This is a genomic window from Streptomyces sp. NBC_01445 (assembly GCF_035918235.1).
Classification (GTDB): domain Bacteria; phylum Actinomycetota; class Actinomycetes; order Streptomycetales; family Streptomycetaceae; genus Streptomyces.
In genome coordinates, this window is sequence record NZ_CP109485.1 from 1,887,381 (window position 1) to 1,943,013 (window position 55,633).

At 68.8% G+C, this 55,633-nt stretch carries 54 protein-coding genes and 5 pseudogenes (2 of these 59 only partly in view); 33 read left to right on the top strand and 26 right to left on the bottom strand.

The genetic code is table 11. From position 1 onward, the window contains the following. The 5 genes in view from OG574_RS08780 to OG574_RS08800 are tightly spaced (at most 44 nt apart) and all read right to left on the bottom strand, a layout consistent with a single transcriptional unit that may run on beyond the window. Positions 1-769, bottom strand: partial view of a sugar ABC transporter ATP-binding protein gene (locus tag OG574_RS08780; protein WP_326772672.1) — the start only. 773 nt of this gene lie to the left of the window's left edge; 769 of the gene's 1,542 nt are visible here — the first part of the coding sequence; it begins with the start codon at positions 767-769; its stop codon lies off the left edge, out of view. Beyond that, on the bottom strand, positions 766-1,779 hold the full coding sequence (locus tag OG574_RS08785) for an ABC transporter permease (RefSeq protein ID WP_326772673.1): 1,014 nt from the start codon (positions 1,777-1,779) through the stop codon (positions 766-768). Before OG574_RS08785 ends, OG574_RS08780 begins: the two co-directional genes overlap by 4 nt. Continuing rightward, entirely contained in the window at positions 1,776-2,852 is a 1,077-nt protein-coding gene (locus OG574_RS08790) for an ABC transporter permease (protein ID WP_326772674.1), read from the bottom strand. Before OG574_RS08790 ends, OG574_RS08785 begins: the two co-directional genes overlap by 4 nt. Then, positions 2,849-3,940, bottom strand: coding sequence for a mandelate racemase/muconate lactonizing enzyme family protein (locus OG574_RS08795; RefSeq protein WP_326772675.1), 1,092 nt, complete (start codon positions 3,938-3,940; stop codon positions 2,849-2,851). Before OG574_RS08795 ends, OG574_RS08790 begins: the two co-directional genes overlap by 4 nt. Before the next feature lie 44 nt (positions 3,941-3,984). After that, entirely contained in the window at positions 3,985-5,091 is a 1,107-nt protein-coding gene (locus tag OG574_RS08800; protein ID WP_326772676.1) for a sugar ABC transporter substrate-binding protein, read from the bottom strand. 222 nt (positions 5,092-5,313) lie between these two features. Between OG574_RS08800 and OG574_RS08805 the strand changes: the two genes are divergently transcribed. Both OG574_RS08805 and OG574_RS08810 read left to right on the top strand, forming a co-directional pair. Next, the gene (locus OG574_RS08805; protein WP_326772677.1) at positions 5,314-6,720 is read left to right on the top strand and encodes an alpha-L-fucosidase; all 1,407 of its coding nucleotides are present in this window, start codon (positions 5,314-5,316) and stop codon (positions 6,718-6,720) included. Positions 6,721-7,018: 298 nt separating this feature from the next. After that, the gene (locus OG574_RS08810; RefSeq protein ID WP_326772678.1) at positions 7,019-7,699 is read left to right on the top strand and encodes an AroM family protein; all 681 of its coding nucleotides are present in this window, start codon (positions 7,019-7,021) and stop codon (positions 7,697-7,699) included. A 10-nt stretch (positions 7,700-7,709) separates the two neighbouring features. Here OG574_RS08810 and OG574_RS08815 read toward each other — a convergent pair whose 3' ends face one another. Further along, on the bottom strand, positions 7,710-8,492 hold the full coding sequence (locus OG574_RS08815; protein ID WP_326772679.1) for an IclR family transcriptional regulator: 783 nt from the start codon (positions 8,490-8,492) through the stop codon (positions 7,710-7,712). A gap of 253 nt (positions 8,493-8,745) precedes the next feature. Between OG574_RS08815 and OG574_RS08820 the strand changes: the two genes are divergently transcribed. From OG574_RS08820 to OG574_RS08840, 5 genes are all read left to right on the top strand, one after another. Next, positions 8,746-10,392 carry an OPT/YSL family transporter gene (locus tag OG574_RS08820; protein WP_326772680.1) on the top strand — a complete coding sequence of 549 codons (1,647 nt, stop codon included), beginning with the start codon at positions 8,746-8,748 and terminating at the stop codon, positions 10,390-10,392. A gap of 107 nt (positions 10,393-10,499) precedes the next feature. Beyond that, positions 10,500-11,564 carry an S-methyl thiohydantoin desulfurase domain-containing protein gene (locus OG574_RS08825; protein ID WP_326772681.1) on the top strand — a complete coding sequence of 355 codons (1,065 nt, stop codon included), beginning with the start codon at positions 10,500-10,502 and terminating at the stop codon, positions 11,562-11,564. Next, positions 11,557-13,071 carry a M20/M25/M40 family metallo-hydrolase gene (locus OG574_RS08830; RefSeq protein ID WP_326772682.1) on the top strand — a complete coding sequence of 505 codons (1,515 nt, stop codon included), beginning with the start codon at positions 11,557-11,559 and terminating at the stop codon, positions 13,069-13,071. The genes OG574_RS08825 and OG574_RS08830 overlap by 8 nt, the downstream gene beginning before the upstream one ends. A 655-nt stretch (positions 13,072-13,726) precedes the next feature. Next, on the top strand, positions 13,727-14,410 hold the full coding sequence (gene snpA, locus OG574_RS08835; protein WP_326772683.1) for a snapalysin: 684 nt from the start codon (positions 13,727-13,729) through the stop codon (positions 14,408-14,410). A 309-nt stretch (positions 14,411-14,719) separates the two neighbouring features. Continuing rightward, complete coding sequence (locus tag OG574_RS08840; protein ID WP_326772684.1) at positions 14,720-14,845, top strand: hypothetical protein; 126 nt, start codon at positions 14,720-14,722, stop codon at positions 14,843-14,845. A gap of 247 nt (positions 14,846-15,092) precedes the next feature. Here OG574_RS08840 and OG574_RS08845 read toward each other — a convergent pair. Further along, positions 15,093-15,185, bottom strand: a pseudogene (locus OG574_RS08845) (IS110 family transposase); the annotation flags it as partial. Between the two features lie 441 nt (positions 15,186-15,626). Between OG574_RS08845 and OG574_RS08850 the strand changes: the two are divergent. Continuing rightward, a complete protein-coding gene (locus tag OG574_RS08850) occupies positions 15,627-16,232 on the top strand; it encodes a hypothetical protein (RefSeq protein ID WP_326772685.1) in 606 nt (201 codons plus the stop codon). Between the two features lie 188 nt (positions 16,233-16,420). After that, positions 16,421-16,557, top strand: a pseudogene (locus OG574_RS08855) (carbohydrate ABC transporter permease); the annotation flags it as partial. A gap of 81 nt (positions 16,558-16,638) precedes the next feature. On the opposite strand, the gene OG574_RS08860 reads toward OG574_RS08855, so the two are convergent. Further along, a complete protein-coding gene (locus tag OG574_RS08860) occupies positions 16,639-17,136 on the bottom strand; it encodes a cupin domain-containing protein (RefSeq protein WP_326772686.1) in 498 nt (165 codons plus the stop codon). Between the two features lie 362 nt (positions 17,137-17,498). On the opposite strand from OG574_RS08860, the gene OG574_RS08865 reads away from it, so the two are divergent. Next, complete coding sequence (locus OG574_RS08865) at positions 17,499-19,721, top strand: FUSC family protein (RefSeq protein ID WP_326772687.1); 2,223 nt, start codon at positions 17,499-17,501, stop codon at positions 19,719-19,721. 257 nt (positions 19,722-19,978) lie between these two features. Further along, entirely contained in the window at positions 19,979-20,563 is a 585-nt protein-coding gene (locus OG574_RS08870; protein ID WP_326778409.1) for a GNAT family N-acetyltransferase, read from the top strand. Positions 20,564-21,013: 450 nt separating this feature from the next. On the opposite strand, the gene OG574_RS08875 is transcribed toward OG574_RS08870, so the two are convergent. Further along, positions 21,014-22,186 (bottom strand): RNA-guided endonuclease InsQ/TnpB family protein, encoded by a 1,173-nt coding sequence (locus OG574_RS08875; RefSeq protein ID WP_326772688.1) that lies wholly within the window; start codon positions 22,184-22,186, stop codon positions 21,014-21,016. Positions 22,187-22,630: 444 nt separating this feature from the next. On the opposite strand from OG574_RS08875, the gene OG574_RS08880 reads away from it, so the two are divergent. Further along, positions 22,631-23,404: a polysaccharide deacetylase family protein gene (locus OG574_RS08880; protein ID WP_326772689.1), complete on the top strand. Its 774-nt coding sequence runs from the start codon at positions 22,631-22,633 to the stop codon at positions 23,402-23,404. 315 nt (positions 23,405-23,719) lie between these two features. Here OG574_RS08880 and OG574_RS08885 read toward each other — a convergent pair whose 3' ends face one another. Continuing rightward, complete coding sequence (locus OG574_RS08885) at positions 23,720-23,908, bottom strand: DUF6381 family protein (RefSeq protein ID WP_326772690.1); 189 nt, start codon at positions 23,906-23,908, stop codon at positions 23,720-23,722. Positions 23,909-24,235: 327 nt separating this feature from the next. On the opposite strand from OG574_RS08885, the gene OG574_RS08890 reads away from it, so the two are divergent. After that, a complete protein-coding gene (locus tag OG574_RS08890) occupies positions 24,236-24,406 on the top strand; it encodes a hypothetical protein (protein WP_326772691.1) in 171 nt (56 codons plus the stop codon). A gap of 385 nt (positions 24,407-24,791) precedes the next feature. Here the strand turns inward: OG574_RS08890 and OG574_RS08900 are convergent, their stop codons facing one another. From OG574_RS08900 to OG574_RS08910, 3 genes are all read right to left on the bottom strand, one after another. Continuing rightward, positions 24,792-26,018 carry a cytochrome P450 family protein gene (locus OG574_RS08900; protein ID WP_326772692.1) on the bottom strand — a complete coding sequence of 409 codons (1,227 nt, stop codon included), beginning with the start codon at positions 26,016-26,018 and terminating at the stop codon, positions 24,792-24,794. Between the two features lie 203 nt (positions 26,019-26,221). Beyond that, a complete protein-coding gene (locus tag OG574_RS08905) occupies positions 26,222-27,343 on the bottom strand; it encodes a lipid II:glycine glycyltransferase FemX (protein WP_326772693.1) in 1,122 nt (373 codons plus the stop codon). Between the two features lie 123 nt (positions 27,344-27,466). Continuing rightward, positions 27,467-27,682 (bottom strand): hypothetical protein, encoded by a 216-nt coding sequence (locus OG574_RS08910; protein WP_116502155.1) that lies wholly within the window; start codon positions 27,680-27,682, stop codon positions 27,467-27,469. A 671-nt stretch (positions 27,683-28,353) separates the two neighbouring features. Between OG574_RS08910 and OG574_RS08920 the strand changes: the two genes are divergently transcribed. The 6 genes from OG574_RS08920 (at position 28,354) to OG574_RS08945 (ending at position 33,690) form a co-directional block, all read left to right on the top strand. Further along, entirely contained in the window at positions 28,354-28,503 is a 150-nt protein-coding gene (locus tag OG574_RS08920) for a hypothetical protein (protein WP_326772694.1), read from the top strand. Between the two features lie 1,056 nt (positions 28,504-29,559). Further along, positions 29,560-29,844, top strand: coding sequence for a hypothetical protein (locus tag OG574_RS08925; protein WP_326772695.1), 285 nt, complete (start codon positions 29,560-29,562; stop codon positions 29,842-29,844). Positions 29,845-29,854: 10 nt separating this feature from the next. Then, entirely contained in the window at positions 29,855-31,075 is a 1,221-nt protein-coding gene (locus OG574_RS08930; RefSeq protein WP_326772696.1) for a metallophosphoesterase, read from the top strand. Between the two features lie 359 nt (positions 31,076-31,434). Next, entirely contained in the window at positions 31,435-32,103 is a 669-nt protein-coding gene (locus tag OG574_RS08935) for a DUF4232 domain-containing protein (RefSeq protein ID WP_326772697.1), read from the top strand. Positions 32,104-32,914: 811 nt separating this feature from the next. Further along, positions 32,915-33,295, top strand: coding sequence for a helix-turn-helix domain-containing protein (locus OG574_RS08940; protein ID WP_326772698.1), 381 nt, complete (start codon positions 32,915-32,917; stop codon positions 33,293-33,295). Between the two features lie 134 nt (positions 33,296-33,429). Continuing rightward, a complete protein-coding gene (locus tag OG574_RS08945; RefSeq protein WP_100592710.1) occupies positions 33,430-33,690 on the top strand; it encodes a hypothetical protein in 261 nt (86 codons plus the stop codon). A gap of 86 nt (positions 33,691-33,776) precedes the next feature. On the opposite strand, the gene OG574_RS08950 is transcribed toward OG574_RS08945, so the two are convergent. Next, positions 33,777-34,082 (bottom strand): hypothetical protein, encoded by a 306-nt coding sequence (locus tag OG574_RS08950; protein WP_326772699.1) that lies wholly within the window; start codon positions 34,080-34,082, stop codon positions 33,777-33,779. A gap of 397 nt (positions 34,083-34,479) precedes the next feature. Continuing rightward, positions 34,480-34,722 carry a hypothetical protein gene (locus OG574_RS08955; RefSeq protein ID WP_326772700.1) on the bottom strand — a complete coding sequence of 81 codons (243 nt, stop codon included), beginning with the start codon at positions 34,720-34,722 and terminating at the stop codon, positions 34,480-34,482. Positions 34,723-35,078: 356 nt separating this feature from the next. On the opposite strand from OG574_RS08955, the gene OG574_RS08960 reads away from it, so the two are divergent. From OG574_RS08960 to OG574_RS08990, 7 genes are all read left to right on the top strand, one after another. Next, positions 35,079-35,294: a hypothetical protein gene (locus OG574_RS08960; protein WP_326772701.1), complete on the top strand. Its 216-nt coding sequence runs from the start codon at positions 35,079-35,081 to the stop codon at positions 35,292-35,294. 30 nt (positions 35,295-35,324) lie between these two features. Then, positions 35,325-35,537 carry a hypothetical protein gene (locus OG574_RS08965; protein WP_100592708.1) on the top strand — a complete coding sequence of 71 codons (213 nt, stop codon included), beginning with the start codon at positions 35,325-35,327 and terminating at the stop codon, positions 35,535-35,537. Between the two features lie 67 nt (positions 35,538-35,604). Next, on the top strand, positions 35,605-37,470 hold the full coding sequence (locus OG574_RS08970; protein WP_326772702.1) for a hypothetical protein: 1,866 nt from the start codon (positions 35,605-35,607) through the stop codon (positions 37,468-37,470). A 94-nt stretch (positions 37,471-37,564) separates the two neighbouring features. Further along, positions 37,565-38,242, top strand: a complete 678-nt coding sequence (locus OG574_RS08975; protein ID WP_326772703.1) for a hypothetical protein — start codon at positions 37,565-37,567, stop codon at positions 38,240-38,242. A gap of 94 nt (positions 38,243-38,336) precedes the next feature. Beyond that, a complete protein-coding gene (locus OG574_RS08980) occupies positions 38,337-38,639 on the top strand; it encodes a helix-turn-helix domain-containing protein (protein WP_326772704.1) in 303 nt (100 codons plus the stop codon). Then, positions 38,639-38,929 (top strand): IS3 family transposase, encoded by a 291-nt coding sequence (locus OG574_RS08985; RefSeq protein WP_326772705.1) that lies wholly within the window; start codon positions 38,639-38,641, stop codon positions 38,927-38,929. The genes OG574_RS08980 and OG574_RS08985 overlap by 1 nt, the downstream gene beginning before the upstream one ends. Positions 38,930-38,942: 13 nt before the next feature. Continuing rightward, positions 38,943-39,176, top strand: a complete 234-nt coding sequence (locus tag OG574_RS08990; protein WP_326772706.1) for a hypothetical protein — start codon at positions 38,943-38,945, stop codon at positions 39,174-39,176. A 28-nt stretch (positions 39,177-39,204) separates the two neighbouring features. Here the strand turns inward: OG574_RS08990 and OG574_RS08995 are convergent, their stop codons facing one another. Next, entirely contained in the window at positions 39,205-39,609 is a 405-nt protein-coding gene (locus tag OG574_RS08995; RefSeq protein ID WP_326772707.1) for a helix-turn-helix domain-containing protein, read from the bottom strand. A gap of 543 nt (positions 39,610-40,152) precedes the next feature. Further along, the gene (locus tag OG574_RS09000; protein WP_326772708.1) at positions 40,153-42,573 is read right to left on the bottom strand and encodes a SpoIIE family protein phosphatase; all 2,421 of its coding nucleotides are present in this window, start codon (positions 42,571-42,573) and stop codon (positions 40,153-40,155) included. A 479-nt stretch (positions 42,574-43,052) separates the two neighbouring features. On the opposite strand from OG574_RS09000, the pseudogene OG574_RS52695 reads away from it, so the two are divergent. Beyond that, a pseudogene (locus OG574_RS52695) lies at positions 43,053-43,188 on the top strand (IS630 family transposase); the annotation flags it as partial. A 117-nt stretch (positions 43,189-43,305) separates the two neighbouring features. Here OG574_RS52695 and OG574_RS09005 read toward each other — a convergent pair. From OG574_RS09005 to OG574_RS09020, 3 genes are all read right to left on the bottom strand, one after another. After that, positions 43,306-43,731, bottom strand: coding sequence for an STAS domain-containing protein (locus OG574_RS09005; RefSeq protein ID WP_326772709.1), 426 nt, complete (start codon positions 43,729-43,731; stop codon positions 43,306-43,308). 67 nt (positions 43,732-43,798) lie between these two features. After that, positions 43,799-44,557: an IclR family transcriptional regulator gene (locus OG574_RS09010; protein ID WP_326772710.1), complete on the bottom strand. Its 759-nt coding sequence runs from the start codon at positions 44,555-44,557 to the stop codon at positions 43,799-43,801. A 706-nt stretch (positions 44,558-45,263) separates the two neighbouring features. Then, positions 45,264-46,058: an AraC family transcriptional regulator gene (locus OG574_RS09020; RefSeq protein WP_326772711.1), complete on the bottom strand. Its 795-nt coding sequence runs from the start codon at positions 46,056-46,058 to the stop codon at positions 45,264-45,266. A gap of 70 nt (positions 46,059-46,128) precedes the next feature. Between OG574_RS09020 and OG574_RS09025 the strand changes: the two genes are divergently transcribed. Together OG574_RS09025 and OG574_RS09030 are read left to right on the top strand one after the other, a co-directional pair. Next, the gene (locus OG574_RS09025) at positions 46,129-46,956 is read left to right on the top strand and encodes a phytanoyl-CoA dioxygenase family protein (protein WP_326772712.1); all 828 of its coding nucleotides are present in this window, start codon (positions 46,129-46,131) and stop codon (positions 46,954-46,956) included. Next, a complete protein-coding gene (locus OG574_RS09030; protein ID WP_326778410.1) occupies positions 46,953-47,252 on the top strand; it encodes a hypothetical protein in 300 nt (99 codons plus the stop codon). Before OG574_RS09025 ends, OG574_RS09030 begins: the two co-directional genes overlap by 4 nt. 25 nt (positions 47,253-47,277) lie before the next feature. Here the strand turns inward: OG574_RS09030 and OG574_RS09035 are convergent, their stop codons facing one another. Beyond that, positions 47,278-48,636: an MFS transporter gene (locus tag OG574_RS09035; RefSeq protein ID WP_326772713.1), complete on the bottom strand. Its 1,359-nt coding sequence runs from the start codon at positions 48,634-48,636 to the stop codon at positions 47,278-47,280. A 684-nt stretch (positions 48,637-49,320) separates the two neighbouring features. Here OG574_RS09035 and OG574_RS09040 point away from each other — a divergent pair. Further along, positions 49,321-50,625 carry a phospholipase D-like domain-containing protein gene (locus OG574_RS09040; RefSeq protein WP_326772714.1) on the top strand — a complete coding sequence of 435 codons (1,305 nt, stop codon included), beginning with the start codon at positions 49,321-49,323 and terminating at the stop codon, positions 50,623-50,625. Between the two features lie 168 nt (positions 50,626-50,793). Continuing rightward, positions 50,794-51,054: a hypothetical protein gene (locus tag OG574_RS09045; RefSeq protein WP_326772715.1), complete on the top strand. Its 261-nt coding sequence runs from the start codon at positions 50,794-50,796 to the stop codon at positions 51,052-51,054. Here the strand turns inward: OG574_RS09045 and OG574_RS09050 are convergent. Further along, positions 51,047-51,577 (bottom strand): hypothetical protein, encoded by a 531-nt coding sequence (locus tag OG574_RS09050; protein ID WP_326772716.1) that lies wholly within the window; start codon positions 51,575-51,577, stop codon positions 51,047-51,049. The genes OG574_RS09045 and OG574_RS09050 overlap by 8 nt on opposite strands. A 306-nt stretch (positions 51,578-51,883) precedes the next feature. Then, positions 51,884-52,321 carry a cupin domain-containing protein gene (locus OG574_RS09055; protein WP_326772717.1) on the bottom strand — a complete coding sequence of 146 codons (438 nt, stop codon included), beginning with the start codon at positions 52,319-52,321 and terminating at the stop codon, positions 51,884-51,886. Positions 52,322-52,699: 378 nt separating this feature from the next. On the opposite strand from OG574_RS09055, the pseudogene OG574_RS09060 reads away from it, so the two are divergent. Continuing rightward, a pseudogene (locus tag OG574_RS09060) lies at positions 52,700-52,932 on the top strand (helix-turn-helix domain-containing protein); the annotation flags it as partial. Here the strand turns inward: OG574_RS09060 and OG574_RS09065 are convergent. Next, positions 52,819-53,130, bottom strand: a complete 312-nt coding sequence (locus OG574_RS09065; protein ID WP_326778847.1) for a hypothetical protein — start codon at positions 53,128-53,130, stop codon at positions 52,819-52,821. The pseudogene OG574_RS09060 and the gene OG574_RS09065 overlap by 114 nt on opposite strands. A 376-nt stretch (positions 53,131-53,506) precedes the next feature. Further along, positions 53,507-53,947, bottom strand: a complete 441-nt coding sequence (locus OG574_RS09070) for a hypothetical protein (protein WP_326772718.1) — start codon at positions 53,945-53,947, stop codon at positions 53,507-53,509. A 225-nt stretch (positions 53,948-54,172) separates the two neighbouring features. On the opposite strand from OG574_RS09070, the pseudogene OG574_RS52700 reads away from it, so the two are divergent. After that, a pseudogene (locus tag OG574_RS52700) lies at positions 54,173-54,427 on the top strand (transposase); the annotation flags it as partial. Positions 54,428-54,546: 119 nt separating this feature from the next. Here the strand turns inward: OG574_RS52700 and OG574_RS09085 are convergent. Further along, on the bottom strand, positions 54,547-55,633 hold the 3' portion of the coding sequence (locus OG574_RS09085; protein ID WP_326772719.1) for an FAD-dependent monooxygenase. Its footprint extends 587 nt past the window's final position; only the last 1,087 of its 1,674 coding nucleotides appear in the window; the start codon falls outside the window, past its right edge — the gene reads right to left on this strand; the stop codon is at positions 54,547-54,549.

Genomic DNA, 55,633 nt, shown 5'->3' on the forward strand with positions numbered 1-55,633 from the left:
AGGTGGTGTCGACGGTCCGCGGTGTGAAGCCGGACGTCGTGTGGGCGCGGCCCACCATCAGGTTCACCACGTCGTCGTGGGTGTGGTCGGCGAGGGGTGCGGAGTCCAGTACGGACTTCCCGTCGCGCAGCACCGTGACCGTGTCGCACACCGCGAACACCTCCTCCAGCTTGTGGCTGACGAAGACGACGCAGGTGCCCCGGTCCGCGAGCCTGCGGATCACCCCGAAGAGCCGCTCGGTCTCCTGGGGCGAGAGGGACGCGGTCGGCTCGTCGAGCAGCAGGACCCTGCTCTCGGTGAACAGCGCCTTCGCGATTTCCACCAACTGCTTCTGCGCGACGGACAGTTGGGAGACCGGTGTCTGCGGATCCAGTTCCACCCCGATCTCGGCCAGGCACCTCAGGGCGGGGGCGGACATCGCCTCGCGGTCGATCATCCCGCGTCGGGACGGCGGGGCCTGGAGGCAGATGTTCTCCGCGACGGAGAAGGCGGGCACCAGGTTCCGCTCCTGGTGCACGACCCCGATCCCGGCGTGCGCGGCCTCGAGCGGCGACCGGAACCGTACGCCCTCACCGTGCAGCAGCAACTGCCCGCCGTCCGGCGGGTGGACCCCGGTGAGGACCTTGATCAGGGTGGATTTCCCCGCACCGTTCTCGCCGAGCAGGGCGTGTACGGTGCCGGCCTCCAGGCGCAGCCCCACGCCGTCCAGCGCGCGGACGCCGGGGAAGACCTTGACGATGCCGCGGGCCTCGAGAAGTACCTTGCTCATGACGCAACTCCATTGACGGGGAGTGGAGTTGTGGCCTTCGACTGACGGATACGACCGCCTATCACGGTGCCCAGGACGACGATGCCGATGAGGAAGTTCACCCAGCTCGGGTCGAGCGAGAACTGCGCCCGCGCGGTGTCGATGAGCCGCATGAGGAAGGCAGCGAGGACGGTGCCGAGTACGGCCACCGAGCCGCCGGTGAGCGCCACTCCCCCGATGATGGGGGCCGCGAAACTGGGCAGCAGCCAGTCGCCGCCGACGCTGGCGTTGACTCCGGGAAGGGATGCGGTGGCGGTGACGGCGGCGACGCCGATCAGCAGTCCGGACAAGGTGTGGGCGAGGACGATCTGCCGGTCCGTGGAGATGCCGGACAGGCGTGCGGCGAGGGGATTGCCGCCCGCCGCGAGCAGTCGGCGCCCGGCGATGCCGCGGTGCATGAACAGCGCGAGCAGCGCGGCCGTGGCGACGGCCGTCAGGAACACCAGGGGGATGTTCAGCGGTGCGGCCGACCCCAGGTCCTTGAGGAAGGAGGAGTAGCCGTCCACGGTCCGGGTGCCCACCACGCGGTACTGGGCGCCCAGCAGCATGGTCATGGTGGCCAGCGTGACGATGAAACCGTTGATCCTGGTGGCCACGATGAACACGCCGGTCAGCAGCCCGATCAGGGTGGCGATCAGTACGCCGGCCACCACCACGACCGCCATCGGCCAGTGCGCGTCGGCCATCAGGACGGCCATCACGGCGGCGGTGAATCCGCCCAGGGCGCCGACGGCCAGATTGAGCTGGCCCACACAGAGCGCCACCATCTGGGCCAGCCCGATGAGCACCGGAGTGGCGAGGTACTGCAGAAAGGTCCGGACGGAGTTCCCGCCGAGGAAGTCGCCCGAGGAGGCGATCGCGAGGCCGGCGCAGCCCACGACGACGACGGCCAGCAGGGTCGTCTCGGTGGAGCGTGAGTGCCGCCGGATCGCGGGGGTGACTGTGGTCAGGACGTCACGGGTCAGCCTCATGTGGACCGCACCACCTTGCGGTAGGAGACGACGTTACGGATCCGGTCGGCCGAGAGGGCCAGCAGCAGGACGCCGCCCAGATAGATGTTCAGGCTCTCAAGACCGACCCCGAGCAGATCGAGCCCCTTGCGGATCACGTCCACCAGCGAGGTACCGAGCAGCGCACCGAGTACGGAGACGACTCCGCCGGTCAGCAGCGCGCCGCCGAGCACCGCCCCGAGGAACGAGGGGAGCATGAACTCCCCGCCGATGGATGCCCGGAACGACCCGGTGCTGACGGCCGCCATGAATCCGGCGAGGGAGGCGAGCAGCCCGGACAGGGCGTGGGCCGTGACGATGCGCCGGCGGATCGGAATGCCGGAGAGTTCCGCGGCGGCGGGGTTTGCGCCGGTGAGGAGCAGTTCGCGGCCGGTGCGGGTGTAGCGGTACAGGAAGCCGAGGCCGATCAGGGCCAGGACCGTGAACTGGGCAAGCTGCGGTACTGCGTCGGAGCCGCAGACGGGGCCCGCGCAGATGTCGGCGAGCGAGTAACTACGCAGCTCCGCCATGCCCGCCGGGGTCGAGGTGAAGGCCGCGTTGTCGGTCAGCGCCCCGTACAGCAGCGATACGAGTCCCAGGAGCGCGAAGTCCATGGCCAGCGTGACGACGAAGGAGCTCACTCCGGTCCGGGCGATCACCCATCCGGCGAGCGCCCCGATCGCGGTGCCGGCGATCAGGCAGAGCAACAGGCCCAGGACGAGCGGGAGATGGAGCCGGTCGTAGCCGAGTCCGGCGAACATGGCGCCGAAGGAGGCCATGCGTCCGACGGCAAGGTTCATGTGCCCGACCGACAGTACGACCATCTGCGCCAGTGCCACCACGGTCAGCGTGGAGATGTCGCTGAGCAGGGGGAAGAGGGAGAACTGAGCGTTGAAGAACGCGGGACGCAGCGCCCCGAACAGCGCGGCCAGCGCGACGACCAGGACGAGGAGCCCGAGTTGCTGGTTGACCCAGAACGGCAGCCGGCCGGCGGACCGGGGCTTGTCGGTGGCGGGTCCGGCCGCGGGCGCGGGTGGTGCAGTCGTGGTGTTCATGCCACCGTCCGGTCGTCCAGGGCGTCCCGGTCCCAGTCGATGCCGATACCCGGCACGTCCGGAGCGAGAGCGCGTCCGCCGTCCACGGCGAGCTCCGAGCGGGTGACGGCCCTCAACTGCGGTATGTACTCGACGAACCGGCCGTTGGGCACGGCGGCGACGAGGCTGATGTGCAGTTCCATCAGGAAGTGGGGGCAGACCATGACGTTGAAGGTCTCGGCGAGATGGGCGACCTTCAGCCAGGGCGTGATGCCGCCGACGCGGGCCACGTCGACCTGGACGACGGAGGCGGCGCCCGACTCCAGGTACTGCCTGAACTGCAGGGGTGAGTACAGGGATTCACCTACGGCCACAGGAATCGAGGTGGCCCGCGCCAACCGTGCGTGGCCGCTCACGTCGTCGGCCGGCAGGGGCTCCTCCAGCCAGAACGGAGCGTAGGGCTCCAGTGCCGCGGCGAGCCGCAGCGCGGAGGACGCGGTCTGGGACTGGTTGGCGTCCGTCATGATGTGCAGGGCGGGCCCGACGGCCTTCCGTACGGCGCGCAGCCGCTCGACGTCCTCGGAGACGCGCTCCTTGCCCACCTTGATCTTCACCCCGGACCACCCCTTGTCCCGGGCATCCAGGGCGCCCTTGACGAGGTCCTCGGTGCTGAGGTGCAGCCAGCCGCCCTCGGTGTCGTACAGCGGGACGTCCTGGCGGAACCCGCCGGCCAGCCGCCACAGCGGTTCGCCGGCCCGCTTGCACCGCAGATCCCACAGGGCGGTGTCGACCGCGGCGAGGGCGAGCGAGGTGATCGCCCCGACGGCCGTGGCGCGCGTCAGGGAGAACAGCTCCTGCCACAGTCCCTCGACGCGGCGGGCGTCCTGCCCGATCAGCCTGGGCAGCAGGTGGTCGCGCAGCATGGCGAGGACGGACGAGCCGCCGGTGCCGATGGTGTACGCGTATCCGGTGCCGGTGAGGCCTTCGGACGTGGCGAGGTCGACGAAGATCGTCTCTTGCTTGACGAACGACTGGACGGCGTCGGTCCGTACCGTCTCGACCTCGATGTCGGCGAGATGGGCCGTGGCGGCGGTGATGACGATGCTCATGGGACTCCGGGTGTACGGGAGGTGCGGGGGTACGGGGCCGGCGGTCAGCGGCAGTTGAGCAGCTCGTCGGCGAACTTCTTCTTCAGCTCGGCGGTCTTGGCCTTGCGGGCGGTGTCGTAGTCGGCGACGTTCTCCTTGGTCACCACGAACGACCCCGAGTCGACCGTGACGCCGGGGGTCCGCATCGTGCACTGCTTGGTCTGCAGAAGGGCGAGCACCCAGGACCCGATGTCGGCCTGGCCGACCGGGTTCTGTACGACGGTCGCGCTCACGGAGCCGTTCCTGATCGAGCTGAGGATCTTGGCGTCGTCGTCGATCGCGATGACCTTGGCCTTCGACCCGGAACTCTGCACCGCGCCCGCGGCGGCGACCGCCGGGTTGTAGGCGGTGGCGACGATGCCCTGGATCGACTTGCCCTTGGCGGCCATCAGGTCGGAGACCGCCTTCTGCGCCGTCTGAAGGTCCTTGTCGATGTCCGTGACGGTCTGCAGCAGCTTCACCTTCCCGCCGCTCTCGCGGACCGCCTTTGCCACGCCCTTGATCCGCAACTGGGTGTTGGCGTCGACGTTGTTGCCCGTCAGATGGACCAGGGTGCCCTTGCCGCCCATCTGGTCGATGGCGGCCTTGGCAGCTTTGTACGCGGCGAGTTGGACGTCGGTCGACAGACAGAAGTCCGCCTTGTCGACCGTGCCCGCGGGACAGGAGCCGAGCGAAGCGACGGGGAGCCCCTGGGACTTGAGGCGGGCGAACGTGCTGTTGATGTCGGTCGGCGAGACGCCGAAGACACCGAAGGCGTTGTAGCCGCGGGCGGCGAGGGAGGACAGCAGGTCGTTCTGCTTCTGCTGGTCCCACTCGGCGGTCTCGTCGAAGGTGACTCCTCCCAGCTTGTATGTGCTCTTGGCGGTCCGCCCGGCCTGCTTCCAGGGCTGGAAGTAGGGGTGCGCCCCGCCGGGGACCAATGCGACCTTCACACCCGAGCCGTTGGCCAGCTCGGCCGTTCCGTCGCCCGTACTCGCCGACGCTCCGGCGCCCGCGTTCACCGGATCCCCGGAGTTCTTCACCGTGCAGCCCACCGCACCGGCCGCCAGGAGCGTCCCGGCGACGGCGGCCCGCGCCACGGTTCTCAGCAGGAGCTGGTTCTTCACGCCCATCTACCCCAATCCAATAGGATCTTTGCAGGGTGATGGTGCGCTGACGATGCGGCCGCGTCAATACGTGCGACATGACTGCGCACGGAAGTTACCACCCAAACACGGGTCTAGTAGCGGCAATTGACACGAAGCACGCAGGTGTCCGCGAGGGGCACCGCGCCCCTTGACATCCCCCTTACGCGCCGAAATCGTATAGGAAAATTCTCCGACGAGGAGGTAGGCGTGAGACGCTCCGCAAGGACGTATCTCATCGGCGTACTGGCCGTACTGACCCTGCTGACAGCGGGAGTTCAGAGCGGTTCCGCCGCGACATCGAACGCGACGCCGCCGGCCGGCAGCGAGCTGCGGGACCTGGCCATCGACACCAGGGCGACACAGAGCAGCACCGCCTACGACGGCGCGGCAGCCCGCGCCGTCGACGGTGAGCACAACGGCAACTACTACGCCGACTCGGTCTCGCACACCGCGCTGGAGGCACAGCCGTGGTGGCAGACGGACCTCGGCAGCAGCCAGGACGTCACCAAGGTCGCCGTCTGGAACCGCACCGACTGCTGCACCGACCGGCTGTCGAACTTCTGGGTCCTGACCTCCGACAAGCCCTTCGGCTCGGCGAGCCTGGAAGAGGCAAAGGCGCAGAGCGGCGTGAGCGCCACCCGGTTCGGGACCCTCGACGGCGCTTCGGCCGAGGTCGCCCTGAAGCGCCCGGCCCGTTACGTACGGGTACAGCTCGAAGGGAGCGGCTACCTGGCCCTCGCGGAGGTCCAGGTCTTCGGAACGTCCGTCCTCAAGCCCAGCCGGGCCGCTCAGAAGTGGGTGGACAACAACCCGTTCGGCATGTTCATGCACTTCAACATGTCGACGTACCAGGACGAGCAGTGGGCCGACCCCAACGGCAACCCCGCGGACTTCAACCCGACGAACCTCGACGCCGACCAGTGGGCGAAGTCCATGAAGGCGGCCGGGATGCAGTTCGGCGTGCTCACCGCCAAGCACCACGACGGCTTCGCCCTGTGGCCGACGAAGTACTCCGACTACTCCGTCGCCGCCAGCCCGTACAAGAACGGCAAGGGCGACATCGTCCGCGAGTACGTCGACGCCATGCACGCCAACGGCCTCAAGGTCGGCCTCTACTTCTCCATCTGGGACCGGCACAACGGCGACAGCACCGAGCTCATCGAGAACCAGTTGCGTGAACTGCTCACCCAGTACGGGCAGATCGACTACCTCTGGTTCGACGGCTGGGGCTGGAACATCCCGTACTCCAAGATCCCCTACCAGCCGGTCCGCGACATGATCCGCAAGACCTCGCCGCACACGGTCGTCGCGAACAACGACCACGAGGGCTCGCTCCGGACCACCGACGTCATCGTGTACGAGGTACCGGTCCAGGGCATGCCGCCGGCCTCCAACCCCCGCCCCACCGACGCCAGCGACACACTCGACACCAACCGCACGTGGTTCCACACCACCGGGACGGGCGCTCCACGGCCGGCCGACGAGATCGTCACCAACCTCAAGAAGGCCAACGAGGGCAACGCCCTGTTCCTGCTGAACGTCGCACCTGACCTCAGCGGTCGCATCCCCGACCTGTACGTCGACCGCCTGAAGGAGATCGGCCAACTGCACTGACCAGCAGCGAACACGACTACGGGGCCGGCCTCTACGAGCGGCTGGCTGCCTGAACGGGTCCCCACGATTCGGGGTGATTGACAGGCCGTGCCTCCCCGGCCGGTCAGGACTCCACCGCTACAACCACCACCGCGGACACACCGCACTCGGCGGCCAGCCGGTCGGCGGGCGCCGATTGATGCCCTGGGCCGGGACCGGAGGAGTGCCGCCGGGAGACACCTACCGGCAGCTGACGAGTGGGATACGTTAATACGGAACCAGGGTCCATTATCTGGAACTCCATATGAAGCGAGGCGTCATGCATGCGGTGACCTTTCTGACCATCGGTCAGGCCCCACGCCCGGACCTTTCCCAGGCCATCGAGGCGTACCTGCCTGCGACAGCGTGCGTACGGCACGCCGGAGTGCTCGACGGTCTGACCCGACCGGAGGTCGAGGCACGGTTCGGGGCCACGCGCGGGCGCGCGACACTCCTGAGCCGGCTGGCCGACGGCGGCTCCGTGACGCTGGACGCCGAGGCCGTCGGGGCCGGGCTGCAAACCCGCGTCGACCAGGTGGAGGACGAGGGCGCCGACGTCGTGGCGCTTCTGTGCACGGGCGAGTTTTCCGGCCTCCGGACCCGGCGGGCACGGCTCGTCGAGCCGGACGCGCTGGTTACGGGGTACGTCGCCACGGTGCTGCGGGGCAGTCAGGTCGGGATCGTCGTGCCGCTGCCGGAGCAGGTGACCGAGGCCCGCGAGAAGTGGCGGGACATCATTCCGGCCCCCGCGTTCGCCACAGCCTCGCCGTACGCCGACGACTACCTGGCCCTGAGCGCGGCGGCCCGCACCCACCTGGAGGCGGGTGCGAGCGCCCTGATGCTCGACTGCATGGGCTTCGGGACCCGACACCGCAAAGCGCTGCGCGCCGACGGGGTCACCGTGCCGGTACTGACACCGGCTGCTGTGGTCGGCGCGGCCCTCGGCCCGATGCTGAACTGAGCGGGCGGACTCAGCGGGCGGCGCCGGCCTCCACGTAGCGCAGCCAGTACGGGTCACCGATGCGCTTGCCGACGCGCAGAGCGGCGTCGCGTACGGCCCGGCCGAAGCGCGCCTCGTTCTCGTCGCGAACCTCGGGGGCGGGCAGCGCGATCCCGATACCGAAGACCTGGCCGGTGTCGCTGTCGAGGACGGCGGCGGAGATCCCAGCGACGTTCGGCACGAACTCGCCGCGCGAGGACTCCCAGCCGTTGGCGCGCACCCGGGCCAGGCAGGAGACCAGTTCACCGGGGGTGCGAGGCGCCGAGCCCGTGCTCTGTTCGAGGCGGGCGTCGACGAGCCGCAGCACCTGCGCGTCGTCCAGGCGGGCGAGCAGCGCGCGGCCCATGGAGCTGGCGTAGGCGGGCGCCCGGGTGCCGGCCGGGGTGTACGCCTGGAGGGCACCGACCGTGCCGATCCGCATGTGGAGCACGAGCGACTCGGCCCCGTCCAGCACGTCCACGTACCCGGTGTATCCGATGTCGGCGACCAGCCTGGCCAGCTCCTCCTCCAGGAGGGAGGCCGTGCTGCGCGAGGCACGGAAGTGGTACGAGGCCTCCATGACGAGCTCGCCGGGGCGGTAGGCGCGGCTCACCGGGTCCCGGTCGAGGAAGCCGTAGTCGGCCATCATGCTCAGCGTCCGCGACACGGAGCTCTTGGGCAGGTCCAGTGCGCCGGCCACATCCGTCACGGTCAGGTCGCGCTGCAGGCGCGCCATCAACCGCAGGACATCGCGTGCGTTGGCGAGTGTGCTCACCGTTCTCCCGCCTCCCCCGAGCTCCCCCGAGTCGTTTCGTCCGATCGTAAGGGGCAGCCGGGCGCACCCCTGACCGCACCTCGCCCGCACCTCCGGGCCGCCCACATACCGAGATCCCGGGTCGCACCCTTGACGGCGCGGTACGCCGTATGGATGATCCAAAGGAATCCAGAAATTAAGACCTGGTTCCAGATTTTAGAACCTCCCCTGGCGACTGACAAGCCGTCGACCCGCAAGGGAGCACCGGAGACCCATGAGCCGCACTGACGCCGCGCCCCACGCCGAGACCTCGCACCCCGCGAGTCAGGGGCGACACCACCCCCGCGCCCTCGCACCCGGCAACCTGATCCTCACCGTGGTGCTCAGCGTGTTCGGCGCCGTCGTGGGCGTACAGCTGCTCGCCACGCTCGGCGTCACCCCCAGCACCTCGCTGATCGGCGCGCTGGCCGCGATGACCCTGGCCCGGGTGCCGCTCGTCTGGTTCCGCGGATTCCGCTCGGTGCACGCCCAGAACCTGGCGCAGACCAGCATCTCCTCGGCCACGTTCGGCGCCGCGAACAGCCTGTTCCTGCCGATCGGCATCCCGTTCCTGTTCGGGATGGACAACATGATCATCCCGATGCTGATCGGGGTCGCCGCCGCGATGCTGGTCGACGCCTGGCTGCTCTACCGCATGTACGACACCCCGGCCTTCCCCGCGAAGAACCCCTGGCCGCCCGGTCTCGCCGCCGCCGAGGCGATCAAGGCGGGCGACGAGGGCGGCCGACGCGCCAAGGTGCTCGGCCTCGGCCTGCTGACCGGACTGGCCGGCGCCGTGTTCACGCTGCCGATGTCGGCGTTCGGCGTGGCGCTCATCGGCGGGTTCGCGGCCATGGCCGCCTTCGGCGTCGGCCTGCTGTTCACCCAGTACGCCGAGCCGCTGCTCGGCCTGGATCTGAACGCGATGTACCTGCCGCACGGCATGATGATCGGCGCCGGTCTGGTCGCCCTGGTCCAGGTCGGCCGCACCATTCTCAAGGCCCGGCGCACCGCGGCCGACGAGACCCGCGCGGCCGCACCGGCCGGCGCGCCGGAAGGCACGCGGGACGGCACGCAGCGCCTGGGCCGCTCGATGCGCCTGGGTTTCGGCGCCTACCTCGTCATCTCGGTCCTGCTCGCGTTCGGCACCGGCGCCGCGACACACATGAGCCCCGGCATGCTGATCGGGTTCCTCGTGTACGCCACCGTCGCCGCGTTCGTGCACGAACTGCTCGTCGGTATCGCCTCCATGCACTCCGGCTGGTTCCCGGCCTTCGCGATCGCCCTGATCACGCTGCTGCTCGGCATCCTCATCGGATTTCCGCCCGAAGCGCTCGTTGTCCTGTCCGGCTTCACCGCCGCGACCGGTCCGGCCTTCGCCGACATGGGCTACGACCTCAAGGCGGGCCACCTGTTGCGCGGCGAGAACGCCGACCCGGCCTTCGAGCTGGAGGGCCGCCGCCAGCAGCTGATCGCCGCGATGATCGGCTTCGGCGTCGCCATCGTCGTCGTCCTCGTCTCGTACCGGATGTTCTTCGACAACGGGCAGACCGCCCCCATCGACGCGGCGTACGTCGCCGCGATCAAGGCGGGCCCGTCCGTGGAGACCGCCCAGCGCCTCGCCCTGTGGGCGATCCCCGGCGCGATCGTGCAGATCGTCGGTGGCTCAAGGCGCCAGCTCGGCATCCTGCTCGCGACCGGCCTGTTGATCACCACGCCGATGGCCGGCTGGATGGTCGCCGCCGGCATCGCCGTCCGTGTCCTCGCCCCGCGCGTGCTCGGCCCGAAGGCCAAGGAAGACCTGGAGGTCTTCGCGGGCGGCGCGATCGCCGGAGACGCCCTCTACTCGTTCGGCAACGGCGTGTTCAAGGCCGCCAAGTAGTCGGACGCCGTAACCGGACACCCACGACCGGACGACGCCCCCGTCCGTCCTCTCGCACCCGTCCGTCCTCTCGCACACCCTGCACAGAACCACCCTGGGAGACCCCCGTGAAGCGACAGTTGACCCACGACGACATCCGCGCGGCCGTGTACGGCGGAGCCGTACTGGGCGGAGGCGGCGGCGGGTTCGTCGAGCGGGGCCTGCGCACCGCCGAACTGGCTCTCCAGGTCGGCGCGCCCGAGCTGTGGACCGCCGACGAGTTCGCGGCCGACGACCTGACCGCGACCGTGGCCCTGGTGGGCGCCCCTGCCGCGCCCGACCCGCAGGTGCTGCCGACCCACCTGCTGCGCGCCCTGGAACTGCTCCGCCGCGACCTGCCGCGCGAGCTCGTCGCGATCCACACGAACGAGAACGGGGCCGAGACCACCATCAACGGCTGGTTCCACTCGGCGATGACCGGCCTGCCCGTCATCGACCTGGCCTGCAACGGCCGCGCTCACCCGTCCAGTCAGATGGGCGCGATGGGCCTGCACGCGCGCGACGGCTACCGCTCCTACCAGGGCTACGCGGGCGGCAAGCCGTACGCGTACGTCGAGGGCGCGGTCTCCGGCACTCTGGACGCCACCTCGAACGTCGTCCGGCGCGCCTCGGTCGAGGCGGGCGGCTGGGTGGGCGTGGCCCGCAACCCGGTCGAGGTCGGCTACGCCGTGCAGAACGGCGCACCCGGCGCCATCAGCTTCGCCATCGAGCTCGGCCGCCGCTTCCTCGGGAACGGCCCGGCGGGCGCCGCGGGGCACCTGGGCGGCGAGATAGCGGTGACCGGCACGGTGCGCGAGTACCGCTGCGAGCAGCGCGAGGGCCTGGACGTCGGCGTCGCGGTGCTGGACGACGCGGAGGGAACGACGCTGCACTTCGTCAACGAGTACATGACCTTCGAGGCCGGCGGCGAGCGCAAGGCGTCCTTCCCCGACCTGATCACGACGTTCGACGAGGCCGGGCAGCCACTCGCCTCCGCCGACGTCGAGGTCGGCAAGCAGATCAGCGTCCTCGTCGCCCCGGCCGAGAACCTCCAGCTCTCCACGACGATGTACATGCCCGAGGTGTACGCGCCGGTGGAGACACTGCTCGGCATCGAGTTCGCCCCGGTGGCGAAGATCCTCGCCGATGCCTGAGCCGCGAGCCGTGGCCGGTGCCGTCGCGGACGCCGGTCCCGTACGGGACTTCTGCGACAAGCAGTGGGACACGGATGTGCTCCCCCTGATCCATGAGCACATCCGTATCCCGGCGGTCAGTCCCGCGTACGACCCGGACTGGGAGGCCCACGGCCACCTCGACCGGGCCGTCGACGCGGCGGCCGCGTGGCTGCGGGACGTGCCACTGCCGGGCCTGTGGGTGGAGGTCCTGCGCGCACCCGGGCATACGCCCCTGATCTTCTTCGAGATCCCCGGCGAGGGCGCGCACTCCGACGAGACCGTCCTCTTCTACGGCCATCTCGACAAGCAACCCGAGGGCGACGGCTGGACCGAGGGCCGCACCGCGTGGGAACCGGCCTTCGACGGCACCCGGCTGTACGGGCGCGGCGGCGCCGACGACGGGTACGCGCTGCCCGCCTCGGTGACCGCGGTGCGTGCGCTGGCCGAACAGGGGGCGGCCCGGCCGCGCTGCGTCGGCGTGTTCGAGGCCGGGGAGGAATCGGGCAGCCCCGACCTCGACCACTGGTTCGCACAACTGGCGCACCGCATCGGCGAAGTGGGCCTCGTGGTCTGTCTGGACTCCGGCGCGGGCGACTACGAACGGCTGTGGCTGGTCACGTCGCTGCGCGGGGCCTGCGGCGGAACGCTCGACGTGCGTGTCCTCGGCGACGGCGCGCACTCCGGGGACGCGGGCGGTGTGGTCCCGTCGTCGTTCCGGGTACTGCGGCAGCTGCTCGACCGCCTGGAGGACGGCGCGACGGGAACCTTGCGCCCCGGTGCGCTGCACTGCGAGGTGCCGGACGGGCGTCGCGCCCAGACCCGCGAGGCGGCGGCGCTCCTGGGTGACCAGGTCTGGGGCCGCTTCGACTGGTCCGGGGACGCGTCGCCGGTGAGCCTCGATCCCGCGGAGCTTCTCCTGAACCGGGCCTGGCGCCCGAGCCTGGAGGTCACCGGAGCGGACGGACTGCCACCGGTCGCCACCGCGGGCAACGTGCTGCGTCCGCACACCCGGCTCAAGCTCTCCCTGCGACTGCCCCCGACGGTGGACAGCGCGGCGGCCGTCGCGGAGGTCGGCCGCCTCCTCGAGGCAGACCCGCCGTACGGCGCGTCGGTCCGCTTCACGCCCGACCAGGTCCTCGCCGACGGCTGGCACGCGCCCGCCGAACTCCCCTGGCTCAGCGCGGCGTTGTCCGCGGCGAGCCGGGCCTGCTTCGACGGGGCGGACGTCGCCCGGATCGGGCAGGGCGGCACGATTCCTCTCATCGGGAGGTTGACCCGGCAGTTCCCCGAGGCCCAGTTCCTGGCCTGCGGGGTGCTGGGCCCGGGTGCGAACGCCCACGGCCCGAACGAGTCCCTCCACCTCCCGTACGCGCGACGCCTGACGGCGAGCCTGTCCCTGACCCTGAACGCATACGCCCTCCGGGGCAAGACTGCCCGATCAAGCCCCTCCGGCGTTCAAGGAACGGGGCCGGCCGGGGCACGTTGACACCCCAGTGCCCTGTGTCACGGTCGTGGAACCAGACTCTGCGATGTTGAGGCCGACCAGTAGCCGGTCGGCCTCAACGTCATGTCGAACCCGGCGCGGCGTCGAGGACGCGGGCTCTCTGGCGTCGGATCACCGACGATCAGGGCTGAGCGGCGGCGGCTCAGCGGCGAGGGGCGCCGCCCAGCGCCGAGAGTGACTCCCTGGGGGGCGCCCCGGGGCCGATGGGGCGCGAAAGGAACAAAAGTCCTTGTTCTATGACATCAGTCACGTCGCCCCACCAATCAACCGGCACTCTTAGTAGATGCGGCATGGCAGACATTTGGGCATTTGTCCGTTTTGGCCCTAATTCGGATCCTGCTACACATCCCCGCATTCCGCCCGACCGGCCCGCGCGCCCGATGCCCTGTGGCGTAACACTTCTGACGCCGCGACAGCTTCCCCTCCTGCCGCCACGTGCGGGCCGCAGACTCGCACACGGCCCTGGCGAGGTCCCGGGACCTACGAGGCGACGTAGTGGCGGGACCCCATTGTGCTCCCTGCCGAGCCGTTCTAAGAATGACGACTCACAGGACGTCGCCGCAGTTCGGAACCGTGTTCAGGCAGAGCCGACCACGCCCCGGACGCTCGGCGTCACCGAGCGAGTAGGAGCCCCCGTATGAAGTCGTCCCGAACGTCCGCGAGGACCCTCGCCCTCGTTCTCGGCCTGGGTCTGGCCTCCAGCGCGCTGGGCGCTGCGGTGCCGGCGAGCGCCCAGACGGCCACCACCCCGTCCGCTGCCACCGGTACCTCCGCGGCGCGGTACGCCGGGTCGGTCAAGGAGGCTGCGAACGACAAGGCGTTCTTCGACGCCGTGCTCAAATCGGTCGCCGAGAAGCGCGCCGCCCAGCCGAACGCGCAGGCGGTGACCGTCTACTACAACGCCTCCCAGGCACCGAGCTTCCGTTCGCAGATATCGAGCGCGGCCTCGATCTGGAACAGCTCCGAGTCCAACGTCAAGCTCCAGGCAACGTCGAGTGGTGCCGACTTCTCCTACCGCGAGGGCAACGATCCAGAGGGGTCCTACGCCTCCACCAACGGCCACGGAGACGGCTACATCTTCCTCGACTACACCCAGAGCCGGCAGAACGACTCAGTCCGCGTCGCCACCCACGAGACCGGGCACGTGCTGGGACTGCCGGACAACTACAGCGGGCCGTGCAGTGAGCTGATGTCGGGCGGCGGCCCCGGCCCGTCCTGCACCAGCCGCTACCCGAACGCCACTGAACGCTCGCGTGTCGACCAGCTGTGGGCCACCGGACTCGCGCAGGCCCCGCACTCCGGCAGGACCTGGGCACGCTGAACCAGGCCCGCTGACCACCCGAGCGCTGCACCACCGGTACGGACCGTGACTGCCTGACCACGGTCCGTACGTGTGCTCGCCGGGCCGTGCGCTGCACTCACCCCCGCCGACGGTCGACACCCCTGAGGACGAGATCAAGCGCGCTCGCGCTGATGGGCATCATGGCCGGCGACGACACCCCTGAGGACGCCGGCTGCGACGGACCGGTACACCGATGCGATCTCCGACCTGATCGTTGCCGAGCAGAAGGGCAAGGAGCCACCGCCCGCGGCCGAGGCGGAGACCCCTGCCGAGGCGGTCGTCGACCTCATGGCCGCTCTCCAGGAGTCCGTGCAGAAGGCCAAGGCGTCCCGCGGTGACTGGCAAGAAGGCGCCCGCGAAGAAGTCGACCAGGCGCAGCGCCTGGTCGACCTTGTCCTCCATCCCATCGGCTGACGGCCCAGGCTTCGCATCGCGGCGGTCCAGGGGCCCGGTGGCCCGGTCAGTTGCAGGGGCCCGGAAACAGAAAGAGGGCCGTTATAAAAACGGCCCTTCACCTGCGACGTTCGAACCGTCGGGACGACAGGATTTCAGCCTGCGCGCCCCCACCCCAGCGGTGCGGCCGCCGCTCCCCAGGCAAGCTCCCGGGCGCTACGGCTACAGCCCACGCGAGTGGTCCACGAAGGCCGGCGCCGTCGAACTCCCGGCGTGAAACGAGGCGCTTGCCCTGGGCGTCGATCACCACGCAGTGGTGGTGTTCCTTGCCAATGTCCACTCCGGCCCATATCTGGGGCACAGCCACCTCCGCCGGCTCGTCGTCTCACACCGGTCCCAGCAGACGACCTCGCCGGCGTTGTCATGCGAAGCGGTCAAGTCGCGAATCCCCCTTAGCAGTCGAGTCGTCGCAGAGCTCCAGGCTGCCAAGTTCTTTGAGCCATCAAGCGGCGACAAACTGACAGCCATACCCGAATCGCCTGGGCCTACCTGATCCTACGAATGATCAGATCCGACCCGCTTGAAAGGTAGGACACGCTGAGAGGCCCACATGGATCAGATGAGGCTCGCGAACGGGTGTGGTTTACGGTGCCGTCCGCCTTCGCGCGAAAATGCAACAGGGCGTGGTCTATCTCTGAAGGCCCATGGGCCGACGGTTGGCACGGAGTTCCACCCTCCCGATCAGGGTAGCCGTACGGGCAGCCGCCGACCGCCGATGGCCGTTCGGAAAAGGAGCACGCCCATGCGCCTCTACGCCCAGACCCCGGCACGTCGAAGCCGCCAGATCCTCGCAGACCTGATCGCGGCGGCCCTGATCTACGCCGCAGTGAAGCTGGCCCTGGTCGTGCACGACGCGATCGGGCGACTGGCCGATCCGGGCCGCAAGGCGGAAAGCGCCGGCAACAGCCTCTCCGACGGACTCGTCGACGCGGGCGATGCGGCCTCGAAGGTGCCGTTCGTCGGGAGTCAGTTGAAGAAGCAGCTCGGGTCCGCCGCCGAGGCCGGCACGGGGCTGGCCGACGCGGGTCGTTCGCTCCAGGACACGGTAGGCCACGTGGCCACGCTGACCACGGTCGTCCTGATCGTCATCCCGGTGGTGTTCGTACTGCTGCTGTGGCTGCCCCCGCGCCTGCGTTGGATCCGCCGCAGCGCCGTCACCCGGCGCCTCGCCTCCGATCCGGGTGGCGCCGACCTCCTCGCGCTGCGCGTCCTCACCGGTTCGCAGCGCGCACTCGCAGCGGTGCCCGCGCCACCCGGCGGTCTCGCGGAGGCTTGGCGGCGCGGCGACGAACAGGTCATCGCCGACCTGGCCGCGATCGGCCTGCGGCAAGCGGGTCTACGCGCCTGACGGCTGAGCAGAGGACGCCGATGGTGGGGCGACCTCTACGAGTTGCGCCCCGACGATCTTCTGGCCGAGCTCGATGGCCAGGCGGACCAGGCACGGATCACCGCGCTGATGAAGCGCTGCAGAGCACAGAAGCGATAGGCGCCGCCGCGTACTCGACGACAGGGCGCACCACATGCGCACCACGCTTCGAGTTCTTTCGGCCGCTCATCCTGGAGACGAGCAACCAGAGCTTCCCGATGCCGCTGGACCTGGCTCCCTGCAGGGCAGTCTCGGGACCGGGTCAATCTCCCTAGCTCTCACGGGAGTTGTGCTGTCGTTGATCCCGGGGTGGCGGTGGTGATCGCAGCGGCCGCTTCGGGGGCGGGATCACGTCGCCGGGCCTGAAGGGCTGAGCAGCCACGCAGAGTTACTTGGCGTCCTGAAGGGCGGCCTGCCAGACAGGGCTGTCGACGTAGTGGTTGTCGTACAGCTCCGAAGAGTCCTTGATCTCCTCGAAACCGGCCTCGCCGCGCATCACACGGCCCAGCAGGCGCAGGTAGTCGAAGCGCGGCATGCCCGGACTGAAGACGAACAGCACATCCGCCTCGCGGCCCGGGGCCGCGGCGAAGGCGTGCGGAGTATGCGGCGGCACCAGCAGGAAGTCGCCCTTCTCCAAAACCTTGACCTCGTCATCGATCAGCACGCGCAAGGCGCCGTCCAAGACGAAGAACAGCTCGGACGCCTTGGTGTGAAAGTGCGCGGGAGCACCGACCGCCCCCTTCGCGAAGGTGGAGCGGTAGCTGGTGAGAGCGCTGCCGTCCGTGCCGTAGTCCGCGAGCAGTGTCATCACGCTGCTGGGGTCCGCAGTGGTCTCGGCGGTGGCGGCACGGGTGAGGACGGCCTTGGGTGCGGTCTGCGCGTTCATGATGGTTGATCCTGCCTCTGAGCTGCGGCTTCGGGCTCTCCCGGCGCCTTGTGAACGCAACTCTATAGAGCAGATAGACCTGTCGTGGGGTGCACTTTGTAGCCCAATTCATGGGTCAATTGTCCGACGTTCACGGGCTGGGCAGTGCTCACCCGGCGTTTCTCCCTCACCGGTCGACACCGGCGTGTCCGTGGCCGCACTCTCCTGCCGGGTCACCTCGTCGACGGCCCGGTTCGACAGGTGCCTGCGGATCGGGACGCGCGACGATCGAGAGCGCCGACGGCTTGAGCCGGATGGGCGGGCTCCAGGTCGGCTGACCTCCCGGGCGGGCGGCCCGCACGGCTCGGGGTGATCCTGGTGGCATGGGTGGTACCGGTGGCGTTCCCCGGGTCCGGCTGCCCGCCGCCTACCGGGCGGCGGCCCGCCGCTCCGTGCGGGTCACGGTGGCCGCCGGCGCCGGGTTCTACCTGTTCCTGTACGGCTTCGGCTCGGCCGAAGGAGCGACCTACGCGCTGTTCGCCGCGGTGTCGCTGGCGGGACTGTCGCACATCCCCGGGACAGGCCGGCAGCGCGCCGCGGTGGTGGCGCGGCTGCTGCCGATCTGCCTGGTGCTGATCACCGTCGGCACCTACCTGTCGGTGCAGACCTGGAGCGCGACGGTGGGGATGCTGGTGGTCGGCTTCGCGCTGGCCTTCTCCGCGGTGGGCGGCCCGCGCCCGGCGGGGGCCGCGCCCGGGCTCCAGCTGATGTACATCCTGCCGTCGTTCCCGCCCTACGACCCCGGCTCGCTCGGCGTCCGGCTGGCCGGAGCCTCGGTGGGCATCGTGTTCCTCGTGCTCGCGGAGACGTTCCTGCTGCCGGATCCTCCCACCGTCCCCTACCGGGAGCTGGCCGCGCGGGCCGCCGACAGCGCCCGGCGGTGTGCCGAGGAGCTGACCGGGCCGCCGTACGCGGTCACCGCCCGGACGGCGCAGGAGGCCCAGGCCGCCAGTAGCGCGCTGCGGTCCTCGCAGGTGCCGGAGGCCGAACGGCCGGCCGGGCCGAGCGTGCGGGACCGGGGCCTGGCCCACACCGGCCTGGCCACGCGCACCCTGCTGGCGCGGCTGACCGCTCCCCCGCAGTGGAATCCCGGGCCGGCCGAGTCCGAGGTCTGGCTGGTCGTACTGCGCGCGGTGCGGGACACGGCCCGCGAGACGGCCGACCGCCTGCGGGGTCGGGCCCCCGCCGCCGGGAACGCGCACGCCGAGCTGCTGCGGGCCCGAACCTCCCTGGCGGCCGGCCCGGAGGCGGATGCCACGCCGGCCGCGCTGCGCCGGCACGCGGCGGTGCTGGAGCTCGCGGACGCCGCGCTGGCGATGTCCACGGCGGCGGCCATCGCCGTAGGGGGCCGGGCAGGCGCGGCACAGGCGGCCCCGGGCCGGTTCTGGTACGCCCGGAAGCGCGCGCCGCAGCTGTGGTGGTGGCGGATGGTGGGGCACGCGGGCGCCCGGTCGGTGTTCTTCCAGAACGCGGTACGGGTCAGCCTGGCCCTCGCCGCGGCCCGGTTGATCGCGGGGGTGGACACGCTGCCGCACGGCTTCTGGGTGCTGCTGGCGACCTTGACTCTGACCCGGACCACCGTACGGGAGACCCGGTCGACGGTACGGGTGGCGCTGACCGGGACCCTGGTCGGCGCGCTGATCGTGGCCGGGCTGCTCACGCTGGTAGGGACCAATATCGCCGTGTACGCGGCGGTGCTGCCGCCGCTGATGCTGATCACGTTCACGCTGGGGCCGGTCAAGGGCATCGGCTGGGCCCAGGCGATGTTCACGCTGGTGGTCGCCCTGGCGTTCGCACAGCTGGCGCCCACGACGTGGCAGCTTGCCGAGTTCCGGCTGCTGGACGTGCTGACCGGCAGCGCGATCGGCGCTGTCTTCGGGCTGCTCGCCTGGCCGAGGGGGGCCCACGACGAACTGCGGCGGTCGATGGCAGTACTGCTGCGCGGCGCGGCGGAGAACGTGGTGGCGACCAGCGCCCAGGTGGCCGCGGGCGGGGTACGGGCGCCGGTGAAAGCCGCGCCGGGCCACCACTCGCTGCAGCACTCGCTGGTCATGGCGGAGTCGGCGTACGCGCAGTTCCAGAGCGAGCCCAAGAGCCTGACCGCCGCCCGCCCCGGCAAGGATCCGCAGGACTCGACAGGCCCCCACGAACCCGCCGGCCAGGACGGCTCCCAGGACTGGCAGGCGACTCTGATGGCCGCCCACCACACCCTGTGGGGAGCCGACCGGCTGCTGGTGCCGGCCGAGCGAATCGTCGTACCGCCCCTGGAGCTGGAGCCGTCGGCGGCCGTGTCCCGCCTCGGGGACCGGGTGGCCGGGCGGATGCTGCTGGTGTCTGCGCGGCTCGATCCGGGCGGCGACACCCCGCAGGCCCCGGTGCCGCTGCGGGACCCCGACTTCGACGGTTTCGCGGTGGAGCCGCCGGGCGCGCCGCGGGTGTACTACGCGGCCGTCTCGTGGCTGGACGCGCTGATGACAGACCTGGAGCGGATCACCGGGGAGGCCGCAGCCGCGCCCCCCGGCCCCTCGAGACTTAGAGGGCGTTAAGTCCGTTTCTAGGGGTGGCCTTGCGCGGTTGGGTGAGGAAGCCTTGGCGTCCGAGGCGGCTGCGGGTGACGTTCATGTCTGGGCCGCCAGTGGGTAGGCCGAGCAGTCGTGCCGTTCGCAGACCTTGAATGTCTGGTCGGGGGTGCTGGTGGAAGGCATGCACGATCTGCTGGCAGGCGGTGCCCTGGTCGTGAGGGCCGGACCGTGATCGGATATTCGGTGTTCTGCCCGCCCCATCACGACACAAGATGGTGCGCATGACTTTGGCCACCCCCAAACTGCACACCGCTCGCCTGCGACTGCGACCCTTCACCGACGCCGACGCGGACCCCCTGTTCGCGCTGCACAGCAGCACCTACGTAATGCGCTACTGGGACTCCCCGCCGTGGACCGACCGGGCCCGCGCCGAGCGTTTCATCGCGATGTGCCGGACGATGGCGGACGAAGGCACCGGGGCGCGGGTGGCCATCGACCGTGCTTCTGACGGGGCCTTCGTCGGCTGGTGCGTTCTGGCCGAATGGAACCCGGACTACCGCAGCGCGTCGTTGGGCTACTGCCTCGCCGAGGCCATGTGGGGCCACGGCTACGCGACGGAGGCGGCACACGCCCTGCTGCAGTGGGCATTCGACACACTGGACCTGAATCGAGTCCAGGCCGAGACCGACACGCGCAACGTGGCATCTGCCCGGGTCCTGGAGAAGATCGGATTCATGCGTGAAGGGACGTTGCGGGAAGACTGCGTCGTGAACGGCGAAGTGTCCGACTCGTGGGTGTTCGGATTGATCAGGCGAGAGTGGCGGCCGTCGGCCGCGCCGATTCCAGGCCAGGCACAGCGGCGCTGAGCCCGTTTCTGGTAGAGACCGCGCCCGGGTTGAGTGAGGAAGCTTGACGGGTGAGGCCCGTCCGAGGCGGCTGCGGGTGACGTTCATGGCCGGGTCGTCGGTGGGCATGCCGCACACCGACGACCTCAACTCACCTCTCCAGCAATGCGATGGCCGGCACCGCCCACCCCCGACACATGTTCACGGAGCTTCTGCCAGACGCACGGCACCGGGGCCCCCGTCACCGTCGTCGGTCGACGTACATGGACTTCCAGTTGCCGTCGAGCGAAGGCGGTGCGTGTGCTGCGGCATGACGGTGCCCTTCTACGCGCCGGAGAGCGGCGCACGCTCAACTGGCGTGACCTGACAGGCCTGTTGAGCCGGGCCCTCTGTCAACTACCCGGTCGTGAAACGACCGGGCTTGCTGCTCGAGTCATCACTGGCTGTGATGGGTTCGGCTGCGTCCAGTTCTCACGCGATGAGGGTGAGTTCAGGGGCCGTTGACTGAGCCCCGCAGACCCACACCATCCAGCCGCGTTGGCGGATGTTGTGGGACGCGTTGTGGTCCGCGTGCTCAACGAAGCCGCAGACCCGGCACGCGAAGGCGGCCTGGGCGGGCCTGTTTGCGCGTGCGGTGTGATGGCACTGGGAGCATTCCTGGCTGGTGTAGGCCGGGTCGACGTAGACGACGGGCACCCCGGCCCGCTTCGCTTTGTAGGCGATGAAGGAGCCGAGCTGGGCGAAGGGCCAGGAGTGGAGCGTGGTGCGTTGGGGCTTTCTCAGCCGTGCCCGCTCGCGGATGCCCGTGAGTTCTTCCAGGGCGATCCCGCGACCGGTGCGTTCAGCCTCCGCCACGATCCGCTTCGAAATCTTGTGGTTGATGTCCTTGTTCCGCCGGGCTTCCTTGCCCGCGTACTTCTTCGCCCGCCGCTTGGCGGACTTGGTCTGCTTCTTCTGCAGCTTGGAACGCAGCTTCCGGTCACTCTCGCGCTTGCGGTTGATCCGACGCCCGCAGTGGCGCTCGCCGTCGGAGGTGACCGCGATGTTCACGATCCCCAGGTCGACGCCGAGGAACCCGGCCGGGTGGGCGTTCGTGGCGGCTTCGGCGATCTCGCAGGTCGCGATCAAGAACCACTTCCCGCCCTGGCACACCAGGTCGGACTCACCCTGGCGGTGCGCAGCTAGGACCTCCAGCTGCCCGGCCTGCCCGGTGAACCGCACGCCCTTCAGCCGGCCTGCCATGGACCAGATCGATACCGTGCGTGCCTGGTGCTGCCAGGACAGCATCCGGTCGTCGTAAGGCTGCGCCGCCTGGGGCCGGAAGACCACCGGCTTGCCCGAGGCGCGGGCGTGCCGCCTGGAACCGGGCCGCCCGTAGCGGCCGTTACGCAGGTTCGCCTTCAAGGTGGTGTAGGCATCGCAGGATTTCTTGATGGCGTGCTGGGCGGCCTGCGCGCCTAGGCCCCACCTGGCCCGGATCTCGGCATAGGTGTGCTTGCGGAGCTCCAGTGGACGTCGCGCGTTTTCCTCGAAAGCGACCCCGGCCGCCCAGGTCGCCGCTTGGTTGCAGGCGTGCAGGGTCGCCTCAAGTGCCGCCGCCTGTACGGGCGTCGGCAGCAGCTTCACCCGCACCACCAGCTTCACGAGCAGCGAACCTATACACCCGGACGAAGACCCACCACACGTTCGCCCCGCCTCACCCGAACGAGCGATACCCGCTCCGGCCCTGCCCGCGCACACCGCCGTGGCCCGGCTCCGCCGGAACGCCCCGGGCCGCTCCGCGGCCGTGATGGCCTGCGGCACGTCACGGCGACGCTCCGCGTCGCACCCCGTGGATGCGATTCCTCCCGGGCGTAAACGCCCAGGGTTCCTCGCAAGAATCCGCTGAAGAACACAACACAACCGACCCAATGACGCCGTCGGCGTTGTGGCTTCCTCTTCTGCTGCCGGGCCGCAGGAGTTGTCCGCGAACCTTCCCGGACTTGTCCGTGATCGGTAACGGATGCAGCCGTGGGCCCGTGCGTCTCGTCCTGCCCAGTGATCGCAAGGCGATCGGGACCGGTGAGGCACTGCGTGAAGGGGACGGACATGGCGCGGCGGAGCAACGGGCGGGGCTGGAACAGCAAGGTGGTGGGGGCCGCGCTCGGGGTGACGTTGCTCGCCACCAGTGCTTCGGTGTGGACCGCGCAGGCCGGTGCCGCGGACGGCTCGTCACCTGAGGCGGCGGCCCCGGCCACACCGGGCGGCGACGTGAGACCGACCGCGGTGACCATCGCACACGCCTCGGACGCGGGGACCCACGGCATCAACATCACCATCGACGATGGCCCCGACCCGGAATGGACCCCCCAAGTGCTCGACGTGCTGCGGGAGTTCGAGGTGAAGGCCACGTTCTGCATGGTGGGCCCGCAGGCCCAGGCGCACCCGGATCTCGTGAAGAAGGTCGTCGCGGCCGGGCATCGGCTGTGCGACCACTCGGTGTCTCACGACACCGCCATGGACAAGAAGTCCGAGACCTACCAGTCGCAGCAGATCCTCGATGCCGAACGCATGATCACCAAGGCGTCCGGGGGCGTACGGCCGATGTACTACCGGGCACCCGGTGGAGCCTTCACTCCCTACAGCCGCAAGCTCGCCGCCTCCCGGGGCATGCGGCCGCTGGGCTGGAACGTGGACAGCAAGGACTTCGAGCGTCCGGGTACGGACACCATCGTCGCCACCGTCGAACGGGAGCTGCCCAACGGACCGACGGTCCTCTTCCACGACGCGGGCGGCGACCGCGCCCAGACCGTCGAAGCCCTGCGCCGCACTCTCCCCCAACTCAAGGAACAGGGCTACTCCTTCGGCTTCCCGGTGCGCTGAGCCTCGACCCCGGCTCGGCGCTTCGGGGCCGATGCCCCGCACGCAGCCGGCAGTGGCATCGCCGCCGACGTCATCCAACGGAGAGCCCATGACTGCCCGAAGCCCTCCCACCTGCACAGATGAGGTTATCGGCAGGGGCAGGGTGCGCGGCTTGCTGCGGCCCGGCGGTGCGAGGGCGCGTGGGCGCGTGGGCGCGTGGGCGCGTGGGCGCGGGCGACTGAGCGGAGACAGCAGTGACCGGCCGGGGGCCTCTCGCGTGTCAGAAAGCCACGGAGGTTGGCCGCCGGCCGGCGTCTGTGCTCGGAACTACCGGGACTACATCGTCGGGTCGATGTCCGGCTTGCCCGTACCGCCTACGTGCTCGCTCTGCTCCTTGAGCTGGCGGGCCTTGTCCTTCAGACGCTGACGCTCCTGCGGGTCAGTGGCGCGTTCCGCGGCCTGTTCCAGGTCCTGAGCCTTAGCACGCATCTGCTGGGCACGACCGGTCTCGCCTGCAGCGCTCATGATCACTCCTTGGGTGATGAGGAAGAGCGGGCCACACCAGCGAAACAGGCCTCGTCACCCCCTGCACCTCGAGCGGTCACCCACTGCTATCTACGCAGTTGGAAAAGCTCTCGCGGCGTCGGCAACAGCGTGAGTTGAGGCGTCCTGGGAACCCCTGAGTGTGATCGGCTGCAGAGATGCCGGCGAATTTCAGTACCGCCGGGGATCGGCTGGACTGCGCATCCGGCAGCTTCATTGGCTTGGGACGCGAGATGCAGTGCCGGCTGGTCTCGCCCTGCCGGGGCCGACGGAGGAGCATGGGAGATGAGCGACCCAGGGAGGCCCGCCATGAAGTCCGAAGCCTCGGATTATGACACCTGGCTGTACTCTCACACACCCTCCCAAGCTGAGGGCGAGCGCGACGAGCCGGCTGAGCGTACAGCCCAGCACCCGGACGTCCCCAGGACCGAACCGTCCCAGGCGGAGGGCGAGCGGGTGGACGACATCAAGACCACATGACCGCAGCGTGCCGGGCTGGGCGTTGCCGGGCCCGGCTCACTGTGGCTCGGCCCGGACGGCCGTCCTGAAGGCGTCGCCTGTCGCGGCGACTTCGGCTGCGGTGCTCGTTCTGTCGCAGTTCGCCGGACTCCTAGGTGCATAGTCCCGCAGGGTTGCTCACACGGCTGATGGGGGGGCTCGCCTCCGAGTGCGGCGTGGCAGCGATAGCAGTCTGCGGCCGGCAGGGTGGCGTTCCGCCCTCTACCGGCGCACCCATGTGTGCGCGATGCCCCTCGAAATGTCCGTCTCGGCGGCCACATAAGCGACTGGGCGGGCGCAGAGCACACGTGCAACGAGCAGCCATCTGCCGTGATCGGTGGGACACGAAGACGTCCGTGTGGTGCAGTCAGCTGGAAGCGTCGGAGGTGAACGTGACGGGCAGCTGTTCGGGGCCGCGCAGACCGCCCGAGCGCCATCGCAGTTCGCTGGACGGCACGGCCAGGCTGAGGTGAGGCAGGCGGCGCAGGGCGGTTCCCATGGCGATCTGGCCCTCGAGCCGGGCCAGCGGCGCCCCCAGGCAGTAGTGGATGCCGTGCCCGAAGGCGAGGTGCGCGTTGTCCTGCCGGGTGATGTCCAGGCGATCGGGGTCCGGGAACTGCGCCGGGTCGCGGTCGGCGATGGCTGAGGCGACCAGCACGGTCGCGCCGCGTGGGATCGCCACTCCCGCGATGGCGACGTCCTCGCGCGCGAACCGGGCGATGCCGGGGTTGACCGGTCCGTCGTAGCGCAGGAACTCCTCGATAGCGCCGGGCAGCAGTTCCGGATCGTCCCGCAGCATCTGCAGCTGGTCGGGGTGGGCGAGCAATGCGGCGATACCGCTGCCGATCAGGTTGACCGTGGTGATGTATCCGGCCACCAGCAGCAGGAAAGCCATGGCGATCAGCTCGTCCTCGTCCAGCTGGTGCTCCTCGTCCCGGGTGGCGATCAGCGCGCTGATCAGGTCGTCACCGGGCCGAGCTCGCTTGTCCTGGAGGAGTCCGGTCAGGTACGAGCGCATCTGCCGCCACGCTCGGTCCATCCGGGCCGGGTCCGGCGGCTCGGCTCCTTGAAGGATCATGTCGTCGGTCCACCGGTGGAAGTCGTTCCGGTCGGCGACGGGCACTCCGAGCAGTTCGCTGATCACAGTGACGGGAAGGGGCAGCGCGAAGTCCTCGACGAGTTCGGCCTTGCCTGCGGGCACGATCGCGTCGAGCAACCCGTCGGTGATCTCCTGGACGCGTGGCCGCAGCTCGGCCACCCTGCGGGCGGTGAACGCCTTGGAGACCAGTCGGCGCAGGCGGGTGTGGTCGGGCGGGTCGGAGCGGAGCATGGTGCGCAGCATTGACTCGCGCTCCGTGGCGGGCAGCCGCTCGAGGAGCCGGGGGTCCGAGGCATCGCGGACGTCGCTGCTCAGCCGCGAGTCGGAGAGGGCTGCGAGACCGTCTTCATAGCGTGTGACCAGCCATGCCTCGATGCCACCGGCGAGGACGGCGCGCCGTACCGGGCCGTCCTCGCGCAGCTGCCGGTAGAACGGGAAGGGATCCGCCATGAAGGCCGGATCGCCGTAAGGCACAAGGACCGGCTGCTGGCTCATCAGGCCTCCAGGGGTTGTCACGAACCCACACGGCAAAGTTGTCGTTTTTGAGGTGCCGACCGCCGTACGCGCCAGCGCACATCAGTCAGCAAGCCCACACCGATACGCATCCGAACTCGACCGAGGGGCACCCGGCCGGCCTCTGCAGCTCCGCGCTGACCTGGTGTCAGCACCCTGCGCACCCACATGTCGGCCGCTGATCCTCAACGGCGAGACATGTAAAGGTCGAGGGCCTTGTGCAGGACCTTGTTGAGCGGATAGTCCCACTCGCCGAGATACTCGACGGCCTGGCCGCCAGCGCCGGCCTTGAACCGGAGCAGCCCCAGCAGGTGATTGTCCTCGTCCAGGGTGTCGGTGATACCGCGGAAATCGTAGATGCTCGCGCCGAGTTCGTAGGCGTCGCACATCATCCGCCACTGGATGGCGTTGTTCGGCTGGACCTCGCGCTTGCGGCTGGTGGAAGCACCGTAGGAGTACCAGACGTGCTCACCGACGGTGAGCATCGTGGCGGCTGCCAGTACCTCACCCTCGTGATGGGCGAGGTAGAGGCGCATGCGGTCTTCACGCTCAGCCCGCAGTACGGTCCACATTCGCTGGAAGTAGGCCAGCGGGCGGGGGATGAACCGGTCCCGCTTGGCGGTCTCGACGTAGAGGGCATAGAAGGTGGTCAGATCCTCGTAGCCGCCCTGGACCACCTTGACGCCGGCTTTGTCGGCCTTCTTGATGTTGCGTCGCCACTGCTGGTTGAAGTCGCGCTGGACCTCCTCCAGGGTGCGCCCGGCGAAGGAGACCTGGAAGACGTAGCGCGGCTGGCCCGCGGCGAAGCCGTCCTCACCCCCAGGCTCGGTCTGCTGCCAGCCCATCCGGCGCAACTGGTCGGCGAGGTCGAAGGCCCGCGGCTCGTGCGCGGTGGCTTCCACGTCCCGCAGTTGCCGGGCCTGAGGGTCGGCGATCGCGGCCTTGACCGCCTCGGCACTCCAGCGGCGGGCGACGACGGGCGGCCCCATCTTCACCGAGAACACGCCCCGCTCCTTCAAATACGCGAGCATCGGCTCCAGCCACAACTTCAGATCCGTGGCTGCCCAGTCGATGGCCGGCCCTTCGGGCAGGTAAGCGAGGTACCGCTTCAGCTTCGGCAACGGTCGCAACAGCACCAGTCCCACGCCGACGAGGCGATCGTCATCGTCGAACCAACCCAGGCTTTCCGCCCGCCAGTCCGGCTTCACGTCCCCCCACGAGGGAACCTGCATGTGGCTCACCGAGGGGCAGGTCGTGACGAAGGCCAGATGTTCCTCGCGGGTGATCACCTTCAGGCGGTAGCTCATGCGCAGCGCTCCTTTGGTCGGCGAACAAGCCTACTGAGCCACAGCTCAGGCATGTCACTCACCGTCACAGATCAGCGGATCTGACACAGCTTCTTACTACCGCTCGACGGTCCATCAGACGGGTCAGTCCGACTCCTGCCGAAGGACGCGGCGAGCCGCCTCAGCCTCGGCTGCCGGCGGGGAGAGCTCGTCGAGGACGTCAAGCTCGTCATCCCCCTCCAACTCCCGTTCCCAGGCTGCGGCGAGCCGCTCCTGCTCCTCCCCGGGCCTGGCCACGACGGTCTCTCTGTCCTCAGGCGCCAGGGCCGCCAGGAAGCGTGCGACTGAGTCGTTCGGCATGCTAAACACCCCTTCGCTGGGCATGGTGCTGGTCCGGGGCTCAGCATGGACAATCAGTCCGGCGATCGCGGCCCGACACCGCCGCAGCACACTCGGATGGCGCCATCCGATGCGGCCAACGCACCCGCACGAAGGGGGAGGCAGCAACGCGTCGGCAGGAGCAGGGCGGGATGGCACACGGAGCTCTCCCGAGACGGTCGCCCGGCCGCTCCGGGCGCGGACCTGGCCCGGCGGCCGGACTGCGCCGAGGCGCGGCAGGGGACACATAGAACAGCTGGAAGACGGGACCGAGGTCAGGCGCGGAGTGTGGCTGACCAACACCAAGAGCCGGCGGGACAAACTCACCGACGACAAACTCCAGCGGCTCGCGGACCTCGGGCTGACCTAGGCGGCTGGTGATTGGGACGCGTAATGACCGGTGACAGCCCTGAGGAGCAGCGGGCACAGGCGGCCGCATGGCGGCACGGCCTCAAGTAGATAACCACCCCGTTCCTGCCATGCCTCCCTCTCCTTCCGTCGCGCCCCGGTGGGCCGTGATGACCGTCTCGCCCATGCCACCCCGGCATCCCTGTCGGGCCGGTAGGGCCAGGCTCGCCGGAGGGGCCGGAGGGGCCGGGCGGGCCTGGCAGACCCTGCTGAACGCTGTTCCCCTGGAGGGCAATGCGCCGCGCTTGGAGTTCGTCGATCTGCTGCTGGTGGGCGACGATCACAACTGCCTGCGCGACGAGCATGACGGTCAGCGCTGCGCCGATTGCAAGGCGGCGTCGCGGGCTACGCCACGCCTCTTTCATACTTTCCACATCATTCCTCACGTTATGTGATGACAAGGAGCAAAGGGCAAGTGCGCGGCAAGGGCGGACCTCTACGTCGAGCGTCCTTCCCGGGGCGACCGGACACACCACTTCTGCCGATCACTGCGGGGAGGGGCTGAAGCACGTCACGGGCGCAGCGCAGGCGGTGCGGAACCATGTTCACCTACTTCGGGCGCCCCTTCGGCGCGCGGAGCGGCCCACGATGTGTCACGGGCTTCGGGGTCTGCTTTCAGGCCACAACCACTATGAATGCGACGGACCGGGAACGGCCCCCGACGGCCGGTTGACGATCCCGCGCCGTGCCACCGGTGCGTCCGGCACTCTCGGCGGCGCTGCACCCCGTCCGGGCGCTGTCCACAACTCCGACTGCACTATCCGGCACCGCGCAAGCGCGGAACACCCTCCAGTGCACGCCGGAGGAGTCGGCCAGTGCGGCCGAGTGTCTAACTTGGATCTGGCGCTGGCGGAGCGACAGCGTCCTTCCCGTCCTTCCCGGCCGTGCCGTCCCTCCCGTTCGTGCCCTCCTTCCCGTCCTTCCCGTCTGTGCCGTCCTTGCCTGCCGGGCCGATAGGACCAACGGGACCCGAGGGACCAGGGGGACCAGACGGCCCTGAAGGCCCAGGTTTAACGCTCGCCTGGACGTCGACGGGCTGCATCCGCAGGTCGTCGATCTGCATTTGCTGGGCGACGAGCAGAGCCGACTGTGCGGCGAGCGCGACGGTCAGCACCGCGCCGAGCACGAGGGGGCGCCGCGGACTACGCAGCACTTCGATCACGCTTCTCACATCACTCCTCACGCTGTGTGACGGCGAAAGTGTAAAGGACGAGGACGTGGCGGGGATGGACCTGCGCGTCGAGTGTTTTCCCCAGGGCCGCCTCGAACGCCATACTTCTGCCGTTCGCGGCACGAAGGCGCTGAAGCACAACACTGGCGAAGCACGAGGAAGAACCTGGCGCTGTTCAAGGCCAGGAGCGCGAGGCGGCGCCGGATCGGCTACCCGTTGCTCCAATTCGCTACGGCGAAAGCCCTCGATGCCAGTGCCTGCGCCACCCAGGAACTGGGGCATGGCACGGATGCCGAGCGTCGGGAAAGTGGTGACGCCACTCCTCGACGGTGCCCATCACCTGGCCTTCTTCGAGACAGTCGAGATCGTCTCGCTGCTCGCACAGAACCCCGCGCAGGCCGACCAGTTCGTACGGCGCGCCCTGGGCGATCGCGCCACGGCACCTCGTGACCTGCAACAAGCGGTGTCGGCGCCGACGTTCAGCTCGTCTGGCTCGATCAATGACCGGCAAGGCGTCCTCCAGGACGACCGGATAAAGTGCCGCGTCGGCAGTCTGGTTACCTGAGGAGGTAAGCGTGACCGACATCAGCGAGGCCCGATCCGCGGACGGTGCAGCGCACGCGACCAGGCAGAGCCTGCTGCGCCGCCTGATGCGCTACATCCCTTTGATCGCTCCCATCTTGCTGTGGGCCGTGCCCTGCTGGGTGCTGCTGCACGCCGGCCAGCACTGGCCGCTCCCTGTCACGCTGGCCGGCACCGCCCTGTTCGCCCTCGGCCTGATCGCGATGCCGCTCGCGATGGTGCGCGGCCACGGCCGGCGGCAGCAGGACCGGGCGGCGATCGTCGGAGACACCCTCCTCGGGGCCGGCTGGGTCCTGTTCACCTGGTCCCTCCTGCTCGGCGTCCTGCTGCGCCTCGCCCTGACCGTGGCCGGCGTGGGCGACGGGCAGAACCGGGCCCGGATCGTCACTTGGACGGTCCTCGGCGTAGCCGCCGTGCTGCTCGCCTGGGGATACGCCGAGGCCCGCCGGGTACCGCGGGTACGCCACCTCGACGTACAACTCCCGCGCCTGGGAGCCGGATTGGACGGCACGCGCGTCGCCCTCATCACCGACACCCACTACGGCCCGCTCGACCGCGCCCGCTGGTCTGCGCGGGTCTGCGAGACGGTCAACACCCTCGAGGCCGACCTGGTCTGCCACACCGGCGACATCGCGGACGGCACGGCCGAACGCCGCCGCGCCCAGGCCGCCCCGCTCGCCACCGTGCGAGCCACCCGGGCCCGGGTCTACGTCACTGGAAACCACGAGTACTACAGCGAGGCCCAGGGCTGGGTCGACCTGATGGACGAGCTGGGTTGGGAGCCTCTGCGCAACCGCCATCTGCTGCTCGAACGCGGCGGCGACACCCTCGTGGTCGCCGGCGTGGATGACGTCACCGCCGAATCCTCCGGCCTGGCCGGCCACCGCGCCCACCTCGCCGGAGCCCTGAACGGCGCCGACCCCGACCTGCCCGTCCTGCTCCTGGCCCACCAGCCCAAGTTCATCGACCGGGCCGCAGCCGACGGCATCGACCTCCAACTCTCCGGCCACACCCACGGCGGCCAGATCTGGCCCTTCCACCACCTCGTCCGCATCGACCAGCCCGCCCTCGCCGGACTCAGCCGCCACGGCACCCGCACCCTCCTCTACACCAGCCGCGGCACCGGCTTCTGGGGCCCGCCCTTCCGCATCTTCGCCCCCAGCGAGATCACCCTGCTCATACTCCGCTCCCCGCAGCGACCACCCACGCAGTAACACGGGGCGGGCCGACAATCCCGCATGCACCGGTTCACCAGACGGCGGCGAACCTTCCCGGTCAGAGCAGTACGGGGCCGCGGGCCCGACGTAGCCGATCGCGTCCCCGTCCACGGTCTCCTAGTGCCGGATTCTTTCCAGATCCCCCGGATCCCGCCTCTCAAGATCCGGACCAGGAGCGGGCCAACTCTGTTCCTCGTCGACCGCTGGTCCTATGAAGAATCGGTGTGACGCCTTGGCGGACCGTGAGGTCAATACGCCTGTGACAGAACGAAGACGTGGCGGACGACCCCCTGTAACTCAGTGCGAGATACAAATACTTCCGACCGCATGCACCACGCTCGTTCTGGGGGAACACCGTGAAGTACACCCGCATCACCGCTCTCGCCGCCATCGGCGTCGCCGCCACCCTCTCGCTCACCGCCTGCGGCAACGACGGCTCCGGGAAGGACTCGTCGTCCAAGGGCTCCTCGTCCTCGTCCTCTTCGTCCTCGGACAGTGGCTCGAAGTCGGAGGACGGCTCGGGCTCCGGTGGCTCGGAAGCCAGCAACGCAAAGTCGGGCTCCGGTGAGGGCGCCGAGGCAGAGGCAGCCGCGAACGGCGCGACGGGGACCGGCAGCAAGGTCACGTTCTGCAAGACGGAGGACCTGGCCATCGACGCCACGGACGCAGCGCCGGACGAGGAATCCGGCAGGATCAACATCACCATGATCAACCGAGGTTCGACCACCTGCTCGGCGACGGGCTTCGCGGGCGTCGACATCAAGGACACCGACAACACCTCGAACCCCATCGAGCGCGGCCCCGCCCAGCCGCGTGTCACCATCCTGAAGCCGGGCGACGCCGCTGTCTTCAACCTCGCCTACGACATCGACAACACCGGCAACAGCCTCTCGCACCCGACCAACATCCTGGTGACGCCCCCGAACGAGACCCACACCGTGACCCTGGAGTGGCCCGCGGGCGCGGGAGACATCAAGGGCGCCTACACCGACGTTCAGGTCTACCCCACGCACACGACCAAGTAAGGGCGGTGCGCGCGGCCGGCTCTGGCGGCCAACCGCCGCAGCCGGCCAGGACCTTGGCCAGCCGGCGTGTAGCCGGCCCATGTCAGCGAGCTAGGCGGCGAAGCCGACTCATGGGGCCTCCCCCTGATTGGTGGCCACACTGATACTGGATCGCTCGGTCCGGAGGAAGCAGTCCTGGTGACATCCCGGACTGCCGCGGCCATGGCGCGGCCCCGGTCCAGGTCAGCGGCGGTGCGCAGCGCTGCCGCGAGACCGTGCCGCGCCCAGGATCCATACGCCGACTACGTCGGTGACAACGGAGGGTCCTGGGCCAAGCGAAAGGGTTCACCAGGCGGGCGTGGCACTGCGCCGCCGCTACTCGGCCTCGTCGTTCGTGGGCGACATACGGCGGTACGGGACATGTGGGCCGTGCGGTGCCGTACCTGCCGGCGACCGCTGCCCGGCCCGACGACCGCGACAACCGCTCGGCTCTGGGTCGGCTTCGGCGCCGAGGCGGGGGCGGTGGACGTGGCCCGGTTCTCGGGCGAGCCGGTGTATCGGCGGCTGACCGGGGCGGATGCGGCGGTGCTGCGGGAGGGAGTTCCAAGAGCGGGGGGAGGGGCTGCTGCAGGGGGGACCGGAGGTGACGCGGCTGGCAGCGATGCGAGGGCGCCGGGCGTGACGGAGCAGGCGGCGAAGCGTTGAACCCAGCGGTCGTGGTGCCGCCGGGCAGAGTGTCCAACGATATTGGACGCCAGTCCTCGTAGCACCTGATGGCAAGCCGTTCAAGAGTGTTTGCTCAACCGCCTTGCTAGCAGGAAGAATCGATCTCGTGGCCAACGCACTGCAGGAATTGGTGAAGAGCCGGCTGGAGCAGCAGGGCTGGTCCTATGGCGACGTGGCCCGGCGCGGCGGCATCCCGCGATCCACCGTTCACCACCTGGCGACCGTCGCGCAGGTGGCCCGTATGCCGCAGCAAGCCACCCTCGAAGGGCTGGCCCGGGGACTGGAACTGCCCCTGGACTCGGTACGCAGAGCCGCCGCCGAAGCCTGCGGAATCCACCTCTACTTCGAGGACCCCGCCGACACCACGTCCGACCCGGAGATCGCCACCCTCATCGCCAGCGTCCAGCGCCTGTCCGAAGCCGACCGACGCCACGTCACCGCACTCATCGAGTCCCTCCTGCGCAGCACCCCCGGCGGTCCCCGCTAGAGGTTTCCCCGCACGGGCGTCCATTGTGTGGCGAAGCGTCAGATCGCCGTAAAAATCGTTCCATTGGGGCTATCCTCTCGTCGCACGGGTCGCGTTGAACCGCCCGAAGCCTCCAGGGAGAGAGGGGGGTCTACGTGCTTGTCGTCCATGGAGTGTTCGCGACCGCCGTCGTACGCGACAGAACGGGAGAGCCGGTGGTCCTGCTCTCCGGCGAACTCCCCGAGGCCCTCACCCCTGCCGCCCTCGACGAGCTGCTGAACCTGGCCGCCGCGGTGCTCGACGCGGAGGAGCTGCGGCTGTTCCGAAGCTGCCTGTCCGCCCTGCACTGCGGCGAGAAACTCGACGAACGCCGTATCGAGGTGAGCGGAGCCGTCCTGACCGTCTACCGGAGTTGATCCCGGACACGGTCGCGGGGCTCCCGGGAGTTACTCCCGGGAGCCCCGCGTCGGGTGCGCCCCGCATCGGGCCCGATCAGACCGGATCAGAAGTCACGGTCACAGTTCCTGTAGTCGTCGTAGTCGCGGTAGTTGACGTGGCGGTAGCCCCTCCAGTCCTTGTGGTAGCCGCAGTTGTCGCCCCACCGGCTCCAGGAGTGGCCGCGGTGGTGCCGGTTGTACCGGTAGTCCCCGCACCAGCCGTCGTTGTGGAGGGCGGCCTTGTGCAGGAGCCGGTGGGTTTGGGCCGGGGCGGCCGTCGCGGTGGAGGCCATGGCCGTGCCCGTCAGGGGGATGGCGATCGCTGCGACGGTCAGGGCGGCCGTCGCGGTGGCGCGTGCCAGTTTTCTCACCGTGTTTCTCCTTGTTTCGATGAATTGCCGGATGGCGTGCCAGACATTACTCGGCAACGACTCTCCACTCGTTCATCCAACCGGCTATGGACGACTTACCGGACCACAGCCGATGCAGGGTTCCGCGGCGCCCAAAACATGCTCTGAGCTTTACTTACCGGGCATTTCCGGGTCTTGCTTCCGCGGCGGCCGGAAACACTCTTCAGGGTGAAGCAACTCCGGTATGTCGCAGTCGCGTTGCGAGCCGCCGTGAAATATCAAAAAAGCTTCTGGCCCGCCCCGGGTAATGCGTTGAAGAATTCTCTGCCGTTTTCATAAGCGGGGAGTTCTGCCCTGCGGAAACGGAAATCTGCCGCAGCGCATTCGCCCCGCGTTGTGCGCAGTCGGTTCAGTGCGGTCAGCTTCGGTAGACGGTCAGGACGGCTCCGCTGACCTCGATACGGCGTTCGTCGAGTTTCTCGCCGCAGTGCAGGGCGGACAGGCAGCTTCGGAACAGCCGCAGCTCCTCCGCGTCGAGCACCGCGGCGGCCAGGTTCAGCAGCTCGTCGAGGGCGGCAGGGGTGAGGGCCTCGGGGAGTTCGCCGGAGAGCAGGACCACCGGCTCTCCCGTTCTGTCGCGTACGACGGCGGTCGCGGACACTCCTTGGACGACAAGCACGTGCACCCCTCTCGCGGAGGTTTCGGGTGGCTCACCCGTCTTGGGGGTCGAGAGGATAGCCGTGGTGGAGTCGCGCAACATGAGCCGTATGGCCCCGAGTTGACCCAATCGGGTGGGAGTGCGACGCGTGTCGGATGGAGTTCATATCCGGCTAATCGCGCTCTCACCTGCCGTTTCCCCCGATGGGCGATGTGTCCGGTGAGGGGCGATGTGCGTGAAGTGGTTGTCCGAGGTTCTTGGACGGTCTACTGTCCAATCTCGTCAGACAGATCGTCCGGCATGGATGGACGTCCGGGATCGGATGTGACCGTCCATGCCCATTCAGTAAAGGAACCACCATGCTCGGCATGCGTGAGCTGGACGCGGAGTCCGCAGAGCTGCTGCCCGGTCGCGAGGCCCTGGGCCGGCTGAAGTTCAACTTCGTCAAGACGACCAACGTGACGCGGCACGTCGCCTACGTCCAGGCCCAGAACAACTCGCTCGCCGTGAACGCCTGCTCCCCCGAGGCCATCGCCCAGTCCGCGGGCACCCAGACCATCAACGTCCACCAGTAACCGACCCTTCATCCCGAAAGAGGTTTCACCATGAACAACGAACAGCTCAACGAAGAGTCCGCGGAACTGCTGCCCGGCCGTGAGGCCCTGGGCCGGCTGAAGTTCAGCTTCGTCAAGACGACCAACGTGACGCGGCACGTCGCCTACGTCGACGCCCACAACAACTCGCTGGCGGCGAACCTCAACTCCCCCGAGGCCATCGCCGCCTCCGAGGCCAACCAGACCATCAACATCAGCCAGTAACGGCACCCGACGCGTGCGGACCGTGTTCGTGGCGACGCGGTCCGCACCGGGGAGGGAGGGCAGGACGATGGCCGACGGTCAGGGGGCCCATGACCCCGCTCCCATGGGGACGGCGGTCCGGGACGCAGGCAAAACGTTTCCCGGGGACGTGTACAAGGAACCGCTCTTCCCCGTCCCGCGACTCGGCGCAGGGCTTCAACGCCTGGGCGAGTACCAGGGATCAGGTTCCACGGAACGCAAGTATCTGGTCCGCCGGGAGGACGGACAGGTGGTCCAGCTCTCCCGGCTGCTCTATCTCGTGGTCGAAGCCATCGACGGCGTACGCGACACCGAGAGCATGTCCCACCGGGTCAGCGGCCGCTTCGGACGCGAGATCAGCGCCGACAACATCCACTACCTCGTGGAGCACAAGCTCGAACCGCTCGGCCTCACCGTCCCGTTCGGGCACGCGGACGAGCAGGTCGCCGCCGGTCCCCGGTCCGACCTTCTCCTGGTCCTCAAGGGCCACCGGGTGATCTTCCGCGAGCGACAGGTCGCGCGTATCGCCACGGCTCTGGCCTGGCTGCACCGGCCCTCCGTGGTGGCCCTGGTGCTGGCGGCGGTCACCGTGCTGGACGTCTGGCTGTTCGGCTACCACGGCGCAATGCAGCCGGTGCTCCAGGTGCTGGAGCAACCCGTCCTGATGCTGGCCGTCTTCGCGCTGATCGTAGCCTCGCTCGTGTTCCACGAGTTCGGTCACGCCTCTGCCTGCCGGTACGGGGGCGCGCGACCCGGAAGCATCGGGTTCGGCCTCTTCCTGATCTGGCCCTCGATGTACACCGACGTCACCGACGTCTACCGCATCAACCGGGCCGGCCGGATCCGCACCGACCTGGGCGGGGTCTACTTCAACGTCGTCTTCCTACTAGGGCTGGCCGGCGCCTACCTCCTCACCGGCCAGCCCTTCTTCCTCGGCGCGGTCTACCTGGTGCACTTCGAGATCCTCGAACAACTGATGCCGGCGGTCCGGCTGGACGGCTACTACATCCTCGGTGACCTCGCAGGGATCCCCGACCTCTACGGCAAGATCAAACCCATCCTCCTGAGCATGCTGCCGGGCCGGCCGGTCACCCCGGAGGTGGCCGGTCTCAAGCGTTCCGCACGGGTCATCGTGACCGTCTGGGTGCTGACCATGGTGCCGCTGATCATCGGCGAGCTCGGTTACGTCCTGTGGAACCTCCCGCGCCTGCTCGCCACCGGGCTGCGTTCGCTGGCCGAGCAGGCGACCGGAACCTGGTTCGCCTTCGCCGACGGGGAGATCGCGGCCGGACTCGTCGGCGTCGTCGGAGGGTTCATGATCCTGTGCCCCTTGGCCGGCGCGGGGTATCTCACCGTGCGTCTGACCGGGCGGCTCGTCCGGGCAACCCTCCGCGCCACCAAGGGAAACCTCCGGCTTCGCCTGGTCATCTGCGCCGGCGTACTGGCAGCGGGCACCGCGCTCGGCGCGGCATGGCTGGGCGGGATGACGCCCAAGCCGCTGCCGCCGCAGCCACCCATCGTCCCCATTCTCCAGCCCGGTGTGCCGACGCTCCGCGCGACGGCATCGCCGTCGGACTCGGACGAGGCGCCGCAGGACGACGCCCGGCCGGACTCGCCCCTCCTCACCGGCCCGTCGCCGGAGGCGAGCCTGCTCTCGCCGACGCCCGATGCAAGTCCGTCCGACGAGGCCGACACGGCGAGCGGTTCCCCGTCGGCCGAGGACGAGACCAATACGGCCGCCCCGACACCCAAGAAGGCGACTTCGAGCCCGACCCCGAGCCGCAGGCAGAGTCCGGCACCGTCCGGCCCCAGCCCCTCGGCCGGTACGCCGAGCGCCTCGCCGTCGGCCCCGCCCTCGACAAGCCCCTCCCCGCCGCTGCCCACCGAGAGCTTCCCCGACCCCTTCACCTGGTGAATCCCGGGGCCCAAAACCCCCGATGAACAGCCGTGAACCCCGGTGAACCTCCCCGGCCCCGTGCCGCTCATACACCCGCAAAAGGAGAACTTCAGTGAGCCACCGAAAGCCACGCACCAGCACAGTCGGCCGGACGGCCATGCGCCTGGGCATGCTGACCACCGTCTGCCTGACCGGCCTCGCCACCGTGACCCCAGCGGGTGCGGCGACCGGATCCCGCATCACCAGTGGCGTCGGCATCGCCGTGGACGAGGCACGGTCCCTGGCCAACCCCAGACACCGCATCGACCACGACGAGGAGTTCACGATCCATCAGCTCGGCACGGTCGTGGGCGCCGGCGTACGCAACCGGGCGATCGCTCGCTCCGTCGGCTGTTCGATCGACGCGCCCTGCCGGTCGATCGCGCTGTCCTTCCAGGTCGTCACCACGAACGGGGCCGCGCGCCTCAACGCCTCGAACACCAGCAAGGCAATCAACGACCACTGCGAGGGCTGCGAGACCTTCGCCGGCGCTTACCAGTTCATCGTCTCGACCCCGTACCGGTTCACGCTGAGCTCGGCGACCAGAGACAAGCTCGGCGGGTACGAACGGCGGCTGGCCGCGCTGGAACGCAGTCGCGAGCCGATCGACGTCGTCAAGGGCCACGCCGACGCCCTGGCCGCCGAGATCGTGAGCCTTCTCCAGCAGGGGGTCGCAGCCGCGCCGCACGGCAAGACCGTCGACCCACTGGGCCTGCGGCCCACCGTCACCCTCCGGCGTCACATCGACTAGCCCCCGGCGCTCCGGGCCCACGGAGCCCACCGCCTCCCCGGGCCCGGGCCTGCTCTCCCGGACCCGGGGGCCGACCTCCCCAGAGATAACGCCCATGCGACCCAAGCGATACCCGCCCGAACTGCGCCGCAAGGCCCTGGACCTGCTCGCCGACGGCGAGCCCGTGAAGAAGGTCGCCGTCGCTCTCGGCCTCAGCGACCAGACGGTCTACCAGTGGCGGCGCCGGCACCTGCCGCACCTCAGCAGAGGAGGGCCCGAGCCGTCCACGGGGACAGACCTCAGGGCCGCACGCCGGCGTATCGCCGCACTGGAGTCCGAGCTCGCCGCCCTCCGGCGCGCGACCGAGCTGCTGCGCGATGTGGTGTCCCCAAAAGGCGATTCGAGGCAGTCCACGTGATGGCCGGCGAAGGGCTGCCCGTGCGGACCGCCACCCGGGCGCTCGGGGTGACCGAGTCCGGCTACTTCACGTGGCGCGCCCGCCATCCCTCCGCCCGGTCGATCCGTCACACCTGGCTCACCGAACTCATCACCACCATCCACGCCGCCTCCGGCGCCACCCACGGATACCGGCGCATCCACAGCGAACTCACCCGGACCTACGGGATCGCCGTCAGCCACGGGACGGTGGAACTCCTCATGCGCCGGGCCGGTATCCAGGGGCGCACCGGTGACGGCACCCCTTCCTGAGAGGAACCGGAACATGACCCTGGAACACCCCACGCCCCCGCTGCCCATCTCCGCACTGCTGCGCCCCCAGATGCGCATGGAGGGGGACCTGCCGGCCACTCAGGCGCACCAGGTGATGCTGCACTGTGCCCTGGACTCGGCCTGCATCACGGCACGGATGACCGACTACCACGCCGTCACCCGGATCGCCGAGCTCGACTACCAGACGGTGGCCGCGGTGATCAGATGGCTGCGGATCCTCCGGTGACGGGCGGTGAACGGCCCGACACCGCCCATCAGTCGCCGGAGCCGGAGTCTGTCGGAGCATCGGGGTCGGGGGTGCTGCGCAGGAGGGACTCGATGAGTGCGGTGACGTGGCGTCGGTCGGCTTCGGACAGGCGCTGGACGCTGGCGATGAGGGTGGCGATCTCCGGGTCGGACGTGGTGTCGGCGGGGTCCTCGAAGTAGAGGTGGATTCCGCAGGCTTCGGCGGCGGCTCTGCGTACCGAGTCCAGGGGCAGTTCCAGTCCCCGGGCCAGCCCTTCGAGGGTGGCTTGCTGCGGCATACGGGCCACCTGCGCGACGGTCGCCAGGTGGTGAACGGTGGATCGCGGGATGCCGCCGCGCCGGGCCACGTCGCCATAGGACCAGCCCTGCTGCTCCAGCCGGCTCTTCACCAATTCCTGCAGTGCGTTGGCCACGAGATCGATTCTTCCTGCTAGCGACGAGCTGACGCCGTTCGGCGAGATCGAGTCTATGTCGGTGCGTGTGGGGACGATCACGCGAAGGAGGCTTCTCGGTGAACCGAGAAACGATGCGAGCCGCTCCCAGGTAGCGCACCGGGTCAAGGCACGGACCAGGGGTGGGGCGCGGCTCGCACTGTCCACGGTGAAAGGAATCAGTGACGCGGAGTCGGCCCGGATCGCTACCACCAGCCCCACGCTTCCCTGCAGGACTTGTGGCAGCGGGCCAGACCCTCACTGCCGGTCGCCGAACGGCTCGTCCAGATCGGCGCCCTCGACGAGGCCAAGACCGCTGACGCGGCGGGACCTGCTGCGCCAGGCGGGCGGCTGCACCGGCATGCCGCAACCGCTCTACCGCCGACGGGCAACTCGCGCTCGGTGACGACCTGGTGAGCGCGGAGCCGAGCGGCCAGAAAGACCTGTACGGATGGCACACCACGTGCCGCTGGAAGGACCGTCGTGGTTGTAGGCAGGGCATCGTCGCCTCAGGCCGCTGGACGGTCAGGCAGAAGTGGGCAGCGGCTGTTCGGCCCAAATCGTCTTACCGTCGGCTGTGTAGCGGGTCCCCCAGCGTTGGGCCACCTGCGCGACCAGGAACAGTCCGCGACCTCCCTCCTCCGTGCCCGAAGCGCGTCGCATGTGCGGAGACGTACTGCTGGTGTCCGAGACCTCACAGATCAGCACGTGCTCGCGGATGAGCCGCAGGCTGATCGGGCCGGAGGCGTGCCTGATGGCGTTGGTGACGAGTTCACTGACGATCAGCTCGGTGGTGAAAGCGGCCGCTTGCATTCCCCAGACCCGAAGTTGACTGACGGACTTCTCACGCGCCTCGTGGACGGCGGACGGCTCGGCGGACACCTCCCAAGCGGCAACACAGTCAGAACTCAGGGCGCGGGTACGTGCGATGAGGAAGGCAACGTCGTCAGAGGGACGATCGGGCAGCAGGATTCTGACCATGGTGTCGCAGATCTCGTCCAACGGGCGGTCAGGGTGAGCAAGGGCGAAGCACAGGCGCTCGAATCCGACATCAACGTCGCGGTCGCTCGCTTCGATCAGCCCGTCGGTGTACAGCGCGATGATGCTTCCCTCCTCGACCGGGATCTCTGCCGACTCAAAGGGCAGGCCGCCCAGCCCCAGCGGCGGCCCGGCGGGAACGTCGGGGAACTCAACCGGCACGTCGAGGCGCGCGATCGCGGGGGTGGGATGTCCGGCGCGGGCCATGGTGACGGTGCGGGCGATCGGGTCGTAGATGGCATAGACACAGGTCGCGCCGATAACGACGGGCCCGTCGGATGTGGCTTCCGCCTCGTCGGAGAGACGCACCACGAGGTCGTCGACTTTGGTCAGCAGCTCATCCGGGGGCAGATCAAGGTCCGCGAGGGTCTGCACGGCCGCCCGGAGCCGTCCCATGCTGGCCGCGGCGTGGATGCCGTGCCCGACGACATCGCCCACCACCAGCGCCACTCGGGCACCCGAGAGCGGAATGACGTCGAACCAGTCACCGCCGACGCCCACTTCGGTGTCGGCCGGCAGGTACCGGTAGGCGGCTTCGACGGCGCTGAGATCGGGCAGGTCCTGCGGCAGCAGGCTCCTCTGCAAGGTCAGCGCCGCCTGCTGCTGGCGTGTGTAACGCCTGGCGTTGTCGACGCACACGGCGGCCCGGCCCACCAAGTCTTCGACGAGGAGGAGGTCGTCCTCGTCGAACGGGCGGGGATTCCTCCAGCGCAGCAGGGTGACGACGCCCATATTGATGCCGCGTGCCCGCAGCGGTACCACCAGCTGCGTGTGCACGCCCAGCCCGATCAGCCTTGTCCAGCGCAGTGGGTCTTTCGCGAGCCAAGGCGTCGACGGGCGAACCACCTCTCGGATTGGCTGTCCAGTGGCCAGGGAACGTCGTTGGGGCGACTCCTTGGGGTAATGGGGCGTCGCGCCGATCTCGACTCCCACTTCGGGGCGATCTTCCTGGATCGAGAGGTGGGCCACACGGCACAAGGGGTCGGAAGACTCGGCGGATCTCGTTGTCAGGTCCATCGGCGTATGGACACTTTCGAACAGGTCAACCGCCACGAAGTCCGAGATGGAGGGCACCATGATCTCGGCAAGCTCGTGCACCGTACGGTCCAGGTCCAGCGTGGTGCCAATGTGCTCACTGGCCGTGTTGAGCACCGTCAGCCGTTCGCGCGCCGGGTCCTGACCCTCGAAGTCGAGGACGGCGTGACAGACCCCGAGCACGTTGCCGTCAGCACCGCTCAAGGGAAAGGAGGAGCGAAGCCTGACGTGACCGCCGTCTTCCCGGCCGGACACCCGGACCGGCGCTATGTTCTCCAGTGCCACCGGTGCCTGCCCTGACTTCAGTACCTGCTTGGCCTGGCGTGCAACGATCGGCGATGGCTCCGCACCGGCGGCCGGACTGGTGGCGGCACCGCACACCTCCTCGTCGAGGTGAGCCATCGCAAGGTTCACCCACTCGTACCGGAGGTCCGTGTCAAGCACGGCGACACCCAGCGGGGACTGCTGCAGCAGGCTCCACGCGACATCCTCATGCCACTCGTCCTCGCGCAGCGCAGCGGCGTCCCGCAGGGCGACGAGCCACTCACGATGCCCACCGAGCGCGTGAAGGCGGCATGTACGAACCGCGAGTTCCACGGGACGCCCCTCACGGTGGAGCACTGCGACGGGGCTCTCCCAGCCGCTCTCCGCCCCTCGCAGCCATGGCTGCACGGCAGGCACATCACCCTCGTCGAGGAGCAGGGTTGTCACGGAGTGCCCCAGCACGTCGGCCGCGGTGTACCCGAGGAGATCCTGAGCGGCCTGGTTCCAGCCCGCGATCACACCATGGCTGTCCACCATCAGCAAAGCTGCAGTTGCCATGTCGAATGGTTTGAGCGGATCTCCACCGCCCGCCTCACTGCTGAAGCCCATAGCGTCATCCCATCCACGGGCACGACCTACGCACACATTGTCGCATCGGGGGCCGGAGGATGCTGCGGCGGTGAAGCCGCAACCGACCTGATCACTGCTTCCGAGCGCGACTGGTACAGCGCAATCGCGTACGCCTTGAACTCCGGCGGCTTGCGCTTCGTGACCACGAAATGGTGCATCAGTGAGCCCGTGGGCCGCGCTCACCGGGTCACCTCCATGTGCGCCGGAGCCTCCCCAGCATCGCCCGGCAGTAGCGTGAAAGGCTCGCCCTGCTCACCGAACGCGCTTGACAACAACACGGAAAGTCACCAGAGGTGGCTCTTCAGCATGTCGGCGAGCTCTTCGGGTGCTTCCTCTGGAATGAAATGGCCGATGGACGTCATGCCGCCCCCGACGAAGTTGTCGGCTCGTGACGACTGTCGTGCGCTGCGCTATGCCCGCGGGATGAGGTATCCCGATGGCGGAGGGCTGACGGCTGAGGAGTGGGTGCCCTGGTCCCCAAGGGTCCCGGCAGCGCCCGCTGCATGCTAGATGCGAGTCAACTGCGGGCGCTGGAGGCGGTGTTGGATGCCGGGGGCGGCCGCTGCCGGCTGGAGCGACCAGTGCTGGACTCTCACCGTCCCACCCCTTGCTGCGCGTCTACTGCCGCGAGCACCGAGTCAGCCAGCTCTGCAACGGACCGTCCGCCACCCGCGTCGATGCGATCCATACCCAATCTGTCGACGGCATCGATCATGAGTGCCTGGTAGCGCTCCGTACGGGCCAGGAGCTCGCCCCTGGGGACTGCGCGATGGCCTGTTCGACGGAGTCGTGGAACGAGTAGATGTGACGCAGACCGCCGAGAGAGAAGACATGCAGGAGCCACTTGTCGGAGCAGGCAATCCGCAGCGACCCGTGATGGGACTTGATGTGTTTGGTGACAGCGACGATCATGCCGAGCCCCATGGAGTCCAGGAAGGGGGTCCTGCACAGATCGAGAACAAAGTGACGGTGGCCCTCGGCGAGCCTCCGGATCACTGCAGCTTGCACGAAAGGAGCGAAGGCAATGTCGACATCTTCGTTGGCTTCGACGACCGTCCAGCCGTTCGCCACGTGGCAATCGACTGACTCATGCGGCCCTGCGACGCCCTGATCACACACGACCCTGCTCCTCTGCACCCTTGACCGGTTTGTCCGTTTAGTCCATAAGACAGGTCATGGCCGCGAAGTCACAAGGTTCCGGTTTTCAGATGGTGAGCGAGAGTCTGCGAGACACCCGCTCCGCGGTGGCTACCAGCGTCGCCACAGCACCTTCGAGACGGTCGGTGCGGTTGGCACGCAGGGAGATACCAAGCGCGCCAAGGGTGTCGCCCTGACGGATGGGCACTGCGACGCACGCGGTGCCCAGGGAGTACTCCTCGATATCGGTGACCGCAGGCCCATGGGGCGCGGCATCGAGACGCCGTAGCAGTTCGGCACGGTGAGTGATGGTGCGAGGGGTGAGATCATTCAGCGTGTGGCGGGAGAGGTAGTCGGCGCGGGCTTCGCCGTCCAGCTCACGCAGAACGCACTTACCGAGCGCCGTGGCGTGCCCCGCATCTTCGAAGCCGACCCACAGATCGACACGGGGCGCCTTCGGCCCGTCCACGATCTCCGCGACCCGGATCTCGCCGTCCTCGTAGAAGGTCAGGTAGGCCGCGGCCGACAGGCCATCCCGCAGCTCCGTGAGCGTCGGACGGACCCTGCTGAGCGCCGCCTGATCGCGGCTTCCTCCATGCAGCGCGCCTAGCCTCTCCCCCAGGACGAACGTGCTGTCGTCGAGTTTGCGCACGTAGCCGTCGTGCACCATCGTGCGCAGCAAATGGTAGGTCGTGGCCAAAGCCAGCCCAGTCTCGCGCGCCAGCTGCTTGGCCGGCACGCCACCTTCGTGCGCACCCACAGCCTCCATCAACCGGAAGGCTCGCTGCACCGAAGCAATGAGTGTGGGGCCTTCCTTACCACCCATGCCTCCACATTGCTCCTTGCGGACAAGTCGGGGCAAGTCCGGCGGGCAGGATGTTTCCCGCCTCGGAGGCCCGGACAGCACAGGGCATAACGCGAATCAGCGGACGCAGCCAGCCTTCATGATCACGAATTTCGCAATGGGTCGTCCGTGCGGGTGCCGGCGTCCAACAGCACCACAAGCTCCTCCATCGCGGCACATCTCGTCTCCACGTTGCCAGCCAGTAACATGCGCGGGTCCTGCTATCGCCCACGCGGCGGTGGAACTGCTGGTCAGCGACTACCCGGTTTCCCTCTCCGGCGTCGTGGGCACGCCGCCGCCAGGGATACCGGTCGGTTTCTTCGACCATGGTGCCGGGACAGGTTTCCATCACTTCCAATGGCTGACCGTGGCGCTCGGCAGCCGTCTAGCGGTGATCATCTCCCGTGACCCCCAGGACGCCTCGCGCCTCCTGTCGCAGAGCTCAATCGCTTCACTTGCCCTCCGCCATGAGAATGCGGTGCTACGCCGACAGATCGCCGGCCCGGTCCACTACGAGCCCGCGGACCGGTTCTGGCTGGCTGCCCTTTCCAACCTCATACTCCGTCGCCGCTGGCGCGAGATCTTCCCCGTCACACCTGCCACGCTGCCGGCCTGGCATCGCAGGTTCACCTCGGCGAAATGGGACTACAGCGCCCGGCGCACCCGCACAGGACGTTCCGACACCGACTCAGCCGCGCGCGCCTTCCCGTACCGCGCGCGGGGAGAAGCCCAACTCGCGGCGGCACGCCTTGTTGAACGCCTGGAGGTCCGGGATGCCGACCGTCGTCGCGATCGCCGGGATCGCCATGGTCGAGGCCTCCAGCAGGTGCCGGGCCCGTTCCATGCGGCGCCGTCGGATGTGGCCGACGACCGTGCCCCCGGTGGCCTCGCGGAACAGTCGGGTCAGATGGGTGTGCGAGACACCGGCGGCACGGGCCACCTCCGGAACGGACAAGGACCAGGCCAGCCGCTCCTCGACATACGCCAAGGCCGCCCGCAGTGCCGGGTGCGGGGAACCCGTGGGGCTCTCCGCAGCGCCGCCGCCCAGGCCGGTCACGCGCCACAGCACCGTCCACAGCTCCGCCGACGCCCGCACCGGATTCTGCGCGGTCGCCGCGACCGTCTGCCGCAGCAGCCCGCTCAGCACGGCCGCCTCCGAACCGGCGTCCTGCATCACCGGCACCGGCCGCCGCTCCCCGTCGCCGGGCAGCCGGAAGTGCGCGTACAGGTGCTCGCAGCGGCGTGCACCGTAGTGGAAGTGCACCTCCGCACCCGGCGGAACGAGACTCACATGGCCGGGGCGGATGGGATGCGAGGACCCACACAGCTCCAACTGGCCCGAATATCCGTACAGATGCAGCTGCCAGAGGTGCGGCAGCCGGAACACCTCATGCGGGCCGGTCGAACCATGCACGCCCACACCCGCGCTCACCTCGCGCGGGGGGCGGTCGAGGGCCGGCTCCACGGACGACGGCAGGACCATGGTGAGAAAATACCAGTCGCTGTCGATTACAACCCACGACTTCCCCGCTGCCGCTGCCTACCGTTGCCACATGTCAACCACACGGCAACTGCCGGGACTTCTGAGCTCGGCCCAGATGGCGCGGTTCGTCTCACACGGCTTCCTCCGGCTCGACGGAATCGTCCCCCAGGAGATGAACGACGAGGCGCCCGGCGTCTTCGACGGCCCACTGCCCCTGGTGCCGTTCGGCACCCCCGCACCCAAGGCGTTCCCCGAGGGGACATTCGCCCGACGCCTCATCGAACTCCCGGCCGTCTCAGGGGCGTTGACGAGCCTGGTGGGGCCGAATCCGACCGTCGACCACCACTACGTCCACACCCGGGCACCCCACGAGGGCCGCGCCCAGCCGCTGCACGCCGACGCCATCATCGACGTACGGTCCGACGCGTTCGACGTGCAGCTCATGTACTACCCGCACGATGTCACCACCGAGATGGGCGGCACGCTCATCGTCCCGGGCAGCCACCTTCGCCGTACCAACGAATCCGACATCGGCCGCTACCAGAACCTGCGCGGCCAGACCCGGCTCAGCTGCCCGGCCGGCACCGTGATCCTGCTGCACCACGGCATCTGGCACGGCGGACGCCGCAACGACAGCGACCGCCTCCGGTACATGTACAAGATCCGCTTCAACCCGACCGTGCCACAGGTCCGCCTGTGGGACACGACGGACCTGGGCGGCCCGGCCGTCCGCGAAGAACTGACCAGAGCCTTCCCGTGGTACGAGCCGGCCACCGGTCGCATAGAGACGTACGGCCGCATCAAGCTGTGGCGGACCATGACCGCCGACCCCGACTTCGACATCGACTACTGGGCCACACGTATCGCGAACCGGCCCGCACAGGGGAGCAACGCATGACCACTCGCCACACCGACCACACCACGGAGAACACCGTGCGGCAGCAGGTTCTCGTCCTGTACCTGGGCACCTCCGCCCTCGATTCCGAGGTCGTCGGCTGGGCCTGTTACGACGGGACCGGCCGCACCCACCCCACGACCGGCGACAGTGACGAGCCGCCGTACAAGACAGGTGTCGCGGCGCTGGAGGACGGCTGGCGGCTGTTCCAGGCCGCGCAGCTCATCCCGGCTCCGCCCGGCTCCGAGTACGAAACCTCGTTCCTCAAGCACGAGTTCTTCTTCGAGAAGCTCCTCTGAACCCCCGGTCCCAGGACCGGCACCCTCACCGTGTGGACTGCTTCCCCGACCCCTGCCGCGGCACCGATCCCCGCCCCTTCCCCACCGTCACCTCACCGTCGGTGCGCCGTGGAACGAGGAGCAGAGCCACCATGGACAGGACGCAGCACCCCAGGATGTAGACGCTGATGCCGACACTCGAGCCGGTGTCCTCCAGGATCGCCGCGGCGATCAGCGGCGCGGGTCCGCCCGCGATGACCGAGGCGAGCTGGTAGCCCAGACCCGCGCCGCTGTAGCGGACGTTGGTGCCGAAGCCCTCGGCGATGAGCGCGGCCTGGGGACCGTACTGGATGTCGTGGAAGACCAGGGACAAGGCGATGGCGAGGAGGACGAGTCCCGGTGTCCTGGTGTTGAGCAGCGCGAAGTACGGGAAGGCGAAGGCCCCGACGCAGACGATGCCGATGCCGTACACGAGGCGGCGTCCGAAGCGGTCGGAGAGATGGCCGAAGACCGGGATGGTGATGAGCCCGATGGCGGCCGCGATGAGGGTGTCGTCGAGCAGGTCGCCCCGGGCCAGCCCGAGATGCTCCGTTCCGTAGGTCAGGACGAAGGTGATGAAGAGATAGAACGGTGCCTGCTCGGAGAGGCGGACGAACGCGGCGGTGATCACCTCTCGCCACTGGTGGTGCAGGACGTCCCACAGCGGGATACGGACGACGGCCTCCTCGCGCTTCATCGCCCGGAAGTCGGGGCTCTCCAGGACCCTCAGGCGTACGTACAGGCCGATGGCGACGAGCACGGCGCTGGCCAGGAAGGGGATACGCCAGCCCCAGTTGTCGAAGTCGTCGCCGGAGGCGGCGCTCAGCCACTTGACCATGCCGGTCGAGGTGAGCAGTCCCAGCGGCACGCCCATCTGGGGCCAACTGGCCATCAGGCCACGGCGTTTCTTCGGCCCCCACTCCATGGCAAGGAGCACCGAGCCGCCCCATTCGCCGCCGACGCCGATGCCCTGGCAGACGCGCAGGACGACGAGCAGGATCGGCGCGGCGAACCCGATCGACGCGTAGCTGGGCAGGCAGCCGATGAGGACGGTGCTGATGCCCATCAGGAGCAGGGTGATGACTAGCGTGGACTTGCGCCCGACCCGGTCGCCGAAGTGGCCGAAGACCGCCGCGCCGATGGGGCGGGCGGCGAAGCCGACGAACTGCGTGGCGAAGGAGGCCAGGATGCCCATGTACTCGGATTGACCGGGAAAGAAGAGGTGCGGGAAGACCAGCGCCGCGGCCGTGCCGTAGAGGAAGAAGTCGTACCACTCGATGGCGGTGCCGACCGTGCTGGCGACCACCGCGCGGTTGCGATGTGTGCGCGCGGTGGACGGTTCCGGCTCTGCTGTGTGCGTCTTCACGGCGACTCCCCTGCCCTTGTGTCGGTCGAGCCACGGCGCGCAGGAACGAAAACTTCCGCGAGAGTGCTCTCATGTCGGGGCCATGTCAAGCACTCGGATTCTTGCCCTCCGCTACCAGATCACTGTGCTGGAGCGTCAACTAGGCAAGAGGCCAGTCCGGTTCACACCGAGTGATCGAGCGTTCCTCGCTGCGCTGCTGCACCGGCTGCCATTGGATGTCCGGCGGAGAGTGCGGCCGCCAGCGTGACCTTGAACACGCCAACATCGAGGGTCTGTTGGGGTTCGGTCAGGGGGCCATCGGACGCGCTTCGGGGGCGGCTGGTCATGCTGCCCTTGCCTTCCCGGCCTTGCCCGGGGTGAAGGAGTTTTCCGCAGTCGTGGCAGCGGACGCGTCACACGCAGGTGCGGCAAGGGGCGCGAGCGCCGGCCCGACGGCACGGACGGGTCGCTACGCCAGGCGATTGTCGCTCCCCACGGTGACCACTCATTGGTCGACCAGCAGAGCAACACCCCGCGGTTGCTCCCCTGCTCAAGGAATCCTGCGATGCACAGTGCACGGACTTTACGTGTTTTTCGGAACAATCGGTGGAACAGTAGTAGATTCCGCTGACGGCGGCATCGCTCCTGCGGGCCTCTTGCGGCAACCCGACTCTTCATCACCAACAGCCCAGCGAAAGGCCGCCCATGAAGCGAGCGTTCACGTCCATCACCGCACTGGTCGTCACTGCGCTGTCGCTGACAACAGCGCAAGCCGCGGTCAAGACGGCCAAGCCCCCGCTCAGTTGCGAGTCGCGGCCGTTCACCTCCAGCCCGGGCCCGCGCTTCAATGACCCGGAGGACCCCGCAGCCCAGATGAAGGTCATGGGCCCGATCATCGAATCGATCAACAGCGCCAGCTGCGGGCAGACCATACGCGTCGCCATGTATTCGATCAGCAACGCACAGCCGGGCCCGGACTTCGCCAACGCCCTGATCGCCGCGCACCAGCGCGGCGTCATCGTCAAGGCGCTGATGGACGCTCACAGCGACAATACGATCTGGCAGTCGATCGTCACCGAGTTGGGCAACGACCCGCGAGCCTCCAGCTTCGCCGCGCTGTGCCCGGGCGGCTGCCTGACCCACTACGCCGGCTCCGCCCTGCACGCGAAGTACTACATGCTGAGCGGCGGGAGCGATGCGAACAGGACAGTGACCGTCAGCAGCGCCAACCCCACCTCCGCCCAGGCCAGCACCGCGTGGAACAGCAGCGCCACCGTCAAGGGCAACGTCGACGTGTACAACTCCTACGTCAGCTACTTCACCGCCATGGCCAAGGGGGCGCTCAACGGCCCGGGCCCGCTGGCACCCGACTACTACAACTCCACCAGCGCCACGGCCGCCAGGACACTGTCCCCGCCCTCCTACCAGTGGCCCAAGGCGCGCACCAGAAGCGACACCTGGGTCGACTTCCTGAACAACATCAAGGCACCGGCCACGATCAACATCGCCATGTTCCAGTGGACTTCTCACGGACAACCGGGCGACCGGAACTATCTGGAGCTGCCGAAGAAGCTGGTGAGCCTGGCAGGAACCGGCGTCAAGATCCACATCCTGATCACCGCCGGCCAGGTCGATGACAGCGTGCAGAGTTACCTGAAGAACCGGCCGAATATCGACATGCACGACACCAGCCACGGCACCGACGCGAACGGCAACGCCCTGCACTACACGCACAACAAGTACATGATGGTCAGCGGCAATTACGCGGGGGCCGCCAACTCAAAGCTCGTGTTCGTCGGTTCCTCGAACTGGACGAGCAACGGCGTCTGGCACAACGACGAGTCGGACCTGAAGCTGGTCGGCCAGTCCAGCTACGACACGTTCATGACGAACTGGCAGGACCAGTACGACCGCTGCTGCGGGACCGCGGCACGGCAGTCGAGCGCCGAGGAGCGCGCCGAGAATACGGCACGAGAGATTCCCATCGATCCGAGGCAGGTCCAGGAATAGACATTCCCGGCCTGAACAGCGGCAGTGAGCTCCAACTTGGGTGGTCCGGCGGGTAGTTGGGGTGCGTGGTGTCCGGACGTGAAGATGCTCCTGGTAGACGAGGTCACGACCAAGATCGCCTGTCCACCAGGAGCTTCCGCGTGCCTGTCTGCCCAGCCGGAGTCGATCGTGAGGGGCTCAAGAAGTCCTCGCCGCAGAACCGCACATCCCACCGGACAGGGGGCGGTCCAGCAGGCCCGCGAGGCCACCAGGGCACTGGCCGAACACGGCGGACAGGTCCGGTTCCTGCTCCGCGACCGGGACGCGAAGTGCACCGCCTCCTTCGATGCCGTCTTCACCGCCGAGGACGTCGACATCCTCCTCAGCGCCCCAGGCACACCCAAGATGAACCCGGTGGCCCAGCGGATCGCGCCGGCGGCGCTCAAGTAGCCATGGCAAGCGGCACAGGCGAGGTGAGCGCCTCCAGCCGCTTGATCTTCCTGCGGACGACGTACAGCGGGATCACCCCGAATGCCCCGAAGGACATGTCGATGACCGACCACCAGAAGGGGATGCCTCGGAGCGGTCCGCAGATCAGGGCCAGCGGGACGATGCCGGCGCAGGCGATCATCGCGAACTCGACGACCCAGATGTTGCGGACCGGGTCGCGGTAGGGCCCGTAGAAGGCGACGGCGATCACGAGGTGCGCGAACGCCAGCCAGTCCGTGCCGTACAGCAGGAAAGGGTACTCCTCGTCGGCGACGTCGATCCCCTGCCGTACGTGCTCGATCCAGTCCATGAGCGCGGGCAGGTGCTCCGGCACGGACAAAGACCTCAACAGATCCTCGGCCCAGTGCAGTTCGTGCACCAGAGGGAAGGCCGTCGCCCCGCTCAGCACGAGGCAGACGACGAAGAGGACCAGCCACGCACGGATGCCCTTGAGAAGGGCGAGTCTGTCACCACTGTCGCTCATGGCAGCAGCGTACGCCTTACTTGAACGTGTTCAAAACTCGCCTTCGTGCGACCAGGGTCGATCGTTGGCATCAGGCAACGTTCGGACCCACGCTGATGCCAACTGGTGCCGTATCAGGCAACGTTTGCCCTGTGGTGATGCGACGCGCCGCTCGGGTGCCGGCGCAGCAGTGCGTCGCCATGAGTCGGCCCGTGGGCAGAACGCGTGCGGGTTCGTGAAATCGATGACGATGGAGGCCGGAGGTTGCTGCAAAGCCCGGCGCCTGGATCCGTGTTCCGGACTCCGCGCACTTGTCGATCTCGCGGGTCATTCTTCGGAGGGACGCGGGGCGCGCAGGTGCGCCCGTTCCTTCAGCTCCTCCTCGTCGACCAGCCTGAGCATCGGCTGACCCGGCGCGCACACCATGGTCACCACGAACTTGGTCGGTGCGTCCGACAGGGCGTTGCCGTCCTGGTAGTGGATCACGTCACCGCCTGGCTCCCAGAACGTCCCACCGGCCTCGACCACACGTTCCGGCTCACCCTCGAGCTCGAACCGGACCGCGCCCTCCATCACGTAGCCGAACGCCGGGCCCGAGTGACGATGCGGAGGGAGCCCGGGGTGACCGGGAGGCCACTCGACGAGGATGGTCATTCCCGAAGCACCTTCGGGAAAGAAGGGCGGAGTGACTTCCTGCAGCAACTTGACTTCGGGCGGCAGGGAGACCTCGTGGGCGCTCCCGTGCTCTGGGTTCTTCGCTGACATAGACCACACCTCCGTAGGCCTGCCCGGAATGGACGATCTTGCGTCGGCCACCGCATTCCGGACCGGTGTACCGACCCACTCGTTCGGCGGTGACCAAGTTCGCCGGTTCCCGGCTCACAGGACTCGCTTCGCGATGAGGACGGCCCACAGCCCGCACCCGTGACAGGCCGTGTGCCTTCTGCCTCGCCCAAACGGTCTCGACACCACCCTGCCTCCCGTCGACGGCCGCCACCATCCGGGAGCCAGCGGCATCGAGACCGCATCGCGCCATGTCATCGGCGGGCATCCAGCGCCGTATCAGGCAGCGTCTGCCCTGTTGTGATGCGACGGGCCGATCGGGTGCTGGCGCACGCGGTGCGTCACCATGACGCTGTCCGGGTGGCAGAACGTGTGCGGGTTCGTGAGATCGATGACGATGAAGGCCGAGGTTGCTGCGGATCATCCGCAGAGGCACCGGCTCGGTCGTGACGTGGCGGCGGGCCCAGATGGCACTGCTGTCAGCACAGGGCATGGCGGTGGCGGAGATCGCCCAGGTGACGTTCACCAGCGCGGACCGGGTCCACGATATGATCCACGACTTCAACACCGACGGCTTCGAATCGCTCCACCCCAATCGCCGACGGCGAGGTCACACCCGAAGACGGTGAGCCGTGCTCCGCGAGTTCAAGTTGCACTACAACGGGCATCAGCCACACCAGGCCTTGCATCAAGCCGCCCCGCTCCGCCCACTGCCCGAACCGAAGACCGAGCCAGGACAGCTCACGCACCTGGAGATCCACCGACTGGACCGACTCGACGGAACCCTTCACGAGTACCAACATGCAGCCTGAGCTGGGCGAATGAATAATCCGCACCCGCAATGTGGGAGTGGACCAGCGACTCGGCCAGGCCTTCCCAGCAGAAGAACTGGGGCGTCACCTACGCGCAGGGCCGCAAGCGATGCGACGAGTTCCCCTTCTCCGCCACGTATGAGGGCCGGCCCAGTCGCTGACGGAGTACGACCCGCAGCGCAAGGCCCCGAAGAACAACTTCTCCGCACGGCCGATCCCGAAGGAGGACAACGGCGCCGGCGGGCGCACCATCGCGGACTTCTACCGCCTCAACCGCATCATCGACGGCTACATCATCAAGGTTTCCTGACACCACCACGCCCCCGGTCCCCGCCCCAGCGGGGACCGGAAGGTGTCACGCAGGCCAGAACTGCAGCAGGTAGCGCTCGGCGTGGACCGGGACTTCCTGCTCGGCCAGTTCACGAACCCGCTCGCGACCGCTCACATACACCCGTACATGCCAGCGCCGACCCACGTCACCGAGCTCAATCGCGCCCTCGCAGGGCCCACCGTAGGTCCACACCCCGACCTGGCCGGACGGGACATCCATGCCCGCCTCGCCCTGGGCCTCCCACACCCCGCCGTCCACAGGCGGCTGGTCTTCCCACACCTCCACCGACAAGGCCGGGGTGTGGGTGTGGCCGCCGCTTTGCAGATAGACGCGCTGGCCGCATGCGGCGACGAACGGGGCGCCATCCTCCGGCTCGTCCCGTTCACTCGTGTCGTCCCCATCCTCCAGCCACAACGCGTAGAAGTCGACGTCCGCATCCATCTGCTGCCTGCTGACCAGACCCATCGGGCGGGCACACCCCTTCCTCGCTGCCTGCGACCCTACCGATCAGCCCAGCCCCGGCCGGCCCGAAGACCGGGCCTTCCTGGCCGCACTGCTGAGCCCGCTACCTGGGTCGGTGCTTCGCCGGCTGCGGTGCGGCCGGAAACGGTGCTGTGCCGGCACCGCGACCTGATCAAGAGGGCGCCACGCACAGGCCCTCCTGGGCCCTCCCAGTGCGCCCGGCGGGCCAGGCGTAGGCGTCTCCCGCGTCGAGCGCGGCCGGGTGGTCGGGGCCGAAGTATTCGGTCACGGACGGCAACAGGTCGCTCAACTCGACGTATGCCGACTCGGACGACACCGGTGGACCATCGAACGCACCGTGTCCTGGCTCGCCGGCTGCTGCCGCCTCCACCGCCGCTACGAGCGCAAGCCGACCACTTCCTGGCCCTCACCAGCATCGCCTGCACCCTCATCTGCTACCGCAGACTCACCCGAGTGAGATGACTTCTAACGTGACAACACCCTCCGCGGGGCTGACGGCCTGTGGACGGGTGCCCCTCGATCTTCGGGGGCGCACGCCCGTAGGGCCGTCACCGGCGGCGCTCCGCCCGCGGCAGCGGGAGTCAGGCGAAAGTTCGGCGCAGATGCGCCGTCAGGCGTTCCGGTACGGCCGGGTGGAAGCGTCCGGAGACGTAGCCGTCCGGGCGGATCAGAAGGGCCTCGCCGTCACGCGGTGCATAGGCGTCGCGGAACTCGCCCGCCGCGTCGCGCACCCGCGGCGGGCGCAGGCCGACCGGGCGGGCGTCCTCCGGTACCTCTGCGGCGGTGACCAGATAAGCGTCGAGCAGGCCGTGGGCGGCGCGATGCGCCTCGGCGGCGCACGCCTCGAGCCGGGCGACGCCGTCGCCCGAGGCGTGCTCCGAGCCCGCGAACAGCAGCAGCACGTGCCGCGGGGTGCGCAGCAGGTCGAACAGCCGCCGCGGGTAGGCGGCGAGGTCGCTCAGCAGGCCGCGGCAGTCCGGTGCCCGGTCGCCGGGGACGGGACCGGCTGCGGGTGTGCCGTCCACCGCCTGCGGCTGGATCAACGGGCTGTCCGGGTAGGCGACCAGCAGCTGGGCCTGGCGCCGCAGAAGCATCTCGGCGTCGTCCCCGCTGCTGATGAGGCCGGAGTGGGCATGGCGGACGGTGCGGGCATGGCGGACGGTGCGGCCGGCCACCTCCTGCGCTACCGGGTGGCGTTCGGCGTGATAGCTCTCCAGCAGGTCGTCCGTGGCCAGACCGCGGACGGTCAGGGCCAGCTTCCAGGCGAGGTTGTAGGCGTCCTGCACGCCGGTGTTCAGGCCCTGCCCGCCGATCGGCGGGTAGATGTGCGCGGCGTCCCCGGCGACGAAGAGGCGGCCGTTTCGGTAGCGGTCCACCATGCGGTGGCTGGTCCGGAAGGCGGACGACCAGCGCAGCGTGGAGGCGGTCGTCACCTCCGGGGACAGCCGGTCGAGCGCGGCCTGGATCTGGCCGAGGCCCGGTCCCTGACCATCCCCCAGGCCAAAGACGGTCCCGTCCGGCGCGCTCGAGCCGTCTTCGCCTCCGGCTTGGGCGCCGGGGCGCAGCATCGAGAGCCAGTACCGCCGAACGCCCGGCATCGGAATGCAGACGAGCATGTCGTCCATCGCACCGTTCGCGTCCAGGTGCACGGCCCGCATGCTGTAGCCG

What these genes read in the sequence shown, in the direction of transcription:
- OG574_RS08785 (WP_326772673.1), bottom strand. Translation starts at nt 1,779, where the DNA reads ATGAGGCTGACCCGTGACGTCCTGACCACAGTCACCCCCGCGATCCGG.
- OG574_RS08790 (WP_326772674.1), bottom strand. Translation starts at nt 2,852, where the DNA reads ATGAACACCACGACTGCACCACCCGCGCCCGCGGCCGGACCCGCCACC.
- OG574_RS08795 (WP_326772675.1), bottom strand. Translation starts at nt 3,940, where the DNA reads ATGAGCATCGTCATCACCGCCGCCACGGCCCATCTCGCCGACATCGAG.
- OG574_RS08800 (WP_326772676.1), bottom strand. Translation starts at nt 5,091, where the DNA reads ATGGGCGTGAAGAACCAGCTCCTGCTGAGAACCGTGGCGCGGGCCGCC.
- OG574_RS08810 (WP_326772678.1), top strand. Translation starts at nt 7,019, where the DNA reads ATGCATGCGGTGACCTTTCTGACCATCGGTCAGGCCCCACGCCCGGAC.
- OG574_RS08820 (WP_326772680.1), top strand. Translation starts at nt 8,746, where the DNA reads ATGAGCCGCACTGACGCCGCGCCCCACGCCGAGACCTCGCACCCCGCG.
- OG574_RS08830 (WP_326772682.1), top strand. Translation starts at nt 11,557, where the DNA reads ATGCCTGAGCCGCGAGCCGTGGCCGGTGCCGTCGCGGACGCCGGTCCC.
- snpA (WP_326772683.1), top strand. Translation starts at nt 13,727, where the DNA reads ATGAAGTCGTCCCGAACGTCCGCGAGGACCCTCGCCCTCGTTCTCGGC.
- OG574_RS08840 (WP_326772684.1), top strand. Translation starts at nt 14,720, where the DNA reads ATGGCCGCTCTCCAGGAGTCCGTGCAGAAGGCCAAGGCGTCCCGCGGT.
- OG574_RS08850 (WP_326772685.1), top strand. Translation starts at nt 15,627, where the DNA reads ATGCGCCTCTACGCCCAGACCCCGGCACGTCGAAGCCGCCAGATCCTC.
- OG574_RS08860 (WP_326772686.1), bottom strand. Translation starts at nt 17,136, where the DNA reads ATGAACGCGCAGACCGCACCCAAGGCCGTCCTCACCCGTGCCGCCACC.
- OG574_RS08865 (WP_326772687.1), top strand. Translation starts at nt 17,499, where the DNA reads ATGGGTGGTACCGGTGGCGTTCCCCGGGTCCGGCTGCCCGCCGCCTAC.
- OG574_RS08870 (WP_326778409.1), top strand. Translation starts at nt 19,979, where the DNA reads ATGACTTTGGCCACCCCCAAACTGCACACCGCTCGCCTGCGACTGCGA.
- OG574_RS08880 (WP_326772689.1), top strand. Translation starts at nt 22,631, where the DNA reads ATGGCGCGGCGGAGCAACGGGCGGGGCTGGAACAGCAAGGTGGTGGGG.
- OG574_RS08885 (WP_326772690.1), bottom strand. Translation starts at nt 23,908, where the DNA reads ATGAGCGCTGCAGGCGAGACCGGTCGTGCCCAGCAGATGCGTGCTAAG.
- OG574_RS08890 (WP_326772691.1), top strand. Translation starts at nt 24,236, where the DNA reads ATGAAGTCCGAAGCCTCGGATTATGACACCTGGCTGTACTCTCACACA.
- OG574_RS08900 (WP_326772692.1), bottom strand. Translation starts at nt 26,018, where the DNA reads ATGAGCCAGCAGCCGGTCCTTGTGCCTTACGGCGATCCGGCCTTCATG.
- OG574_RS08905 (WP_326772693.1), bottom strand. Translation starts at nt 27,343, where the DNA reads ATGAGCTACCGCCTGAAGGTGATCACCCGCGAGGAACATCTGGCCTTC.
- OG574_RS08910 (WP_116502155.1), bottom strand. Translation starts at nt 27,682, where the DNA reads ATGCCGAACGACTCAGTCGCACGCTTCCTGGCGGCCCTGGCGCCTGAG.
- OG574_RS08925 (WP_326772695.1), top strand. Translation starts at nt 29,560, where the DNA reads ATGGCACGGATGCCGAGCGTCGGGAAAGTGGTGACGCCACTCCTCGAC.
- OG574_RS08960 (WP_326772701.1), top strand. Translation starts at nt 35,079, where the DNA reads ATGCTCGGCATGCGTGAGCTGGACGCGGAGTCCGCAGAGCTGCTGCCC.
- OG574_RS08965 (WP_100592708.1), top strand. Translation starts at nt 35,325, where the DNA reads ATGAACAACGAACAGCTCAACGAAGAGTCCGCGGAACTGCTGCCCGGC.
- OG574_RS08970 (WP_326772702.1), top strand. Translation starts at nt 35,605, where the DNA reads ATGGCCGACGGTCAGGGGGCCCATGACCCCGCTCCCATGGGGACGGCG.
- OG574_RS08980 (WP_326772704.1), top strand. Translation starts at nt 38,337, where the DNA reads ATGCGACCCAAGCGATACCCGCCCGAACTGCGCCGCAAGGCCCTGGAC.
- OG574_RS08985 (WP_326772705.1), top strand. Translation starts at nt 38,639, where the DNA reads ATGGCCGGCGAAGGGCTGCCCGTGCGGACCGCCACCCGGGCGCTCGGG.
- OG574_RS08990 (WP_326772706.1), top strand. Translation starts at nt 38,943, where the DNA reads ATGACCCTGGAACACCCCACGCCCCCGCTGCCCATCTCCGCACTGCTG.
- OG574_RS09000 (WP_326772708.1), bottom strand. Translation starts at nt 42,573, where the DNA reads ATGGGCTTCAGCAGTGAGGCGGGCGGTGGAGATCCGCTCAAACCATTC.
- OG574_RS09010 (WP_326772710.1), bottom strand. Translation starts at nt 44,557, where the DNA reads ATGGGTGGTAAGGAAGGCCCCACACTCATTGCTTCGGTGCAGCGAGCC.
- OG574_RS09020 (WP_326772711.1), bottom strand. Translation starts at nt 46,058, where the DNA reads ATGGTCCTGCCGTCGTCCGTGGAGCCGGCCCTCGACCGCCCCCCGCGC.
- OG574_RS09025 (WP_326772712.1), top strand. Translation starts at nt 46,129, where the DNA reads ATGTCAACCACACGGCAACTGCCGGGACTTCTGAGCTCGGCCCAGATG.
- OG574_RS09030 (WP_326778410.1), top strand. Translation starts at nt 46,953, where the DNA reads ATGACCACTCGCCACACCGACCACACCACGGAGAACACCGTGCGGCAG.
- OG574_RS09040 (WP_326772714.1), top strand. Translation starts at nt 49,321, where the DNA reads ATGAAGCGAGCGTTCACGTCCATCACCGCACTGGTCGTCACTGCGCTG.
- OG574_RS09050 (WP_326772716.1), bottom strand. Translation starts at nt 51,577, where the DNA reads ATGAGCGACAGTGGTGACAGACTCGCCCTTCTCAAGGGCATCCGTGCG.
- OG574_RS09055 (WP_326772717.1), bottom strand. Translation starts at nt 52,321, where the DNA reads ATGTCAGCGAAGAACCCAGAGCACGGGAGCGCCCACGAGGTCTCCCTG.
- OG574_RS09070 (WP_326772718.1), bottom strand. Translation starts at nt 53,947, where the DNA reads ATGGGTCTGGTCAGCAGGCAGCAGATGGATGCGGACGTCGACTTCTAC.